Annotated in this window: 47 protein-coding genes; 20 read left to right on the plus strand and 27 right to left on the minus strand. The window is 63.9% G+C overall.

The genetic code is table 11. From position 1 onward, the window contains the following. Positions 1-92 precede the first annotated feature (92 nt). Positions 93-1,172 carry a tRNA (adenosine(37)-N6)-threonylcarbamoyltransferase complex transferase subunit TsaD gene (gene tsaD, locus AC1DMG_RS05310; RefSeq protein WP_477180229.1) on the minus strand — a complete coding sequence of 360 codons (1,080 nt, stop codon included), beginning with the start codon at positions 1,170-1,172 and terminating at the stop codon, positions 93-95. Positions 1,173-1,241: 69 nt separating this feature from the next. Here tsaD and rpsU point away from each other — a divergent pair, with 69 nt between their 5' ends. The 3 genes from rpsU to AC1DMG_RS05325 all read left to right on the plus strand — a co-directional run bounded on the left by rpsU (position 1,242) and on the right by AC1DMG_RS05325 (position 2,447). Further along, positions 1,242-1,457, plus strand: a complete 216-nt coding sequence (gene rpsU, locus AC1DMG_RS05315; RefSeq protein WP_014404075.1) for a 30S ribosomal protein S21 — start codon at positions 1,242-1,244, stop codon at positions 1,455-1,457. A 171-nt stretch (positions 1,458-1,628) separates the two neighbouring features. Then, positions 1,629-2,075 carry a GatB/YqeY domain-containing protein gene (locus AC1DMG_RS05320; protein WP_441605202.1) on the plus strand — a complete coding sequence of 149 codons (447 nt, stop codon included), beginning with the start codon at positions 1,629-1,631 and terminating at the stop codon, positions 2,073-2,075. 201 nt (positions 2,076-2,276) lie between these two features. Then, positions 2,277-2,447, plus strand: coding sequence for a DUF1328 family protein (locus tag AC1DMG_RS05325; RefSeq protein ID WP_046972381.1), 171 nt, complete (start codon positions 2,277-2,279; stop codon positions 2,445-2,447). 14 nt (positions 2,448-2,461) lie between these two features. On the opposite strand, the gene AC1DMG_RS05330 is transcribed toward AC1DMG_RS05325, so the two are convergent. After that, on the minus strand, positions 2,462-3,118 hold the full coding sequence (locus AC1DMG_RS05330) for a GNAT family N-acetyltransferase (RefSeq protein ID WP_477180230.1): 657 nt from the start codon (positions 3,116-3,118) through the stop codon (positions 2,462-2,464). 129 nt (positions 3,119-3,247) lie between these two features. Here AC1DMG_RS05330 and dnaG point away from each other — a divergent pair, with 129 nt between their 5' ends. From dnaG to AC1DMG_RS05345, 3 genes are all read left to right on the plus strand, one after another. Beyond that, on the plus strand, positions 3,248-5,035 hold the full coding sequence (gene dnaG / locus AC1DMG_RS05335; RefSeq protein WP_441605200.1) for a DNA primase: 1,788 nt from the start codon (positions 3,248-3,250) through the stop codon (positions 5,033-5,035). Between the two features lie 193 nt (positions 5,036-5,228). Beyond that, the gene (locus AC1DMG_RS05340) at positions 5,229-5,855 is read left to right on the plus strand and encodes a DedA family protein (RefSeq protein ID WP_046972420.1); all 627 of its coding nucleotides are present in this window, start codon (positions 5,229-5,231) and stop codon (positions 5,853-5,855) included. Positions 5,856-5,867: 12 nt separating this feature from the next. Beyond that, positions 5,868-6,470: a pentapeptide repeat-containing protein gene (locus AC1DMG_RS05345; protein WP_477180231.1), complete on the plus strand. Its 603-nt coding sequence runs from the start codon at positions 5,868-5,870 to the stop codon at positions 6,468-6,470. Positions 6,471-6,488: 18 nt separating this feature from the next. Here the strand turns inward: AC1DMG_RS05345 and AC1DMG_RS05350 are convergent, their stop codons facing one another. The 10 genes from AC1DMG_RS05350 to AC1DMG_RS05395 all read right to left on the minus strand — a co-directional run bounded on the left by AC1DMG_RS05350 (position 6,489) and on the right by AC1DMG_RS05395 (position 22,109). Beyond that, on the minus strand, positions 6,489-7,997 hold the full coding sequence (locus AC1DMG_RS05350; RefSeq protein WP_441611462.1) for an efflux transporter outer membrane subunit: 1,509 nt from the start codon (positions 7,995-7,997) through the stop codon (positions 6,489-6,491). A 2-nt stretch (positions 7,998-7,999) separates the two neighbouring features. Next, entirely contained in the window at positions 8,000-11,101 is a 3,102-nt protein-coding gene (locus AC1DMG_RS05355; RefSeq protein WP_441605197.1) for an efflux RND transporter permease subunit, read from the minus strand. Further along, entirely contained in the window at positions 11,094-12,203 is a 1,110-nt protein-coding gene (locus tag AC1DMG_RS05360; protein WP_477180232.1) for an efflux RND transporter periplasmic adaptor subunit, read from the minus strand. Before AC1DMG_RS05360 ends, AC1DMG_RS05355 begins: the two co-directional genes overlap by 8 nt. 284 nt (positions 12,204-12,487) lie before the next feature. After that, the gene (locus tag AC1DMG_RS05365) at positions 12,488-14,137 is read right to left on the minus strand and encodes a Na/Pi cotransporter family protein (RefSeq protein WP_441605195.1); all 1,650 of its coding nucleotides are present in this window, start codon (positions 14,135-14,137) and stop codon (positions 12,488-12,490) included. Between the two features lie 217 nt (positions 14,138-14,354). Then, positions 14,355-17,024: a magnesium-translocating P-type ATPase gene (mgtA, locus tag AC1DMG_RS05370; protein ID WP_477180233.1), complete on the minus strand. Its 2,670-nt coding sequence runs from the start codon at positions 17,022-17,024 to the stop codon at positions 14,355-14,357. A 167-nt stretch (positions 17,025-17,191) separates the two neighbouring features. Further along, positions 17,192-17,431 carry a hypothetical protein gene (locus tag AC1DMG_RS05375; RefSeq protein WP_441605193.1) on the minus strand — a complete coding sequence of 80 codons (240 nt, stop codon included), beginning with the start codon at positions 17,429-17,431 and terminating at the stop codon, positions 17,192-17,194. 1,297 nt (positions 17,432-18,728) lie between these two features. Next, positions 18,729-19,643, minus strand: a complete 915-nt coding sequence (cyoE, locus tag AC1DMG_RS05380) for a heme o synthase (RefSeq protein ID WP_477180234.1) — start codon at positions 19,641-19,643, stop codon at positions 18,729-18,731. Continuing rightward, positions 19,640-20,806 (minus strand): COX15/CtaA family protein, encoded by a 1,167-nt coding sequence (locus AC1DMG_RS05385; RefSeq protein WP_441602914.1) that lies wholly within the window; start codon positions 20,804-20,806, stop codon positions 19,640-19,642. The genes cyoE and AC1DMG_RS05385 overlap by 4 nt, the downstream gene beginning before the upstream one ends. After that, positions 20,806-21,375, minus strand: a complete 570-nt coding sequence (locus tag AC1DMG_RS05390; RefSeq protein ID WP_441602913.1) for a hypothetical protein — start codon at positions 21,373-21,375, stop codon at positions 20,806-20,808. The genes AC1DMG_RS05385 and AC1DMG_RS05390 overlap by 1 nt, the downstream gene beginning before the upstream one ends. Then, positions 21,372-22,109 carry an SURF1 family protein gene (locus AC1DMG_RS05395; RefSeq protein WP_477180235.1) on the minus strand — a complete coding sequence of 246 codons (738 nt, stop codon included), beginning with the start codon at positions 22,107-22,109 and terminating at the stop codon, positions 21,372-21,374. The genes AC1DMG_RS05390 and AC1DMG_RS05395 overlap by 4 nt, the downstream gene beginning before the upstream one ends. 59 nt (positions 22,110-22,168) lie before the next feature. Here AC1DMG_RS05395 and AC1DMG_RS05400 point away from each other — a divergent pair, with 59 nt between their 5' ends. Further along, positions 22,169-22,384 (plus strand): twin transmembrane helix small protein, encoded by a 216-nt coding sequence (locus tag AC1DMG_RS05400; RefSeq protein WP_046971617.1) that lies wholly within the window; start codon positions 22,169-22,171, stop codon positions 22,382-22,384. A gap of 260 nt (positions 22,385-22,644) precedes the next feature. Here AC1DMG_RS05400 and AC1DMG_RS05405 read toward each other — a convergent pair whose 3' ends face one another. From AC1DMG_RS05405 to AC1DMG_RS05425, 5 genes are all read right to left on the minus strand, one after another. Beyond that, on the minus strand, positions 22,645-23,532 hold the full coding sequence (locus tag AC1DMG_RS05405; RefSeq protein ID WP_441602911.1) for a cytochrome c oxidase subunit 3: 888 nt from the start codon (positions 23,530-23,532) through the stop codon (positions 22,645-22,647). Positions 23,533-23,637: 105 nt separating this feature from the next. Beyond that, the gene (locus AC1DMG_RS05410; protein WP_275586833.1) at positions 23,638-23,769 is read right to left on the minus strand and encodes a hypothetical protein; all 132 of its coding nucleotides are present in this window, start codon (positions 23,767-23,769) and stop codon (positions 23,638-23,640) included. Positions 23,770-23,819: 50 nt separating this feature from the next. Continuing rightward, the gene (gene ctaD, locus AC1DMG_RS05415; RefSeq protein ID WP_441602910.1) at positions 23,820-25,436 is read right to left on the minus strand and encodes a cytochrome c oxidase subunit I; all 1,617 of its coding nucleotides are present in this window, start codon (positions 25,434-25,436) and stop codon (positions 23,820-23,822) included. A gap of 41 nt (positions 25,437-25,477) precedes the next feature. Beyond that, on the minus strand, positions 25,478-26,452 hold the full coding sequence (gene coxB / locus AC1DMG_RS05420; RefSeq protein ID WP_441602909.1) for a cytochrome c oxidase subunit II: 975 nt from the start codon (positions 26,450-26,452) through the stop codon (positions 25,478-25,480). 19 nt (positions 26,453-26,471) lie between these two features. Next, positions 26,472-26,912 (minus strand): DUF2244 domain-containing protein, encoded by a 441-nt coding sequence (locus tag AC1DMG_RS05425; RefSeq protein WP_441602908.1) that lies wholly within the window; start codon positions 26,910-26,912, stop codon positions 26,472-26,474. Between the two features lie 509 nt (positions 26,913-27,421). Here AC1DMG_RS05425 and putA point away from each other — a divergent pair. Then, positions 27,422-30,577 (plus strand): bifunctional proline dehydrogenase/L-glutamate gamma-semialdehyde dehydrogenase PutA, encoded by a 3,156-nt coding sequence (putA, locus tag AC1DMG_RS05430; protein WP_441602907.1) that lies wholly within the window; start codon positions 27,422-27,424, stop codon positions 30,575-30,577. A 54-nt stretch (positions 30,578-30,631) separates the two neighbouring features. Then, positions 30,632-31,366, plus strand: a complete 735-nt coding sequence (locus AC1DMG_RS05435; RefSeq protein ID WP_441602906.1) for a TlpA family protein disulfide reductase — start codon at positions 30,632-30,634, stop codon at positions 31,364-31,366. A 273-nt stretch (positions 31,367-31,639) separates the two neighbouring features. Here the strand turns inward: AC1DMG_RS05435 and AC1DMG_RS05440 are convergent, their stop codons facing one another. Both AC1DMG_RS05440 and AC1DMG_RS05445 read right to left on the minus strand, forming a co-directional pair. Further along, the gene (locus tag AC1DMG_RS05440) at positions 31,640-33,109 is read right to left on the minus strand and encodes a flavin-containing monooxygenase (protein ID WP_441602905.1); all 1,470 of its coding nucleotides are present in this window, start codon (positions 33,107-33,109) and stop codon (positions 31,640-31,642) included. 61 nt (positions 33,110-33,170) lie between these two features. Beyond that, on the minus strand, positions 33,171-33,977 hold the full coding sequence (locus AC1DMG_RS05445) for an acid phosphatase (RefSeq protein WP_477180236.1): 807 nt from the start codon (positions 33,975-33,977) through the stop codon (positions 33,171-33,173). 129 nt (positions 33,978-34,106) lie between these two features. On the opposite strand from AC1DMG_RS05445, the gene AC1DMG_RS05450 reads away from it, so the two are divergent. Beyond that, complete coding sequence (locus tag AC1DMG_RS05450; protein WP_441602903.1) at positions 34,107-35,183, plus strand: AraC family transcriptional regulator; 1,077 nt, start codon at positions 34,107-34,109, stop codon at positions 35,181-35,183. A gap of 13 nt (positions 35,184-35,196) precedes the next feature. Here AC1DMG_RS05450 and AC1DMG_RS05455 read toward each other — a convergent pair whose 3' ends face one another. Together AC1DMG_RS05455 and AC1DMG_RS05460 are read right to left on the minus strand one after the other, a co-directional pair. Continuing rightward, positions 35,197-35,829: a nucleotidyltransferase family protein gene (locus AC1DMG_RS05455; protein ID WP_441602902.1), complete on the minus strand. Its 633-nt coding sequence runs from the start codon at positions 35,827-35,829 to the stop codon at positions 35,197-35,199. Further along, the gene (locus tag AC1DMG_RS05460; protein WP_441602901.1) at positions 35,826-36,923 is read right to left on the minus strand and encodes an XdhC family protein; all 1,098 of its coding nucleotides are present in this window, start codon (positions 36,921-36,923) and stop codon (positions 35,826-35,828) included. The genes AC1DMG_RS05455 and AC1DMG_RS05460 overlap by 4 nt, the downstream gene beginning before the upstream one ends. Before the next feature lie 211 nt (positions 36,924-37,134). Here AC1DMG_RS05460 and AC1DMG_RS05465 point away from each other — a divergent pair, with 211 nt between their 5' ends. The 5 genes from AC1DMG_RS05465 (at position 37,135) to AC1DMG_RS05485 (ending at position 44,545) form a co-directional block, all read left to right on the plus strand. Continuing rightward, positions 37,135-37,614, plus strand: a complete 480-nt coding sequence (locus AC1DMG_RS05465; protein ID WP_441602900.1) for a (2Fe-2S)-binding protein — start codon at positions 37,135-37,137, stop codon at positions 37,612-37,614. Positions 37,615-37,655: 41 nt separating this feature from the next. Continuing rightward, on the plus strand, positions 37,656-39,932 hold the full coding sequence (locus tag AC1DMG_RS05470; RefSeq protein WP_441602899.1) for a xanthine dehydrogenase family protein molybdopterin-binding subunit: 2,277 nt from the start codon (positions 37,656-37,658) through the stop codon (positions 39,930-39,932). Further along, positions 39,929-41,215 (plus strand): c-type cytochrome, encoded by a 1,287-nt coding sequence (locus tag AC1DMG_RS05475; RefSeq protein WP_477180237.1) that lies wholly within the window; start codon positions 39,929-39,931, stop codon positions 41,213-41,215. Before AC1DMG_RS05470 ends, AC1DMG_RS05475 begins: the two co-directional genes overlap by 4 nt. Positions 41,216-41,531: 316 nt before the next feature. Further along, positions 41,532-41,882: a DUF4242 domain-containing protein gene (locus AC1DMG_RS05480; RefSeq protein ID WP_441602897.1), complete on the plus strand. Its 351-nt coding sequence runs from the start codon at positions 41,532-41,534 to the stop codon at positions 41,880-41,882. A 77-nt stretch (positions 41,883-41,959) separates the two neighbouring features. Beyond that, on the plus strand, positions 41,960-44,545 hold the full coding sequence (locus AC1DMG_RS05485; RefSeq protein WP_441602896.1) for an ATP-binding protein: 2,586 nt from the start codon (positions 41,960-41,962) through the stop codon (positions 44,543-44,545). A gap of 33 nt (positions 44,546-44,578) precedes the next feature. Here AC1DMG_RS05485 and AC1DMG_RS05490 read toward each other — a convergent pair whose 3' ends face one another. Continuing rightward, positions 44,579-45,001 carry a cupin domain-containing protein gene (locus AC1DMG_RS05490; RefSeq protein WP_441602895.1) on the minus strand — a complete coding sequence of 141 codons (423 nt, stop codon included), beginning with the start codon at positions 44,999-45,001 and terminating at the stop codon, positions 44,579-44,581. 383 nt (positions 45,002-45,384) lie between these two features. Between AC1DMG_RS05490 and AC1DMG_RS05495 the strand changes: the two genes are divergently transcribed. After that, the gene (locus AC1DMG_RS05495; protein WP_441602894.1) at positions 45,385-46,161 is read left to right on the plus strand and encodes an SDR family oxidoreductase; all 777 of its coding nucleotides are present in this window, start codon (positions 45,385-45,387) and stop codon (positions 46,159-46,161) included. Positions 46,162-46,300: 139 nt separating this feature from the next. On the opposite strand, the gene AC1DMG_RS05500 is transcribed toward AC1DMG_RS05495, so the two are convergent. Continuing rightward, complete coding sequence (locus AC1DMG_RS05500) at positions 46,301-47,182, minus strand: hypothetical protein (protein WP_441602893.1); 882 nt, start codon at positions 47,180-47,182, stop codon at positions 46,301-46,303. 388 nt (positions 47,183-47,570) lie between these two features. Between AC1DMG_RS05500 and AC1DMG_RS05505 the strand changes: the two genes are divergently transcribed. After that, on the plus strand, positions 47,571-48,473 hold the full coding sequence (locus AC1DMG_RS05505; RefSeq protein WP_441611422.1) for an RNA polymerase sigma-70 factor: 903 nt from the start codon (positions 47,571-47,573) through the stop codon (positions 48,471-48,473). A 51-nt stretch (positions 48,474-48,524) separates the two neighbouring features. On the opposite strand, the gene AC1DMG_RS05510 is transcribed toward AC1DMG_RS05505, so the two are convergent. Together AC1DMG_RS05510 and AC1DMG_RS05515 are read right to left on the minus strand one after the other, a co-directional pair. Continuing rightward, on the minus strand, positions 48,525-49,346 hold the full coding sequence (locus AC1DMG_RS05510; RefSeq protein ID WP_441602891.1) for an alpha/beta fold hydrolase: 822 nt from the start codon (positions 49,344-49,346) through the stop codon (positions 48,525-48,527). A 136-nt stretch (positions 49,347-49,482) separates the two neighbouring features. Further along, positions 49,483-50,247, minus strand: coding sequence for an SDR family oxidoreductase (locus AC1DMG_RS05515; protein ID WP_441602890.1), 765 nt, complete (start codon positions 50,245-50,247; stop codon positions 49,483-49,485). 324 nt (positions 50,248-50,571) lie between these two features. On the opposite strand from AC1DMG_RS05515, the gene AC1DMG_RS05520 reads away from it, so the two are divergent. Then, positions 50,572-51,645: a LysR family transcriptional regulator gene (locus AC1DMG_RS05520; RefSeq protein ID WP_441602889.1), complete on the plus strand. Its 1,074-nt coding sequence runs from the start codon at positions 50,572-50,574 to the stop codon at positions 51,643-51,645. A 77-nt stretch (positions 51,646-51,722) separates the two neighbouring features. Here the strand turns inward: AC1DMG_RS05520 and AC1DMG_RS05525 are convergent, their stop codons facing one another. Beyond that, on the minus strand, positions 51,723-52,154 hold the full coding sequence (locus AC1DMG_RS05525; RefSeq protein WP_441602888.1) for a tetratricopeptide repeat protein: 432 nt from the start codon (positions 52,152-52,154) through the stop codon (positions 51,723-51,725). Between the two features lie 434 nt (positions 52,155-52,588). Here AC1DMG_RS05525 and AC1DMG_RS05530 point away from each other — a divergent pair, with 434 nt between their 5' ends. After that, complete coding sequence (locus tag AC1DMG_RS05530) at positions 52,589-53,212, plus strand: HAD family hydrolase (protein ID WP_477180238.1); 624 nt, start codon at positions 52,589-52,591, stop codon at positions 53,210-53,212. Positions 53,213-54,210: 998 nt separating this feature from the next. Continuing rightward, positions 54,211-55,689 carry a hypothetical protein gene (locus AC1DMG_RS05535; protein ID WP_477180239.1) on the plus strand — a complete coding sequence of 493 codons (1,479 nt, stop codon included), beginning with the start codon at positions 54,211-54,213 and terminating at the stop codon, positions 55,687-55,689. Between the two features lie 91 nt (positions 55,690-55,780). Here the strand turns inward: AC1DMG_RS05535 and AC1DMG_RS05540 are convergent. After that, positions 55,781-55,916 (minus strand): ATP-binding protein (locus AC1DMG_RS05540; protein ID WP_477180240.1); only part of this gene is annotated, 136 nt, incomplete at its 5' end.

Here is a 55,916-nt window from a genome sequence, read left to right on the forward strand (position 1 = left end):
GTGCGCGACTGCGGTGCGCGACTGCGGCGTATCGTCGTCACCGCTCCGTTGGCTTGTCGCGCACAGGGTGCGCTCCCACAGGGTGGGTGTCGTTACGTGGCCGGCGGCAGCGTTTCCAGGTCCCAGCGCGGATACACCTGCACGGTCTCATCCTGATGCTGTCCATGCGCAAGACGGATGGCGCCGGCCAGGGCGATCATGGCGCCGTTGTCCGTGCAGAACGCCAGGCGCGGGAAATACACCTGGAAACCATCCTTCGYACCCGCTGYCGCCAGTTCGGCCCGCAGATGCTGGTTGGCGCCCACGCCACCGGCGATCACCAGCCGCTTGGCGCCGCTGGCCTGCAGGGCGCGACGGCACTTGATGATCATGGTGTCGACGATCGCTTCTTCGAATGCACGCGCCACGTCGGCGCGGGTCTGCTCGGTCTGGTCCGAGTTCTGCCAGGCCAGCAGCACCTGGGTCTTGAGCCCGGAGAAGCTGAAATCCAGGCCGGGGCGGTCGGTCATCGGGCGGGAGAAGCGGAACACGCCGGGACGACCCTGCTGCGCCAGCTTGGCCAGCGCCGGACCGCCGGGGTACGGCAGACCCATCAGCTTGGCGGTCTTGTCGAACGCTTCGCCGGCGGCGTCGTCCAGGGTGTCGCCGAGGATCTTGTATTCGCCAATGGCTTTGACTTCCACCAGCATCGAATGGCCGCCGGACACCAGCAGCGCCACGAACGGCGGCTCGGGCGGGTTGTCCTCCAGCAGCGGGGCCAGCAGGTGGCCTTCCATGTGGTGCACGCCGATGGCCGGCACACCGAGCGCCCAGGCCATGGCACGGGCCGCGGAGGCGCCGACCAGCAGCGCCCCGACGAGACCTGGACCGGCGGTGTAAGCTACCCCTCCCAGGTCGGCCGGCGTCAAGCCAGCCTGGGCCATCGCTTCGCGCACCAAAGGCAGCAGTTTGCGCACGTGGTCGCGACTGGCCAGCTCCGGCACGACCCCGCCGTATTCGGCGTGGAGCTTGATCTGGCTGTAAAGCGTATGTGAAAGCAGGCCATGGCCAGGCGCGCCCGGTTCCCAGCGCAGCAGGGCTACGCCGGTCTCGTCGCAAGAGGTCTCGATGCCCAGTACCGGCTTGTTTGCCGGCGGCTCGTACTGGGGCTTTGAAATTGCTGTCGTTTCCACGTTATACTTCGCGGCTCACCGTATTCAAACGGCTCGTTCAGGCGAGCCAGTCTAACACTTGGAGTCTCCATGCCCAGCGTAAAAGTCCGCGAGAACGAGCCGTTCGAGCTTGCCCTCCGTCGCTTCAAGCGCACCTGCGAAAAGGCCGGCGTCCTGGCTGAAACCCGCAAGCGCGAGTTCTATGAGAAGCCGACCCAGGAGCGTAAGCGCAAGCGCGCTGCCGCGGTGAAGCGTCACCTGCGTCGCCTCTCGCGCGACACGTCGCGTCGTACGCGTCTGTACTGAGCCTCCTCGTCCGCCCTGCGGACGATCCGAGGTTCTCGTGGCGCCCAGGCGCCATGACAGGTAGCCAGGCAGCTGGCGCGTCCATCCGCTGCCGCTGTGTCTTCGCAGACCTACACTAGCCGGCGTTGCCCAGTGCAACGCCGGCTTTTGTGTTTCCCAAGGAAAATCCTCATGACCCTGAAGCAGCAGCTCACCGACGACATGAAGACCGCCATGCGTGGCGGCGAGAAAGATCGCCTGGGCGTGATCCGCCTGATCCTGGCCGCGATCAAGCAGCGCGAAGTGGACGAGCGCATCGAGCTCGACGACGTGCAGACGCTGGCCGTGCTGGAGAAGATGGTCAAGCAGCGCAAGGATTCGATCACCCAGTTCGAGGCCGCCAACCGCACGGACCTGGCCGACATCGAACGCGCCGAGATGGTGGTGATCGACACCTACCTGCCGACCAAGCTTGGCGATGAGGAAATCGACGCGCTGATCACCGCCGCCATTGCCGAAACGGGCGCCAGCTCGGCGCGCGACATGGGCAAGGTGGTGGCCGCCGTAAAGGAAAAGGCTGCCGGCCGCGCCGACATGGGCGTGGTGTCCGGCCGCATCAAGGCGCGCCTGGCCGGCTGATCGCCTGGCTTCGACGCCCGCTGGCGTTACACCTCATCGAACAGCGCGCCCCGCCTGCGGGCGCGCCCCGGTGCATCGCCTGGCGCGATGCCCCGGCACTTGCACTACCTCCACAACGAAGCTGCACGGCCTTCACAGTCGGGCCCCTAAAACGGCACGGCCACCGGCTGCGCCGGTGCCCTTCGTCAATGGGAGTGACACATGCTTAAGTGGGCCATCATCCTCGCCATCGTCTCGCTGGTGACCGGCTGGCTGGGTTTCGGCACCTTGTCCGGCGCGACCGGCGCGATCGCCAAGGTGCTGTTCGCGATCTTCATCATCCTGTTCTTGCTGGCCCTGCTGGCCGTCATCGGCGTCATCCACATGGTCTAGGGCCGGCTCGCGCCCTAGTCGATGATGCGTTCCATGCGCCGGTGGTCGGGCACCCGGCCGCGTTCGTTGGCGAGTCGTGACATGCGCTCGCCCACGACCTTGAAACCGGCGCGCCGGTAGAGGGYCTCGGCCCTGGGATTGCTTGCGGCAACATCCAGCGTGACGCGGCTGCGTCCGGTCTCGCGTGCGGCGCCCACCAGCTGATCGATGAGTGCGCGGCCGATGCCGTGGCCACGTAGCTCGGGCAGCACCGCGAGATGCGCCAGGTAGTGCATATCGTCCTGGGGCGGCTGGATCACCGATTCCACGCGCAGCCCACGTGCCATGACGCCCAGCCCCCGGCGCAGTCCGTAGTGGCGGATGATCTGCCTGGCCGCGGCCAGGGTAAACGGCCATTTCGCATCGGCGCCAAAGCCCGCGCCCACCGCCACCACCTTGCCCTCGGCAACGCCCACCCAGTGGTTGCGCCAGCCAAACTCGCCGGCGCCATCGACAAAACAGTGCTGCAGGAAGGCCTGCGCATCGCCGCCATCGCGGGTGGTGAACACGTAATCGAACGCCACCGGGCCCGAGCTGTAGATCAATGGCACGGCTACCGCGGCGTCTTCGGGCGCAGCCGGTCGAAACCGTACCTGCAGGCCCGATCTGGCCATTTCCAGCACATTTCCCATGGCACCCCCGGCCATCGCAACGCTTCGATCGGAGCATAAGGCAGCCCGATGACAGGCGCAGTGGCTGGCGAGGCCCGAACTGGGGGTGAAAGCGGCCATCGACGTGCGCAACCGATAGACTACGTAACTATGCGCGGACGTATCCCTGACAGCTTCATCGACGAATTGCTGACTCGCGTCGACATCGTCGACGTGATCGAGCGACGCGTGCCGTTGAAGAAGGCGGGACGCGAGTGGACGGCCTGCTGTCCGTTCCACAACGAGCGCACGCCGTCGTTCTACGTGAGCCCCGCCAAGCAGTTCTTCCACTGCTTTGGCTGCGGCGCGCACGGCAGCGCGGTGAAGTTCCTGATGGACTATGAGCGCCTGGAATTCCCCGATGCGGTGGAGGAACTGGCGCAGTCAGTGGGGCTCACCGTGCCGCGCGAAGGCGGCGACGACCGCGTCCAGCGCGAGGACAAGACCGACCTCTACGCCCTGCTTGATGCAGCGGCGGGCTGGTACGAAAAAGAGCTGCCCAAGAACGCCGACGCGCAGGCCTACTGCAAGAAGCGGGGGCTCGATGCGCAGACCATCCAGCGTTTTCGCATCGGCTGGGCACCGGCGGGTTTTGACGGCGTGATCAAGGCGCTGGGCGGCAGCGATAAGCGCATGCAGCTGCTCAACGAAGCGGGCATGGTGGCGAGCAGCGAACGCGGCAGCCGCTACGACCGATTCCGCGAACGCTTGATGTTTCCGATCCTTGATCGCCGCGGTCGCGTGATCGCCTTTGGCGGCCGCATTATTTCCAGCGCGCCTCCTGCGCGCGAAGGTCAAGAAGCGGGCATCCCTGCCCGCACTCCTCAAAAAGAGCCCGGCCCCAAGTACCTAAATTCGCCCGAAACGCCGCTATTCCACAAGGGCCGCGAACTGTTCGCGCTGTGGCAGGTGAAGCAGGCCAATCCCAGCCTCACGCGCATCGTGGTGGTCGAGGGTTATATGGACGTGATCGCCATGCATCAGGCGGGGCTGCCGATCGCAGTCGCCACCCTGGGCACGGCCACCACGCCCGAGCACACCGAAGTGCTGTTCCGCGCCGCGCCCGACGTGGTGTTCTGCTTCGACGGCGATCGCGCGGGTCGCGCTGCCGCATGGAAGGCGCTGGAAGCGGCGCTGCCGCGACTGCGCGACGGACGCCAGGCGTACTTCCTGTTCCTGCCCGATGGCGAAGATCCCGACACGCTGATCCGCAAGGAAGGCAAGGATGGTTTCGAGAGGCGCCTCAAAGCCGCCACGCCGCTCTCCGAATATTTCTTCGGCGAACTGGCGCACGACGTGGATACCGCCAGCCTCGACGGCCGCGCCCGCCTCGCCGAACGCGCGCGTCCGCTGATCGCCCGGCTGCCCGATGGCGCGTTCCGCGATCTGATGGCGCAGGAGCTGGAGAAGCGCACCGGCGCACGCGCCACGCTGGACACCACGCCCGCGCCGCGCTCTGCGCTGCAGCGGCCCACCGTGGCGCAGCGCTCGCTGGTACGCAGCGCGATCGCTTCGCTGCTGGCACAGCCGGGCATGGCCGACCAGGTGGAACGACCCTATGGCTTCCTGCGCCTGGACAAACCCGGCGTGGAACTGCTGGCCGAACTGATCGACACGGCCCGCTCGCGTCCGGGCATCAACCCCGCCGTGCTGGTGGAACATTTCGCCGAACGGCCCGAATACCCCGCCCTGCAGAAGCTGATGGCGGCCCTGGTGGTCGGCGAGCCGGAGGCCCAGCGCGCGGAGTTCTTCGGCGCACTGCAACGCATGGAAGAACAGGCCGTGATCCAGCGCCGGGACTGGCTCACCGCCAAGAGCCGCGATGGCACGCTCGACAGCGCGGAAAAGGCTGAACTGCGCGAGTTGCTGGCCCGGCGCGTGGTCACTCCCCCGGCGTAACCTGCCTGACACAGTGGCCGCTGCATGCCGCCTCGGCATGAAAAGAACAGGGTTCTAACTATTGGCCCTGCAAGATTGCGCCTCAGCCCACAGGGAGCGTAGCGAGGTGCGCCAGCGCAAGCGTACGGACGTCTTCATATGGGATCATCGACCCTTAGTGAGGCATGGGTAGTCCGCCCGGGCATGGATGGTGATGGAACTACTTGAACGACTGGTCACGGTGTTCGCCGAAAACGGCTACCTCGCGGTATTCATCGCGTTGTTGCTGTGCGGCGCCGGCGTACCCTTGCCCGAAGACATCACCCTGGTCGCCGGTGGCGTGATCGCCGGTCTGGGCTACGCCAATGTGCACACCATGTTCGGCGTCGGCATGGCCGGCGTGCTGATCGGTGATGCCGGCATGTTCCTGCTCGGCCATCATTTCGGCGCACGCATCCTCAAGATCCGTTTTGTCGCGCGCGTGCTCACGCCGGAGCGCTACGCCAAGGTGCAGGAGAAATTCGAGCGCTATGGCAATCGCCTGATGTTCATCGCGCGCTTCCTGCCGGGCATGCGCACCGCCGTGTTCATCACGGCCGGCTCCACGCATCGCGTGTCGTTTCTGCGCTTCTTCCTGCTCGATGGCTTGGCCGCGCTGATCAGCGTGCCGATCTGGGTTTATCTCGGCTACCTGGGCGCCGACAACCACGAGTGGCTGGCCATGTGGATCCACCGTGGCCAGAACGGCCTGTGGCTGGTCGGCGGCGCCGCCCTGATCGTGGCGCTGGTGCTGTGGTGGCGGCACAAGCGACGCGTGGCGTGCGAGTCCGGTTCACGCTGAAGCCTTCAACGCATGGCCGATCACGTCCTCAGCGAACGCGAATATGACGATGAGTCGTTGGCGGACCTCGATCTGGTCGGCGCCACCCTCGATGGCATCCGCTTTCGCGACTGCAGCTTCACCCGCTGCAACTTCAGCGAGGCGACGCTCGCCCGGTGCCGCTTCAGCGACTGCGAATTCCAGGACTGCAATCTGAGCCTGGCCGTGCTCACCGGCAGCGGCTTCGACGGTACCCGCTTCACCGACTGCAAGATGGTTGGCATCAACTGGACGAAGGCGCACTGGCCACGCCAACGCACGGCCAAGGCATGGGTGTTCAAGCGCTGCGTACTGAACGACTCGTCATTCTTCGGGCTGGACCTGCGCGAGTTTGCCTTGATCGATTGCCGCGCGATCGATGTCGATTTCACCGATGCCAATGGTGAGGACGCGGACTTCAGCGACACCGACCTGCGCGACAGCGTGTTCGCCCGCACCCGGCTGGTCGGCGCCAATTTCAGCGGCGCGCAGAACTATCGCATCGACATCTTCAACAACGACATCAAGCGCGCACGCTTCTCGTTGCCCGAGGCGGTGGCCCTGCTCGACAGCCTGGACATCGAACTGCAGGACTGACGCTGCCAGCGGCGGAACTCAAGGTGACTTGGCATCCGCCACATTGCCCGCATCCTGCCTGTGCCACCAGCCGCCACCCAGCGACTGGAACAGCGCCACCGTATCGGAATAACGCGCCGCCCTCGCCTGCACCAGGCTCAACGCCGCCTGCTGCCAGGTGAGCTGTGCGTTGAGCATGGCGCTTTCGCTGATATCGCCGAGCGTCAACTGGCGTTTTGCGATGTCGAGGCTGCGCGCCGCCGCTTGTTCGGCGCGCTCGGCAGCAACGAGTGTGCGAGCGTCCGCGTCGATGGCGTGCAAGGTATCGGCCACGTTCTGCACGGCGCCGAGCACGGTGCTGCGGTATTGAGCTGCCGCCTGTCGATACGCCGCTTCCGCGCCGCGCTGCTTGTGCTTGAGCGTGCCGCCGTCGAACAGCGGCTGCGTCACCGAGGCGCCCACGGCCCAGAAGCCGCTGGCCGCGGTGAACAATTGGCTGGTCTTCTCCGACGCCGTGCCAAGCGACGCATTGATCTGCACATTGGGGAGACGATTGGCGATCGCCACGCCAACCTGCGCACTGGCCGAATGCAGCTGCTCTTCGGATGCGCGCACATCGGGGCGCTGCTCGACCAGCTGGGCCGGCAGGCTCAGTGGCAACTGAGTGGGCAGCTGCAGGCCGTCAAGGTCGAACTGCGCATCGATGCGCTGGTCCGGCGTGCGTCCCGTCAGTGTTGCCAGCAGGTCACGCTGTTGCGCGAGCTGCTTGTCCAGCGGCGGCAGGCTGGCACGACTCTGTTCCAGCGTGGCGACCTGCGCGGCAATGGCCGCTTCGGATACATCTCCCAGCGCCTGTTGGCGCTGCAAGGTGCCGAGGATCTTTTCCTGTTCGTCGATGATCTTGTGGGTCAGTTCGATCTGCGCTCGCAGCGAGGCTTCCTGGATGGCCGTGTTCACCACATTGCTGGTCAGGCTGAGGTAGGTCGCCTCCAGCTGAAAGCGCTGTTGATTGGCCTGTGCCGTGAGCGATTCGACCTGTCGGCGGTTGGCGCCCCAGATATCGAGCACATAGGACACACTCACCTGCGCCGTGGTCAGCGTGTACAAATCAGCGTTCGATGCCACGCCGCTGGCCACGTCGTTGGCAAAGTCCTGACGCGTGGGATTCGCGCTCGCGTTGATCGTGGGAAAGTATGCCCCGCGCTGCGCATACACCGACTCCCAGGCCGCCTGCAGCGATGCGTGCGCGGCTTCGATATCGGCATTGTGCCTGAGCGCGTCATCGATCAGGCCGTTGAGCGGCTCGGAGTGAAACAGCGTCCACCACTGCCCGGGGATATCCATCGAGGCGAGCACATGCTGCGCTTCGCCGCCCGGTCCAGCGACTGATGCTGTATCGCTGGCCATGGGCGTGGGCGAGTACGACTGACCCTGCGACGACACTTGTGGCCGCTTGTAGTCCGGGCCCACGGCGCAGCCGGTCAAGGCGATGGCCACGGCAAGGGCAAGCGTGCCGTGTAGCGAACGACGAAACGTGGTCTTGATCATGTTCACAGCTCCCGCGAGGGATGCGGACGGTGCTTGCGACGATGGCGCTCGATGCCACGCTCAACAGCGAAGTAGAAGCCCGGAAGGATGAACAGCGTCAGCAGCGTGGCGATCGGCAGGCCGCCCACCACGACAGTGGCGAGACCGCGTTGCACGTCGGTGCCAACACCGGTGGCGAGCGCCGCGGGCAACATGCCGACGCTGGCCACGGTGGCCGTCATCAGCACGGGACGAAAGCGTTCGGTCGCACCTTCGAGAACGGCATCGCGCAACCCATGCCCGTGCTTACGCACCCGGTTGATGTTGGCGATCATGATGATGCCGTTCTGCACCGCCACGCCAAACAGTGCGATGAAGCCGACCGCGGTGGCGATGTTCAAGGTCTCGCCGCGCAGGTGCAGCGAAATCAATCCGCCCACGGTAGCCAGCGGCACCACTGCCAACACCATCACCGCCTGATGCAGCTTGCCGAACTCGGCAAACAGGAACACCAGCATGATGCCCATCACCAGCGCCATCACCACCACCAGCCGCGCCTGGGCGCGCTTCTGGTTTTCGAACGTGCCGGCCCACTGGAGGCTGTAGTTCTGTTTGTCGAAATGCACCTTGGCGTCGATCTGCTGCTGCGCGTCGGCCAGATACTCGGAAAGCGCGCGATCGCGGTTGTCCACGCGGATGGTCAGCTGGCGCTTGCCCTGCTCGTGCGCAATGGTGCTCTCGCCGGTCTTGAAACGGATATCCGCCACCTGCTTCAACGGCACCTGCGCGCCGCTGGCGGAACTCAACGGCAACTGGCCGATCGCTTCGAGGTTGTTGGCGGTCTCGTTCGACACGCGCGTGGTCACGTTGTAGATGCGGTCGCCGACATAGACCTGGGTCACCGGCGTGCCGCCAATAGCCGTCTGGATCAGGTTGCTGATGTCGCCGATATTGATACCGTAGCGCGCTGCCGCGTCGCGATCGGCGGTGATCGCCAGCTGCGGGATCGGCGGCTCCTGGAAGATCGACGCCTCGGCCGTGCCGCGCACGCCGTGCAGTACATCGACAATCTGGTTGCCCACGCGCCGCAGCTCGGTGAAGTCGTCGCCATAGATGCGCAGCACCAGCGGACTGTGCGCGCCGCCGATCATGTCGTTCTCGCCATCGACGATGGGCTGGCTGATGCCCACCGACACGCCGGGTATCTGCTGCATGCGTGCATTGAAGCGGCGCAGGAAGACCGCCTTGTCCTCGCCATGCGGCCAGGTGTCGTACGGCTTGAGCCCCACGCCGGCTTCCACGTGCGACGGCGTCCACGGATCGGTGCCGGTATCGTTGCGACCCAGCTGCGTCACCACGTACGACACTTCGGGAAACTCGCGGATCACGCGACGCAGCTCGGCCGTCATCTCGCTGGCCTTGTCCAGTGACAGGCCCGATGGCATCTGCACCTGCAGCCAAAGCGAACCTTCGTCCAGGTCCGGCAGGAATTCGCGACCGATGGTGGCGCCCAGCAGCAGCACGCCGACCAGGGCGACGCCCGCCACCGTGTAGACCACGGGCAACTTGCCGAGCAGCTTGCCAAGCCAGGCCGTATATCCCGCCTGCAGGCGCTCAAGTGGCTTGTTGCGGAACAGCTTGCGCGGTTTGCGCAGCGCAAAGTACGCCAGACCGGGCGTCAACGTGACCGTGCACAGCAGCGCCGCCAGCAGGGCATAGCCCACGGTGAACGCCATCGGCCGGAACAGCTTGCCCTCGGCATGCTCGAACGCGAACAGCGGCAGATACGCCGTGATGATGATCAGCGTGGCGAAGAAGATCGAGCGGCCCACGTGCTTGGTCACCGTCATCACATCGTCTTCGGTGAGCACCGAATTGGGCCTCTCCTCGCGGCGCCGCAGGATGGCCTCGGTCACCACGATCGTGCCGTCCACGATCACGCCGAAATCGATCGCACCCAGCGAGAACAGATTCGCCGGCATATGCGTGAACTGCATCAGGATGAACACGGTCACCAGCGACATCGGAATCGCCACCGCAGCCACCATGGCCGAGCGCGGGCTGCCCAGGAACAGGATGAGCACGATGCACACCAGGCCGACGCCTTCCATCACGGTGTGCAGCACTTTTTCCTTGGTCGCGTTCACCAGGTCGTCGCGGTCGATGTACGGCACGATGCGCACATCCTGTGCGGCCAGCTGCCTGTTGAGGTCGGCGACGGTGGCGTGGATGTTCTCCAGCACGCGCGACGGGTTCTCGTACTTCAGCAGGTCGACGATGCCTTCGATCGTGTCCGGATTGCTGTCCTTGCCCAGAATGCCCTGGCGCACCTGATGACCGTATTGCAGCTTGCCCAGGTCACGCACCAGCACGGGGACGCCGTTGCTCTGGGTGACCACGATGTCGCCCAGTTCCTTCAGCGTGTGCACCATGCCGATGCCACGGACGATGTACGACTGATCGCCGCGCGTGATGCGTCCACCGCCGGCGTTGGCCGTGTTGGAGGAGATCGCGCCGGTCACCTGGTTCACGCTCACGCCGTAGTGCAGCAGCTGCGCGGGGTCGAGCTCCAGCTGGAACTCCTTGGTGAAGCCGCCAAAGATATCCACGTTGGCGACGCCCGGGATCTTCTGCAGCGCGGGTATCACCACCCAGCTCTGCAGCTCCGACAGCTGCATCAGATTCTTGCTGTTCGATTCGAGCGTGTAGCGATAGATCTCGCCCGCTGGACCAGATACGGGATCGAGGCTGGGCGTGATGCCGGACGGCAGCGTGGCTTGTGCGATGCGCTCCATCACGCGCTGGCGTTCCCAGTAATCCTCGGCGCCGTCCTTGAACACCAGGGTGATCAACGACAGGCCGAACGTGCTGCTCGAGCGCATGGCCACCAGACCCGGCGTGCCGGCCAGCGCGCGCTCCAGCGGCGTGGTGATCTGCTGCTCGATCTCTTCAGCGGCTAGGCCCGGCACCTGGGTGGTGACCTGCGCGGTGACGTCGCTCAGTTCCGGGTAGGCCTCGATGGCCAGCTGCGTCCACGAGTAGTAGCCGAAGCACAGCACCAGCACCGACACCACCAGGAAGATCACGCGCTTCTGGAAGCAGAAGTGGAAGATCGCGTTAATCATTGAGCAGGACTCCGCCCTTCACCACCACGCGATCGCCAGCCTTCAGCCCCTTGACCACGCGTGCATCGGTCGACTCGTCGTAGCTCAGCACGATCGTGCGACGCTCGAATGCCCACGGCGACACTTCCACGAACACCGTGGTGTTGTCGTTGTTCATCAGCAAGGCGGACTCTGGCACGAACACTTGTGCCGGTTGCGCCACGGCGATGCTGGCCTTCGCGAACATATTGGGCTTCAGCCGTCCATCCGTATTGGCGAACACCGCGCGCACCATGTCGCGACGCGTATCCGCCTGCAGCACCTGGCTGACGAACCCCACCTGGCCGTGGAACACCTGATCGGGATAGGCCGACAGCGTCGCATCGACGGCCTGCCCCCTGGCGATGCCGCCCACGTCCACCTCCGGCACGTTCGCCGTGATCCACACCGAATCGAGATCGGCGATCGTCATCAACGGCGTGGTGGTGTCGTTGGCATAGGTGCCGGGCGCGGCGGACAGCGCCGTCACGTAGCCGCTCACCGGTGCGGTGATGCGGATGCTGCGCGAGGGGCCGGCCTGTCMGGCGACATTGATCGATTGCAGTCGCGTCTGCGCGCGTTCGAGTTCGGCCTGGGCCTGGCTGTAGGTGCTTTGTGCGGCTTCCAGGTCCTTTACCGCGTTGCCACCGGCCTGTTGCACGCCGCGCGCGCGATCGAGCCCTTTCTTTGCCAGCGCGAGTGCGTCCGTGGCCTTGGCGACATCGGCATACGCCTGCGCCATATCGCCGGATTCGATCACCGCCAGCAACTGGTTGCGCGCGACATGATCGCCCAGCCCGACCTTGAGCTCGGTGATGCGACCGGTGAGCGGCACCACCACGTTGGCCGTGCGCGCAGGATCCGATTCCACCGTGGCGGGAAACACCATCGTATGAGGCGCGGCGCGCATCTCTACCGGTGCGATGCTGAGCGCCTTGCGCAGCGGGGAGTCAGCGGGAACACGCAGCATGCCGTGGTCTTCCACGAACGGCGGCGACGGTGCCTGATCGTCGGCGCGGTGCGAACACGCAACCAGGGACAGACCGGCGAGAGCGATGAAGAACGAGGTGAGGCGTAGCGTCATGGGTATTCCCCTTGCAGTACTTGGCATGCCTGCCCGCCACGGTCATCGACCATGAGGCAGTGTTTGCGAAGGGGATGGCGCGCGTCTCTTCAGGAGACCGAGCGCATGACCCGCTCGCGGACTGGCCGTTGCCGGCCGCCGCGTGCGGGTGTCACTCCAGGGGGAGTGAACGCAGTAGCGGGGTCGACTCGGTCAGCAAGAATTTTCGATGTCAGTCGATGGGTCCGGGTCCAATGTGCCGCTGCTCCGTTACAAGTTGAGTACGTTATCCAATGAGGCTTACGTCAGGTCGTCGCGGGCTCGCGAACAAGGCGATCCTGCAGCAAACCGGCGCGCTCCAAAGGCAGGTAAGCGAGTGCTGCCAGGTGAGAGTGAATACGCTTGAGATCGCGCAAGATGCGCAGATAGACGTCTCCACCGCCGCCGCCATCGCGACGTTCGCGCAGCGCACGGATATGGCGCTCCGACGCTTCGTTCTCCAGCTTCCACAGCACCTCCTTGCGCGCCATCAGCTGCTGCGCTGCACGCACATCGCCGCGCAGGAACACGGTGAGGCCCAGGCGCAGGCTTTCCATCACCTGCGTGTGCATCAAGGCCAGGTCCTGGATGTCTTCGGCCGAAAAATCCTGGCCGCGCTCTGCCTTTTTGGCGGCGAACTCCATCAGGTTGTTGGCGGTGATGTCGCCGATGTGCTCGATGTTGATCACGAACGCGAGGATCTCCTGGCTACGCTCGCCGTCCTCCTCGTTCAAGGCTTCGCCGTTGAGGTCGGCGAGATACTCACGGATGGCCATGCCGAGTCGATCCAGCGAGGTGTCCATGCGGCTGATCGCCGTGGCCCGCGCGCGGTCGTCCTTGCCGAACACTTCCACCAGCCCCGTGAGCATGCCTTCCACCATGTCGGCCATGCGCATCGATTCGCGCGCGGCATTCGCCAGCGCGACGTTCGCCGTTTCCAGCGCACCCTCGTCGAGGTATTGCGGCACGCCGGGATCGTTCGGCTTGGGCGGATCGGGCAGCAGGCGCACCAACAGGCGCGCCAGCCTTTCCACCGGCACGATGAAGAGCAGAGCGAGCGACAGATTGAACGCCGTATGGAAGTTCACCACGATGCGCGCCGGCGAGGCGCCCAGCGGTGCCAGCCAGTGCGCCAGCAGCGGCAGCATCGGCAGGCACACGATGCAGCCGAAGGCTCGCACCATCAGGTTGCCCATCGGCAGGCGACGCGCCACCGGCGTGTGCGCTTCCATCAAGGCAGGAATGGTGCCGCCGAGATTGGCGCCGAGCACGAGCGCGAGTGCACCGGAGGCATCGACCACACCCGCATTGGCCAGCGAGACGATCAGCAACACCACCGCCACGCTCGAATGACAGGCCCATGTGAGCAGCGCGGCCACCAGCATCGCGAGCACCGGCTCGCTGGCCAGGCTCTGCAGGATGGCGCGCAGCACCTGCGCGTTTTCCACCGGCGCCATCGCCCCCACCAGCAGGTGCAGCGCCAGCAGCATCAGCCCAAGACCAATGGAGACGCGGCCGATGTTCTCGTAACTCACATCGTCGGTGCGGCGATGGATGGTGAAGCCGATCAGGATAAGCACCGGCGCCACCACCGCGATATCGAACGACATCACCTGCACGATCAGCGTGGTACCGACGTTGGCGCCGAGCATCACGGCAAGACCCGGCGCGAGACCGAGAAAGCCGCTTGCGGCAAACGACGTGGCCATCAGGCCGGTGGCCGTACTGCTTTGCAGGATCGCCGTGACGCACACGCCGAAACCCAGCGCGGCCGGACGATGACCGAGGTAACGACCCATCCAGCGGCGCAACGCGCTGCCGTAGCCACGCAGCACGCCGCTGGTGACCATGTGCGTGCCCCACAGCAGCAGGGCGACGTAGCCGGCGATATCGAGCAGAGCGAAGGTGCCTTTCATGGCGCGACCTCCTTGGGTAGGCGGAATGCATGAAGCATCCGCGGACTTCCTTGCGGGAGTCTTTGGTGTGGAGCGAAACGCCTCGGCGTCGCACTGAAGGAAACGCTGGTGACTGCCCGTCAAGGGCGAAATTTCGCGTTGCATAGCTGCCGTCATTCCGGCAAACCGCAATGACGAATTAGCGAGGCGCGGCAGACTCTACCGCCGCGCCCTCACCTCACAACCAGCGTCCGTACCGCTTGATGTAAACCAGCTTCACCAACTGCGTCAGCACGCAATAGGTGAGCACGGTCAGCGCGAGCCAGCCGAAATAAATGCCCGGCAGCGGCACCATGCCCAGCTTGCCGCCGATCGCCGTGAACGGGATCAGCATGCCGATGATGATGATCGCCGTGGTCAGGGCCAGCACCGGTGCCGAGGCGATGCTCTGCAGGAACGGGATGCGGCGCGTACGGATCATGTGCACGATCAGCGTCTGCGTGAGCAGGCTTTCGATGAACCAGCCCGACTGGAAGAACGACTGGTGCGCGTTCGAATTGGCGCCGAACAGATACCACAGCAGCAGGAAGGTGGTGATGTCGAAGATCGAGCTGACCGGTCCGATCCACACCATGAAACGGCCGATATCGCTGGCATCCCACTTGCGCGGCTTGCGCAGGTACTCATCGTCCATGCGGTCGAACGGGATCGACAGCTGCGAGATGTCATACAGCAGATTAAGCACCAGGATCTGCAACGGCAGCATCGGCAGGAACGGCAGGAACGCGCTCGCCACCAGCACCGAGAACATGTTGCCGAAGTTGGAGCTGGCGGTCATCTTGATGTACTTGATGATGTTGCCGAAGGTGATGCGACCTTCGATCACGCCTTCTTCCAGCACCATCAGGTTCTTTTCGAGCAGGATGATGTCCGCCGATTCCTTGGCGATATCGGTGGCGGTATCCACCGAGATGCCCACGTCTGCTTCGCGCAGCGCSGGCGCRTCGTTGATGCCGTCGCCCAGGAAACCCACGGTGTGGCCCTGGCGCTGCAGCGACTTCACCACGCGTGCCTTCTGCAGCGGCGACATCTTGGCGAACACGGTGGTGCGCTTGACCAGCGCGTCGAGCTCGTCGTCGTTCAACGGCTCGATGTGCTTGCCCTGCGCGGAGTGCTCCACGTCCAGGCCCACTTCGCGGCAGATCTTGCGCGTCACCGCCTCGTTGTCGCMGGTGATGACCTTCACTTCGACGCCGTGGTGATGCAGCGCCGCGATGGCGGTGGCCGCGCTGTCCTTCGGCGGATCGAGGAACGCCAGACAGCCGACCGCGATCAGGTTGCTTTCGTCCGCCACGCCATAGGCACGGCCGGCCGGCGGCTGGCGCTTGATGGCGACCACGAGCACGCGCAGACCATCTTCGTTGAGGCCGCGCGTCATCGCCTTGATGTCGGCACGCATCTCGTCCGTCATCGGCAGGATCTCGTCACCGGCCTTGGCCGACGCGCAGATCGACAGCATTTCCTCGACGGCGCCCTTGCACACCAGCAACTCGTTGCCATCGCCATTGCCCAGCACTACCGACATGCGGCGGCGCTGGAAGTCGAACGGGATCTCGTCGACGATGCGGTAGTGCTGCGCGACCACTTCCAGGTCGCGATGGGTCAGCACCGCCTTGTCCATCAGGTTCTTCAGGCCGGTCTGGAAGCGGCTGTTGAGATAGCCGTATTCCAGCGCCTCGTCCGACTCCTCGCCGTACAGATCGAGGTGACGTTCCAGCACGATCTTGTCCAGCGTCAGCGTGCCGGTCTTGTCSGTGCACAGCACRTCCATCGCACCGAAGTTCTGGATCGCATTGAGGCGCTTGACCACCACCTTGCGCTTGGACATCGCCAGGGCGCCCTTGGCCAGGTTCGCCGTGACGATCAGCGGCAGCATCTCGGGCGTCAGGCCCACTGCCACCGACAGCGCGAACAGGAAGGCTTCCCAGAAGCTGCCCTTGTCGTACCAGTTGATCGCCAGGACGATCGGTACCATCACCAGCATGAAACGGATCAACAGCCAGCTGACGCTGTTCACGCCGCGATCGAAGCTGGTCTGCACGCGCTCGCCCACGATGGTGCGCGCCAGCGAACCCAGGTAGGTGCGCGAACCCGTCGCCACCACCACCGCAGTGGAGGTGCCGCTCACCACGTTGGTGCCCATGTAACAGACGGTGGGCAGATCCAGCGGATTGTCAGCGTGCTGGCCGCCTTCCATTTCGTCGGCGCCATGCAGGTGCGCGGGCGCGGACTTCTCCACCGGCAGCGATTCACCGGTGAGGATGGCCTGGCTGATGAACAGGTCCTTCGCCGATACCAGGCGAAGATCCGCGGGCACCATGTCCCCGGCGGCGAGATGCACGATGTCGCCGGCGACCAGTTCGCTCACCGGCACTTCGATGCGCTCGCTATGGCCGTCCGACGCGCGACGCGTCACCGTGGCGGTGTTGCGCACCATGGCCTTGAGCTTTTCCGCGGCCTTCGACGAACGGTATTCCTGGGTGAAGCTGAGCAGCACGCTGATGCCCACCATCACCGCGATGATGATCGGGCCGGTGAGATCGGAGCTGTCCGTCGCCAGCTGGACGATGGCCAGCACCAGCAGCACGATGATGAACGGGTTCTTGAACGCCGTGAGCAACTGCACCGACCAGTGCGGCGGCTTCTCGTGCGACACCTCGTTGAGCCCGTCGCGATCCAGGCGCTCGGAGATCTGCTCTTCGTTCAGACCGGCGGCACTGGTGTCCAGCGCCGCATACAGCGCCTCGTTGTGGCGGAACGCTTCCTGCGCCACGGCCACGCGCACCGGCGCGGCGGCGCTCGTGCCGGCCGCCTTGCCTGCGACGGTCTGGGTGGAGTGCTTCAACATGACTCGCTTCCGTGAAATCGGTGACATCTGAGCCGGACCAGCGAGCCGGCGGGACCTGTCCCGCGCGTGACGCCAATGCCTGCGCTACGAACTTCGTCGCAATCGACGCCCGCGGACTGGTGGGGGCCAGCCCTTGCGCGGCAGCTCGAGGCGCGGCGAGGTTTTCATCAGTGACTGGATACCAGTTGCAGATGACGATGCGCTTGCGAAATAGCATGTTCCTGCCAACGCGCGGCCTGGCGGCCGTGCGGGGCATCGGAATGACGAAGGTCGGACGACGGGGAAGACTGCGCCTCGCCCAGCGGGGCAGGCACAGTGATCGTCCAGGAACGGCGGGTATCCGCACGACGGCTTGCCAGCGCGCGGGGTGCGACGCGCAGGCGGAAGAATTCGCGAAGGAGCTTCATGGCCCTTTCTCCTCGTTAACGGCGCCAACAGCGCCGTCAGAGGTGGGCCGGTCTTCCCTAGTCCAGGAAAGCGCCAGCCGACCGCAGGCGGTCGCCGCAGCAGATCAGCTTGTTATGCAATGCCGGCACCCGATGCTCGCGGATGTCGACGTTGCGACTAGGGTAAACGTCCATATGCCTTGGGTTGATAGGACAGAGGCCACTGAGGGCGCGTAACGCCCGGTAGCGGGCGAATTGTCTTGCTGCGGTGCGCAAGTGTCAACCCTGTGACGGGGGTTTGGGGGGCGAAAGTTGTTGCGGTGAGGTGGGTGTGTTTTTGGTGTGAGCCCAGCGCAGGTAGGTTTTGGTCGTCACCCAGGCGCACCCAGAAAGGACGGGGATCGGTCGCGCCTTTCGACAGCCGACTGGCTGATCATCCATCGCCCCGGTGTTTGGTTTTAGCGATACGGCGATCTGGCTCGCCTGCCGCGGGCTTCCGTCCTCCTGCCCGCGACGCAAAGCTAGTCCCCTTTTTGGGAAGGCCGGGAGAAGGCCCCCCCCCGGATGACGCGCCTTCCGGGCCTGCGGCCCTCCAGGTGCGCGGTCGGGTTACGGGGACCCCGAAGGTCACGAGCGACATCAAGAGCCGGGCAGCGTCCCGTGTTGCAGGCCCGGGCCGGCAGATCTTTTGTAGGAGCGCACTTGTGCGCGACCAACCGGAGCGATCCACCGCGGCGCTRCGGTCGCGCACRAGTGCGCTCCTACAAGGRTTTCGCACGCTGTGRCGCCCATTCAATCTTGCGATCGCTCTTTGTGGGAGCGCACCCTGTGYGCGACAARCCTACGRAGCGGTACACCCCAGCGTGGCCGTCGCGCACAGGGTGCGCTCCCACAGACAAGCGGCAGGCGCGGCAAAGGRSGGRGCGATGCCCGAAGCCRATGCGCAGCGAGGCCCCGCTYTAAGTCCTCAGCGATTCGGGCGCGTTGCGCAGCGCTTKGMRGTAYCCSCTGTGTACCCTCGGAGGTTGTCCCATCAGACGCGCCTCGAGCGTTCGGGCTTATCCCAGCACGATGCTGCGGGCGTTATCAGGCCATTTTCTTTGGGTTACTTTCGACGCGAAGCTAGTCCCGTGGGATCTTTTGGGCCAGCAAAAGAAAAGTGACTCGAGCGGCGGCAGCCGTTCGAAACGCCCGCCGCGTAGGCGGCACCCTGGCCTCGACGTGAAAACCAGGCGATATCGCTCCTGGATCCCGGCCTACGCCGGGATGACGACCAAAGGGGCGGCCTGCGCCGGAATGCCGATCGAACGAAACCTACTTAGAGCGAACGCTCAAACACCACACCCTGGTGCTGCACCAGCGGCTCCATCACCCAATGATCCACCAACAAAAACGCAAACAACGCCATCAGATACACGATGGAATAGTTGAACACCTTCATCGCGAAAAACTCATCCGGCGGATTGAGCAAACGGATCGCGTAATAAAGAAAGCCCAAGCCCAACACCACCGCACCGCCCAGATAAACCATCCCGCTATAACCCGTGAGCGCCGGCAACAGCGTCACCAGCACCAGCAGGATCGTGTAGAACAGCACGTGCCAACGCGTGAACACCACGCCATGCGTGACTGGCAGCATCGGTACCTGCGCGCGGGAGTAATCGTCGCGGCGGAAGATCGCCAGCGCCCAGAAATGCGGCGGCGTCCACACGAAGATGATCAGGCACAGCTGCAGCGCAAACKGATGCAGCGCACCCGTGACGGCCGTCCAACCCAGCACCGGCGGAATCGCACCGGCCAGGCCACCGATCACGATGTTCTGCGGCGTGGCGCGCTTGAGGTAGGCCGTATAGATCACCGCGTAGCCGATCAAACCGCCGAAGGTGAGCAGCGCGGTCAGCGGATTGACCAGGAACACCAGGATCAACATCGACACTGCACCTAGCGCGAGCGCAAAGGTCAGCACCTGCTTGGGCTTCAGCTGACCGGTGGCCAGAGGGCGATGGGCGGTGMGCGCCATCACTTTGTCGATGCGCTGATCGATCAGGTGATTGAAGGCTACAGCGGAACCCGAGGCCATCCAGATGCCCAGCGTGCCGAACACCAGCGCACGCCACGGCGGAATGCCGGGCACGGCGAGGAACATGCCGATCACGGCGCAGAACACCAGCAGCGCGACTACGCGCGGCTTGGTCAGTTCCAGGTACTCATGGAAACGGCTGCTCATCGTCATCGGTATCCGTGGGAAACAAACATCGCGTCCTCGCGACGCTTTTGCGTGCGCGCCAGCGTGGCCAGCAAGGTAAACAGGAGCAGCGCCGCCACGCCATTGTGCAGCGTCGCCACCGGCAGCGGCAGCCCGAAGCGCACGTTGCTGATGCCCAGCAGTACCTGGGTCAGCAACACCACCGCGATCGCCACGCCCAGCGAACGCAGGCCGCGACGCGACACCCGGTGCGAGAGCCAGGCGAGGTAGCAAAATACCACCAGTGCGCCGATGCGATGCGCAATCTGGATGGCGCTGCGCGCCGCCATGTCGAGCACACCGCCTTCATAGTTCACGCCGATGCCGCGCCACAGCACAAAACCCTGCTGGAAATCGGTGGGCGGCATCCACTGCCCGAGGCATTTGGGGAAATCCGTGCCACAGGCGAGCGCGGCATAGTTGGACGAGGTCCAGCCGCCCAGCGCGATCTGCGCGAGCAGCAGGACAATGCCGACGATCACGGTCTTGCGCAGCGCCGCGTGACGGTCGTCGTTGGCACCCACGCCAGCGAAACGCAGTGCCGCATAGGCCAGCAAGGCGAAGGTGGTGATGCCGCCCATCAGATGGCCCATCACCACGATGGGCTTCAACAGCAGCGTCACCGTCCACATGCCGAGCATGGCCTGGAACACCACCACGGAAAGCGCGAGCACGCTGATGCGCCACGCGCCCGGACGATCAAGCCCGATCGCCGCGATCAAGGGCAGCCCGATCGCGAACAGCGATACCAGCAAGGACCAGTGATGCTCGCCCTTGATATACATGCCAACGCCGATCGCCGCGCATAGCGCGCCGACAATCACCGCATAGCGCGCCCATGGGCGACGCCAGCTGGCGATCAAGGCCAGCGCAAACACCAGCGTCCCCAGCGTACCGGCAAGAAAGCGATGCACCTGCTCGCGCCACGCCTTGTGCGTTTCGTAGGGACGATCAGGGAAAGCCTGATTCGCCTGCGCGATCTCGTGCTGCTGTTCCGGCCATGCCGCGCGGCCGTAGCAAGTCGGCCAGTCCGGGCAAGACAGCCCGGCATTGGACAGACGCACGAACGCGCCGAACATCACCACGCCAAAGGCGAACACGGCAGCGAGCAAGGCCAGCCCGCGCAGCACCCTGATCGAACGGGACGTCATCAGCGGATCACCTTCTGCAGATCCTTGCGCAAGCCGGTGGGATCAAAGCCTGCGGGATAGAACGACAACGCGGTGCCGTCCGATTCCACCAACAGTGCATTGACGCTGTCCGGCGTGGTCGGTGCGAAGGGAGCCAGCGCGCCCATCGAATCCTGACCGAGCTTCCAGTAGTTCGTCATCCCCGTGGCAGCAGCATCTGCCGGCGGCTTGCCGACGTAGAGCAGGCGCAGGCGCGGTGCATTCTGGTTGAGCGTGAGGCGCGCCGCGGCCATCTTGGTCAGTACGTCCATGCATTTCTCGGCGCATCCTGGACCGGCCAGGGCGACCAGGGTGAGCTGCGGTTCCTTCGCGCGCCACGCCCAGGTGTCGCCATTGGTGAGCGACACCGGCACCTGCTCGGTGGCGAAATTGCGCTGCGGCATCACGGCAAGGCCATTGGCCTTGCCCGAGGGCTGCCAGCCCGCGAAGGTGAGCAGCATGGCCGCCACGATCGGCGCGGCAAACACCAGCATGATCAACAGCAGTTTTCGTCGGCTTGCGCGCAGTGCGGCGGGATCGGGTGTATTCATGACTGGTCCGGTCGGGAAGGACGACGACGATGCAGCACCAGCAGGATCACCACCACCGCCACGGCGAAGGTGAACCACTGGAATGCATAGGCACGGTGGCGCGCGGGCGGCATCGAGGAGAAATCGATGGTGTGTTCGCGCACGTAGATGGATGCARGCTCCGCGTCGAGCGCGAGCACCTGCGGATACAGCGTAGCGCCAAGATCGGCCGCCACCTGGGGAAGCTCGAGATAAACCGTGGTCTTTGGCCAGCTCTTCTGCAGGGCGAGGGCATTGCCGCCCATTTCAAAACCAACGCCGGGCGCGGGCACATACAGGCCGTGCAGCTCCAGCGGGCCGGCGGGCAACGGTGGTAATTGCGGCGCCTGATGCGTGCCGTTGCCCGGAAGAAATCCCAGATCGACCAGCAACAGACGATCGCCGTTGCGCGGACGGAAAGGCGCATAGACTTCCACACCGCCGCGCTGGTCATGCTTGGGATTGTCGAGCAGATAGATGCGATCGGCGAGGTAGCTGCCCTGCACGTTGACGCGGGCAAACGCATCGATGGGGGGATTTGAGGCCACTGCGGCAAAGTCGCGCGGAGCCGCGGTTTCCGCTGTGGCATACCGTCGCAGAATCTGCTCTTTCTCGTCCGCGCGATGCAGCTGCCACACGCCCAAACGTATGAACAGCAAGGCACTCACCGCTGTGAGCAGCAGTGCGAACCAGGATGGACGGCGCAGCCACTTCACGCGGTGGCGCCGTGCACGACCGCTATACTGCGGATGTCAAAAACGTTCGGACCAATCACGTGGAAACCATCTACAAATATGCGCTGGTGATTCTGCTGCTGGTGGTGTTGTTCAATCTTGGTCAGGCCCTGTACTTCATGATGACCGACAAGGAAGGCAGCAAGCGCACGGTGTGGGCGCTGACGCGTCGCATCGGGTTGTCGGTGCTGCTCATCCTGATGGTCGTGTTCGGCATCTGGATGGGCTGGCTCCACCCGCACGGCGTGGGCCAGTAATTGTAGCTTCCCGCGGTCGGCAGCGCTCCGCTGCGACATCTGGTTCCATCGAAGGCCCGCCATTGGCGGGCCTTTGGTTTGGGGGGCAGCGGTCCCCTTGTAGGAGCGCACTTGTGCGCGACCACCCYACGGAGCGGAGACGACGGGGCTCTGCGGTCGCGCACAAGTGCGCTCCTACAAAGGGGCGTAGAGGGTGTGATCCCCCCAACAAAAAGCCCGCCTTTCGGCGGGCTTTTTGGCCGCTGCGACGCGCCAGCGTCTCAGAGGATGTAGACGAACATGAACAGGCCCAGCCACACCACGTCCACAAAGTGCCAATACCAGGCCACCGCTTCGAACGCGAAGTGGTGTTCCTTGGTGAAGTGACCCTTGGCCACGCGCAGCCAGATGATGGCCAGCATGATGGTGCCCAGCGTCACGTGCATGCCGTGGAAGCCGGTGAGCATGAAGAAGGTCGAACCGTAGACGCCGCTCTGCAGCGTGAGGTTGAGCTCCTTATAGGCTTCGATGTACTCGTGCGCCTGGAACCACAGGAAGGTGGAGCCCAGCAGCACGGTGAAGCCGAGGAACCACAGGATCTTGGCGCGCTGGCCGGCCTTCAGCGCATGGTGAGCAATGGTCACCGTGACGCTCGAGGACAGCAGGATCAGCGTGTTGAGCAGCGGCAGGCCCCAGGGCAGCACCGTCTCGAAATTGCCGCCGATGCGCTCCGGACCACCGCCGCCACCGGCGCCCCACGAAGCGGCGTAGTCGCTCCACAGGAACTGGTGGGTCAGCACGCCATGGCCTTCGCCGCCGAGCCACGGCACCGCGAACATGCGGGCGTAGAACAGCGCACCGAAGAAGGCGCCGAAGAACATCACCTCGGAGAAGATGAACCACATCATGCCCATGCGGAACGAGCGGTCCACCTGGTTGTTGTAGCTGCCCGCCAGCGATTCGCGGATCACCGAGCGGAACCATCCGAAGAACATCAGCAGGATGCCGATGAAGCCGATGGTGAGCATCGTCTTGCCAAAGCCCGCTTCACCCGGGGGAGCGTTCAGCCAATGCGCGGCACCGAGCACGGTGACGAACATGACCACCGCAGCCACGATCGGCCACTGGCTCTTGGATGGAACGAAATAAACGCCTTCTTGCTGGGCCATGCTGAGATCCCTATGGAATGCTCTGTCTACTTCCGCCCGCGCAATGGTCGCCCGGGCTGCAACCCGTGATGCCGCTCGGCACCGCGGAGGAATACGGCGGTTGCGTCAGGAGTACTTCAGCCCCTGCAACAACGAGAGCACGAAGATCGCAAAGGCGATGGTGCCAACCACCGTGACGGTGAGTCGCACACCTTTCTTGCGGGCTTGCTCGATCGTTGTCATGGACGGCTGGTTCATCGCTTCGCTTCCTTCCGCTCCGGCGCGACACCGGAGCGGCAATGCTTGGATCAATCTTCGACGTGACCGTGTGCCAGTTCGTCATCATGGATGACCGGCGGCACATCGAACGTGTGATACGGCGCCGGCGACGGCAGCGTCCACTCCAGGCCCTTGGCGCCTTCCCACACGCGATCGGGTGCCTTCTTCTTGGAGAACCACACCGCGTGCACGATCACGCCGAGGAAGATCAACTGCGAGGCGCCGAACAGGAAGCCGCCGATCGAGCTGATCATGTTGAAGTTGGCAAACGCAACGTTGTAATCGGGGATGCGGCGCGGCATGCCGGCCAGGCCCAGGAAGTGCTGCGGGAAGAACAACACGTTCACCCAGATCACGCTGTTCCAGAAGTGGATCTTGCCCCACGTTTCCGAATACATGTGGCCGGTCCACTTCGGCAGCCAGTAGTAGGCGCCCGCGATGATCGCGAAGATGGCACCGGTCACCAGCACGTAGTGGAAGTGGGCCACCACGAAGTAGGTGTCGTGATACTGGAAGTCAGCCGGCGCGAGCGCGAGCATCAAGCCGGAGAAGCCGCCGATGGTGAACAGGATGACGAACGCGATGGCAAACAGCATCGGCGTTTCGAAGGTCATCGAGCCGCCCCACATGGTGCTGACCCAGTTGAACACCTTCACGCCGGTCGGCACCGCGATCAGCATGGTGGCGTACATGAAGAAGATTTCGCCGCCCAGCGGCAGACCCACTGCGAACATGTGGTGCGCCCACACGATGAACGACAGGAACGCGATGGAGGCAATGGCGAACACCATCGCCTTGTAGCCAAAGATCGGCTTGCGCGCGAAGGTCGGGATGATCTCGGAGACCAGGCCAAAGGCCGGCAAGATCATGATGTAGACCTCGGGGTGGCCGAAGAACCAGAAGATGTGCTGGAACAGCACCGGGTCGCCGCCACCAGCCGCATTGAAGAAGCTGGTGCCGAAGTACTTGTCGGTGAGCAGCATGGTCACCGCACCGGCGAGCACCGGCATCACGGCGATCAGCAGGAAGGCGGTGATGAGCCAGCTCCACACGAACACCGGCATCTTCAGCAGATCCATGCCCGGCGCGCGCATGTTGAGGATGGTCGCGATGATGTTGATCGCGCCCATGATGGAGCTGATACCCATCAAGTGCACGGCGAACACCAGGTAGGCGACCGAGTCACCCTGCAGCGACAGCGGCGGGTACATGGTCCAGCCGCCGGCCGGGCCACCGCCGGGCAGGAACAGCGTGGACAGCAGCARCGAGAAGGCGAACGGCAAGATCCAGAACGACAGGTTGTTCATGCGCGGCAACGCCATATCCGGCGCACCGATCATCAGCGGGATCATCCAGTTGCCCAGGCCCACGAAGGCCGGCATCACCGCGCCGAAGATCATGACCAGCGCATGCATGGTGGTCATTTCGTTGAAGAAGTACGGCTGCACCAGCTGCAGGCCGGGCTTGAACAATTCCGCGCGGATCACCATCGCGAAGCTGCCGCCGATGAAGAACATCAGCAACGAGAACACCAGGTACAGCGTGCCGATGTCCTTGTGGTTGGTGGACATGCACCAGCGCACGAAGAAATTCTTCGGCGCGCCGTGATGGTCGTCGTGGTGATCGTGTGTAGCTGCGTGGGCCATGCCTTGCACCTCTACCTAAATACGAATGCTGTGATGGGCGATTAGCCCTGGTGGCCCTGGGAAGCAGGTGCGTCGGTTGCCTGCGCCGTGGCGGGCGCGGCAGCGGTGGAAGCTGCCGCCGGAGCGGCAGGCTGCGCCGGCTGCTGCGGCTTGTTCGCCTCGGCCTGCTGATCGGCCAGCCATTTTTCGAATTCGGCCTTCGGCAAGGCCTGCACCACGATCGGCATGAAGCCGTGATCCTGGCCGCACAGCTCGGCGCACTGGCCGCGATACACACCCGGCTCGATGATGTTGGTCCAGGCGGCGTTGACGATGCCCGGGATGGCGTCCATCTTCCAGCCCAGCGCCGGCACCCACCAGGAGTGGATCACGTCGCCGGCGGTGATCACGAAGCGGATCTTGGTGCCCACCGGCACCACCAGCGGCTTGTCCACATTGATCAGGTAGGTGTTGTAACCGTCGACCTTCACCGCGTTCGGGTCCAGGCCCGAATGCAGCTGGCGCGTCTCGTCGCTCTCGCGATCGAGCTTGGACATGAAGCCGACCTTGTCGATMGCCTTGCCCTTGTATTCGACATAGTCGTAACGCCACTTCCACTGGTAACCGGTGACCTTGACGGTCATCTCCGAACCGGTGGTGTCGGCGAAGGTGCGCAGGCCGCCCGTGGCGAGATAGGCCAGCACGATGAGAATGATCACGGGGATGGTGGTCCACACGATCTCGAGCGTCGTGTTGTGCGACCACTTTTCGGCGACCGCGCCGCGCGATTTGCGGAAGCGGAACATCGCGATGAACATCGCGCCGAACACAAGGATGCCGATCACGACGCAAACGCCGAGGGCAACGTTGTTAAGGAAGTAAGCCTCGGGCGACCAGGTCGACGCGCCGCGGGTCATGTTCAACTGCCCTGGCTGCGGATTGGCCAGGGCCACGCCGCCGAACATGGTGAGAGCGAAGAGCGCGCTTGCCGCTACTGCTCGCTTGATGCTGCCAGGCTTGATGCCGCCAGATGTCATGTTTGCACCTTTGTTGAACCTACCTGCGCTGCTGTTGGTTGAGCTCCGCCAGCAACACCATGAGTTTCCTTGACAGCTCGGCACGCTCCTCTTCCCCGAGAAAGCTACCGATTTCCAGCTCGCGTCCGTGCGACGTCAGCAGCAGACGCGCCCTCCCCTGACCGGACCGCAGTTTCACGCGCACCCAATACGTGGGAAAGCGCGCACTGCGACGACCTGGCAGGGATTGCACCTCCAGCGACGACTCGTCGAGGGTGATGCGTTCGCTGCGGTCGCCGGCCCGCCAGGCTACGCCAAGGGCGAAAGCCACCGCGGAGGACTCGACCAGTGCAAACAAAGGAGCGAAGACATTCCCCTGCCATGCTCCCAACACGGCCGTCGTCAGCGCCAGCGCCGCCAGAACTCCGATCAATCGACGCAGGTCGCGACGGCTCAGTGCACGATTGGGCTTGAGCCACATCGTTGCGCACGGCAAGCCGGCTGCTGCTGGTCGAAGCACGATCATGAGAACCCGGCGTGCCTGGAACCCAAGCATGATAGGCCGCGACCGCGTCGGGGAGCAAGAATGACGCATGTGCTTGATTTGAAGCAGGGATGAATGCGCAAGGATGTGCGCACTGATCATTGTGTCAGCTTGATCTCAGCGCGTTTGCGTGGATTGTCATGGGGATAGAGACGGCGCGACGACGGCGCCCACGCTGGCGACCTGACGCCGCGCACCGGGTGCGACGGTTTGCCACACGCCTCGCGTGAGATCCCATGGGTCGCACGACCGTACGTCAGGTCCGGGTGGCTGGTCTTCACGCCCTCACTCCTCGCCCCCGCCTACTACCCAACCGCCAATCCCGCCCATATATAAGGTGTCGGCGCCCGCCTACCGCACCGCAGCACCACGTACGGTCGCGTGCGTATGCCCCCACGCGTACAATCCCGCGATTCCCCGCCCCATCACGTTTCGGCTAAAACCCTGTGACACAACCTATTCTCAGCCCCGAATTGCCGACCGCTGTCGAGCCGGCACGCGCGCGCATCACCGCCAACTGGCTGCGCGACGAGACCGAAGCGGTCAACGACCTGCTGGCCCAGGCCACCCTGCCGCCGGTCGAGCGCGAAAAGGTGATCGACCTGGCCGCCGAACTGGTCACCCGGGTGCGCGTACGCGCCAAGGACCAGAGCGCCGTCGAATCCTTCATGCGCCAGTACGACTTGTCGTCGGAAGAAGGCGTGCTGCTGATGTGCGTGGCCGAGGCGCTGCTGCGCATTCCCGACAAGACCACCGCCGACAAGCTGATCCGCGACAAGCTGGGCGATGCGAACTGGAAGAAGCACCTGGGCCAGAGCGAGTCGTTGTTCGTCAACGTGTCGACCTGGGGCCTGATGCTTACCGGCAAGCTGGTCACGCTGTCGGAAGAGACGCGCCACGATTTCACCGGCGCGCTGCGTCGCCTGGTGGGTCGCGCGGGTGAACCGGCGATCCGCCTCGCCGTGCGCCAGGCCATGCGCATCATGGGCCACCAGTTCGTGATGGGCCGCACCATCGGCGAGGCGCTGGATCGTTGCGCGCAGAAGGAATATGCGGTCTATCGCTATTCCTACGACATGCTGGGCGAATCGGCGCTCACCAGCGAAACCGCCGAGCGTTATCAGCAGGACTACCGCAACGCCATCGCCGCGATCGGTTCGCGCGGTCCGTTCGCCAACCACACGGATGCGCCGTCGATCTCGGTGAAGCTCTCCGCGCTGCATCCGCGCTACGAAGTGGCCAAGCGCGATATCGCCCGCCGCGACCTCACCGCCAAGCTGCTGGAACTGTCGCAGCTGGCGATGAAGAACGGCATCGCGCTGTCCGTCGATGCGGAAGAAGCCGATCGTCTGGAACTGTCGCTGGATATTCTCGGCGACGTGTTCGCACATCCGTCGCTGGAAGGCTGGAACGGCCTCGGCATCGTCGTGCAGGCCTATGCCAAGCGCACCCCGTTCGTGATCGACTGGCTGATCGAAACGGCACGCGCCAGTGGCCGTCGCTGGTATGTGCGCCTGGTCAAGGGCGCGTACTGGGACGCGGAAGTGAAGCGCGCGCAGGAAAACGGTCTTGCCGGTTATCCGGTGTATACGCGCAAGCCGAACACCGACGTGTCGTACCTGGCGTGCGCACGCAAGCTGTTCGACGCCGGCGTGGCGCTGATCTACCCGCAGTTCGCCACGCACAACGCGCACACCATCGCCGCGGTGCATCACCTGGCGCAGAACCGTCCGTACGAATACCAGCGCCTGCACGGCATGGGCACGGACCTCTATGCCGAAGTGATCGGCAAGCAGAATCTCAACGTGCCGTGCCGCGTGTACGCGCCGGTGGGCACGCATGAAGACTTGCTGCCCTACCTGGTGCGCCGCCTGCTSGAAAACGGCGCCAACACCAGCTTCGTCAACCGCGTGGTCGACGAAACGCTGCCGGTGCGCGAACTGGTCGCCGATCCCTGCGAGACCGTGCGCTCCTTTGCCTCCATCCCTCACCCGCGCATCCCCCTGCCGGTGAATCTCTACGGTGAACTGCGGAAGAATTCCATGGGCGTCAACTTCTCCAACGACAACGAACTGAAGGCCCTCGCCGAGGCGATCCAGAGCAAGAGCGGTCCGTGGAACGCCGAGCCGCTGGTGCCGGGCGCCAAGAGCACCGGCGCCACCGTGCAGGTGACCAACCCGGCCGATCGTCGCCAGGTGGTGGGCAGCTATGTCACCGCCGATAGCGCGACGGTCGACAAGGCGCTGGCCAATGCGGTGAGCGCGCATCACGCGTGGGATCGTCTGCCGGCTGCCAGCCGCGCGGCGATTCTCGAGCACGCCGCCGAGCAGCTCGAAGCGCGTCGCGGCGAATTCATCGCACTGTGCGTGCGCGAAGCGGGCAAGAGCCTGCCCGACGCCATTGCCGAAATCCGCGAGGCGGCCGACTTCCTGCGTTACTACGCGACCATGGCGCGCCGCCTGTTTGGCCATCCGGAACAGTTGCCCGGTCCCACCGGCGAGAGCAACCAGCTGTTCTTGAATGGCCGCGGCGTGTTCGTCTGCATCAGCCCGTGGAACTTCCCGCTGGCGATTTTCCTTGGCCAGGTGAGCGCCGCACTCGCCGCCGGCAACAGCGTGATCGCCAAGCCCGCCGAGCAGACCAGCCTGATCGGCTACGTCGCCGTGAAGCTGCTGCATGACGCTGGCGTTCCGGCCGACGTGCTGCAGTATCTGCCGGGCGATGGCGCCACGGTTGGTGCCGCGTTGACGCGCGATCCGCGCGTGTCTGGCGTGGCGTTCACTGGCTCGACGGAAACCGCGTGGGCAATCAACCGCGCCCTTGCTGCACGCAATGCGCCGATTGCCGCGCTGATCGCCGAAACCGGCGGCCAGAACGCGATGATCGCCGACTCTTCCGCGTTGCCGGAACAGATCGTCAAGGACGTGATCTCCTCGGCGTTCCAGTCCGCCGGCCAGCGCTGCTCCGCCGCGCGCGTGCTGTTCGTGCAGGAAGACATCGCCGACAAGGTCAACGCCATGCTTGCCGGCGCGATGGCCGAGCTGAAGGTGGGCGATCCGGGCCAGCTGTCGACCGACGTGGGCCCGGTGATCGACGAGGATGCGAAGAAGATCCTGGTCGACCACGCCGCGCGCATGGACAAGGAAGCGAAGAAGATCGGCGAGGTCACACTCGATCCGGCCACCACCGGCAACGGTACGTTCTTCGCGCCGCGTGCTTATGAAATCCCGGGCCTGGCCACGCTGACCCGCGAGATCTTCGGTCCGGTGCTGCACGTGATCCGCTGGAAGGCCGACGAGCTGCCGAACGTGGTGGACCAGATCAACGCCACCGGTTACGGCCTCACGCTGGGCATCCACAGCCGCATCGACGACACGGTGGAGTTCATCCAGAGCCGTGCGCGCGTGGGCAACTGCTACGTCAACCGCAACCAGATCGGCGCGGTGGTCGGCGTGCAGCCGTTCGGCGGCGAAGGCCTGTCGGGCACCGGCCCGAAGGCCGGCGGCCCGCACTACCTGCTGCGTTTTGCCGGCGAGCGCACGCTCACCATCAACACCACCGCCGCTGGCGGCAACGCCTCGCTGCTCACCATCGGCGAGTAAGCGCACTACGGGCCGGCGCAACTGCGCCGGCCCACTTGTTCGAAGGGAGCCCGCATGCGGCATGCTTCGCGATTGTTTGGTCTGTTCGCCCTTGCGCTTATGTTCTTCCCGCTGCACGCAGCGGAGTCGCGGAGCAGTGAGCAAGGCTTCGTCGCCACCTTGCAGCTGGGTCCCTCACCCGACGTCCATTACCTCGACGCTGCCGGCAAGCCGCTGAGCTATGCCGCGTTCGCGCAGCAGCTCGGCCAGGGCCGCAGTTACAGCAGCACGATGGACAGCAAGGCCAATGCCGCGATGCTGCGCTTGCGGCCGCCGGGCACGAGCACGGGCGCGGGTCGCTTTTCGTTTGGGCGCGGCAGTGCCTTCCCGCCGTTCGAGTTGCCGTCGCTCAAAGGCAATACGCAGCGGCTCAGCGATTTGCGCGGTCGCTACACGCTGGTGAGTTTCTTCTTCGCCGAATGTGCGCCGTGCATTGCCGAAGTGCCGGTGCTCAATGCTTATGCGCACGCGAACGCTGACATGAATTTTGTCGCCATCACCTATGAAGACGCTGCCACGGCGCGCCAGTTCGTGGCCGATCGTGGTTTGAGCTGGCCGGTGCTGCACGACGGGCAGGCGTTGATCGATACGCTGGGCGTGAGCATTTATCCGACCCTGATGTTGATCGATCCGTCGGGTCGCGTGGCGGGTGCGGCGGTAGGCATGTCGATGCGCGAGGGGCAGGACAAGCAGTTTGCGGATCTCACAGGGTGGGTGATGCAGTGGAAGAAGGCGGTGCAGCGTCCTTAATGCGCTAGGTTCTCCCCTGTGGGAGCGCACCCTGTGCGCGACGGCGGCGCCGTGCCGGTATCGCTCCGTTAGGTTGTCGCGCACAGGGTGCGCTCCCACAACAAGCTATGGCGCCGTCACCAGCTCCAACGCCTCATCCGCCACCGACTGCCTGATCAACATCTCGCAATCGCGCTCATAGTTGTTCAATCGGTTTTCCCTGTGCGCGACTGCGGCGCCGTGTCGGTATCGCTCCGTGAGGTTGTCGCGCACAGGGTGCGCTCCCACAAGAAGCTATCGCACCGTCACCATCTCCAACGCCCCATCCGCCACCGGCTGCTTGAGCAGCATCTCGCAATCGCGCTCGTAGTTGTTCGACACCCGCCAGGGCAGCTCACGCCCCTGCTTGGGCAACACCGGCGCACCACGCTGCACATAGCCGGAGGTAAGCGTAGCCATGATCGATTCGCCCTGTCGCTCATCGTCCGGCGCACGCGGCGTCACCACTTCCGCGCCACATTCGCGCATATAGGCAAGCAGGCGGCACACGTATTTCGCCGCAAGATCTGCCTTGAGCGTCCACGGCGCATTGGTATAGCCAAAGATGCAGGCGAAGTTGGGCGTGTCCTGCAGCAGCACGCCTTTGTAGGTGACCAGATCGCCCATCACGCGCGGCTGTCCGTCCACGTCGAGCTTCATGCCGCCGAGCGTCTGCATGTTGAGCCCGGTGGCCGTGATGACGATATCGGCATCCATATGCTCACCCGATGCCAACTGGATGCCGCGCTCCGTGAACGTGGCGATGCCATCGGTGACGACGGAGGCCTTGCCGCTCCTGATCGCGGCAAACAGGTCGCCGTCCGGCACCACGCACAAGCGCTGGTCCCACGGCTCATAGACGGGCGTGAAGTGCCGCATGTCGGCACCCTCGCCCAGCTGGCGCCGCACACCGGAGACCAGGAATGCGCGCACTTTTTCCGGCCAGCGTCGCGCGGCCTTGTAGATAAGCCGCGTGAGAAAAATATTCCGCTGTCGCGCCATGCGAAACACCAGCGACTTCGGCAGAAAGCTTTGCAGCACCGCGGAGATCTTGTCGTAGCGCGGCAACGACAGGATGTAGCTGGGCGAGCGCTGCAGCATCGTCACGTGTGCGGCGTCTCCCGCCATCGCCGGCACCAGCGTGACCGCCGTTGCGCCACTGCCGATCACCACCACGCGCTTGTCGCGATAATCCAGCCCGGACGGCCACTGCTGCGGATGCACGCACTGGCCCTGGAATCTATCCACGCCGGGAAACGCCGGCAGGTAGCCGCGATCGTAGTTGTAGTAGCCGGTGCAGACGATGAGGAAACGGCTGGTGAAGTCGCGCGTTTCGCCGCGCGACTCGTCGAGCACCTGCACGCGCCACAGGCGCTGTGCGCTTGACCATGAGGAGGCGAGCACTTTCAAGCCGTAGTGAATCTTGTCGTGCACGCCGTATTCGCGCGCGGTGTCGATGACGTAGTTGCGGATGGCATCGCCGTCGGCCATCACATCCAGCGCATGCCAGGGGCGAAAGGCGTAGCCGAAGGTGAACATGTCCGAGTCCGAGCGCACGCCGGGATAGCGGAACAAATCCCAGGTGCCGCCCATCGCGGCGCGCCGTTCGATCAGCGCCACGCGCAGCTGCGGATGATCCATGGCGAGATGGCAGGCCATGCCGATGCCGGACAGACCGGCACCGATGATCAACACGTCGAACGTGGAGCCAGCCTCCTGATCCATGCACTCGTCTCCGTGGCATGTCGCAGCGATCCAGGTGGGCAGCTTACGCCGCCTCGCGTGCTCAGTACGGTGTGGGCTCGATCAAGGCCTTTTGCGCGGAACACTGGGGGCTGGTCGTGCTGGGGTTGGCCTGGCGGTAGGCGTCCAATTCCTGCCTGGCGTCGGCAAGGCTGGACTGGAACGCTGGGGATGCGTGCAGGACGGCAACGACGGCAGCGCCATTCATCGCGCCCGCCTCGATCGCACTGAGATTGTGCACGCCGCAGACCACGCGGCTGTCGCCGTAGGAGCGGGATCGCAGCAGCAGCTCGGTCGCGCGATCGGGCGCCAGCTCGGCCAGCACCAGGCCCACCGCCCAACCGCGCGTGGCATGGCCGGAGGGATAGTCGAAGCTGTGCGAAATCTGCACGGTGGACTGGCAGGTCGCGCCCTGGTCGATCAGGAACGGCCGCTGGCGCTGATTGGCTTTCTTGGCCGGCGCGGTCGAGGCATCGGCAGCATTGCTGGTCGCATCCACCAGCGCCGTGAGCTTGGGCAGCCGCGCCGCGTCCAGCGGCACGCCCATGGCGCAGCTGAAATCGCCCATCAGCTTGGGAGTGGCGTAGTCCACGTCCTGCTGTGCCAGCAGCCAGCGCGGTGAGTCCTGCAGTTTGCGGGTGGCCAGGAAGATCTGGCGGTCGGCCTCGTAGCGGGGCGTGCCGGCCTTGGGCGCAGCCGGCAGCAGCTCGGYCGTCTGCAGCGAGGTGGCCACCGAACGGGCGCCGGCAGGCGACACCTTGGCCACCGGGGTTTGCACCGGGGCGCAGGCCGCCAGCGGCAGCAGGGCCAGCCAGGCGGCGCGGCGGCAGGCAAGCAAAAGCGTGTTCATCGGCGTTCTCCCCGGGCAGCGGCGACGCCGGCCTTGTGCATTGCATAAGGCGTTGGCGGCGAGGCCATGATATAGATCAAGCGATCACGCCGGATCATCCGGCGCTCTCAGGGGTGGGAGCCACGTTTCATGACGTCCGCTGTCGTCAGCCAGGTCACCGACGATGCCGCTGCGGCGCCACTGGGCGCCGACGCGCGCTACACGGTGGCCGAAACGCCACCGAACATCCTGGTGCACCTGACCCAGCTGGCCCTGTCGCGTGGACAACGCTGCGACGGCTGGTTCGCCGGCTCGGGGCTGACCCGCGAGCAATTGAACGACCCTACCCTGCGCGTTTCCTACCGGCAGGCGCATTCGGTGATCCGTCGCGCGCTGCAGGCCACCGGCGAGCCGGGCCTGGGCTTGGCGGTGGGACGCGGTGAGACGCTGGGCAGCTTTGGCCTGCTCGGACTGGCCATGATGACCTCGGCCACCTTCGGCGACGCCATGAAAGTGGGCATCGCCCATCATCGGGTGAGCGGCAGCCTGGTCGACGTGAGTTTCGAAGTGGTGGGTCCGCGCGAAGTGGCGCTGGCGGTGTGGCCGCGCTTCAATGACGCGCCGCTGCTGCCTTTCCTGTGCGAGGAATTGTTTGCCAGCTCGCTGGCGATCGCGCGCGAGCTGGCCGGTCCCGGGTTTCGTCCGCTGCGACTGGAGCTGACCTATCCGCGTCCGGCGCACGTGCAGGACTATGCGGATTTCTTCCAGTGCGAGCTGCTGTTTGGCGCACGCCACAATCGCGTGGTGATCGCGGCGCAATGGCTGGAACATCCGCTGCCCTCGCACAACCCGCTGACGGCGCAACAGGCGCTGGCCTTGTGCACGCAGCAGCACGATATCGAAGGGCCGCAGCAAGAAGTGGTCGCATCGGTGGAACGCCTGCTGCGCAGTCACTTGCGCCATCAACCGCGTCTGCCGGATGTGGCGCGCATGCTCAATATGAGCGAACGCTCGCTGCGCCGCCGGCTGGCCGAAGGCGGTCGGGTATTCCGTGAAATCCACGACCGCGTGCGCGCCGAACGCGCGCTGGAATTGCTGCACGGCGGTTCGCTCAGCGTGGCCGAAATCGGTTTGGAAATCGGCTTCAGCGATCCGCGCGAGTTCCGTCGCGCGTTCAAGCGCTGGACCGGCATGCCGCCACGCAGCGCGCGCCAGCACGCTGCCTGAGATTCCGGCTGCGTCAGCTGGATGCATCCATCGGGTTCATGCCGCGCTGCGCTTCCCACGCGGCGTAGTCTTCGGGCGTATCGATGTCGAAGAACGCCGCGGGCAAGTGGAAGCCATCGACCAGGGCTGCGTGCCTTTCCAGCAGCACGTGTGCACCCTTCGCACCATCCAGCGCTGCAAGCTCGCCCGCATGGCTCCAGGGGAAAATGCATGGCGGACTGAATCGACCCTCGTGCTGGCAGGCGAGGATGCGATCTGGCGACTGCGCATGCCTTGCAAGCATGCGCTCCAGATCCACAACGCGGATGGCGGGTTGATCAGCCAGCATCACCATGACCGATTGAAGCGGCGCCGCTTGCATCATCAGCGCCTTGACGCCGGACGCGATGGAGCTGCCCATGCCGCTGGCCCACTGGGCGTTTTCCACCGTATGGACGGCCATTTGATTGAGGCAGTCGACCACCCGCTCCGCTCGCGAACCGACGACCACCATGACCGGACTCAATCCGGCCGCCAGCACGTTGCCGGCGATGCGCCTGACCATCGGTACGCCGTCGATGGAGAGCAGCTGTTTGGGGCTGCCATAGCGACGGGCTTCCCCCGCCGCGAGGATCACCGCTGCCGTTGGAACCGTCGTCGCGGTCACGGGTGTATGGACGTCTGCGTATGCACCAGCGAGCCACCGCTGCGACCGTTGCGCAGAGCCAGTATCTCCGCGGCGATGGCCAGTGCGATTTCCTGCGGCGTCTCTGAGCCGACATCGAGGCCCGCTGGAACATGCAGCCTGTCGTCGGCCTGCGGGAAGGCCGCTCGTACCTGACCCGCACGCTGGCGCGAGCCGATCACGCCGATATAGCGCACCGGCGTTGCCAGCAGAGGCGCGACATACGCTAGGTCAAGCTCCAGCCGATGGGTCATGACCACCACCGAGGTCTGCGGGTCCAGTACCAGGTCCGTGAGCAGGGCTGCGGGAGTTTTGTAGACGCGCTGCACGCCATCGGGCGCGCGATCGGCGACTTCGCGCGTACTCACCATGGTCGTGCGCCAGCCCAGTTGATGGCCGAGCTGAGCCAGTAGCTCCGCACCGGCGCTATCACCCACGATTAATAACGCATGCGGCGGCCGCAGCGTTTCCAGCAGTGCGTCGTAGCGCTGCCCTTCGTTGTCCACCTGGCGCGTGACGGCACTGCCCGAAGCGACGGCCTGCGTGGTCAGGTTCGCAAGAACCTGCTGCATGAGTGCAGCCTGCCCGATGTTGGTCCACAGGCTGCCGCTGCCGCGAACCAGACGCAGGGGACGACGTGCAATCGCGCCGCCATCCACCGCGAACAGCGAGGCCATGACGCCGGGCATGCGCCTGGCATGCAGCTCGGCGATGGCATCGAGGAACTGCAGGTCGCCCGCTTCGTGCCACGGTTCGATCAGCACTTCGAGCTCGCCGCCGCAGCCGGTTTCAATCATCACGTCGTAATTGCTGTCGCGACCGTAGGCCACCAGCGCGGCCTCGGCGTAATCCATGGCATGTTGCGCGCGCAGCACGATATCACGCTGCGGGCAGCCGCCCGAGAGTTCGCAGACCATGCTGCCGTCGCGATGCACCAGCATGCTTGCGCCGGCGCGGCGGAAGGTGGAACCGCGCGTGCGGGTGATGGTGACCAGGGCAGCCTCGCCCGTGCCCCGATCGAGCTTCAACGCCTTGGCGGCGCGGTAGAGCGAATCGAATTCCTGGGCGACATTCATGGCGTGAAGTCAGCAACGCGGCACGTCGATGCTGCGTCAAAGCCGGTGTAGTCTGCCAGTGCATAGACGCTTGATCGCAGGATCTCCCTTCACTTGATCTTTCGTTCGGCGGGAGGAACATCGTCGCGTCCAAGCGCCGCGCGACCTTGTCACCGCCTGTGGTCCAGCGTGTTGCCCAATACGGTGAACTCGTCTCGTCAAGGAGAGCCCGATGATCGTCCTTTCCATCAACGGCCAGGACACCCAGGTCGACGTACCTGAGGACATGCCGCTGCTGTGGGTGTTGCGTGATGTGCTGGGACTCAATGGCACCAAGTTCGGTTGCGGCATGGCGCAATGCGGCGCCTGCACCGTGCATCTGGATGGCCAGGCCGTGCGCTCCTGCGTGCTGCCGGTGACCGGTGCCGTCGGCAAGAAGATCACCACCATCGAAGGACTCAACGCCACCGACCTGGGCAAGCGCGTGCAACAGGCATGGCTGGGTATCGAGGTGGCGCAGTGCGGCTATTGCCAGACCGGGCAGATCATGTCGGCCGCGGCGTTGCTGGCTGAAAAGCCCACGCCCACCGACGCGGATATCGATGCGGCCATGTCCGGCAATATCTGCCGATGCGGCACCTATGTGCGCATCCGCGCTGCCATCAAACAGGCGGCCACCGGCCAATTGACGCTGCCGCAAACGATCGTCTGAGTTCGGCCACTCCGTTCACTGCTGACTGCCGAGAGTTCACCATGATGCTACGCGTAGATAACGAGTTGGAGTTGCCGAACCCGGAACGCCGCGAGCTGATCAAGCGGGGCGGACTGGTGGTGGCCTTCATGTGGCTGGGCGGTGCCAGCCGGGTTTGGGGATATACACAAGGCGCGCGCCTCGAGCCGGATCATCCGCAGTTCGCGCCGAACGCGTTTGTCCGCGTGAACACCGACGGCAGCGTGCAACTGGTGATGCCTTGCATCGAGATGGGCCAAGGTGCGTATACCGGGCAGGCCACGTTGCTGGCCGAAGAACTCGATGTCGGCCTCGATCAGATCACCGTCGAGCATGCACCGCCCAATCGCAAGCTGTATTCCAATCCCTTGCTCGGTGACCAGGCAACCGGCGGCTCCACCACCATCCGTTTCTGCTGGACCACCTTGCGCGATGCCGGCGCTGCCGCGCGGGCCATGCTCGTGACAGCCGCGGCGCAGCGCTGGAAAGTGGATCCGTCGCAGTGCACGGCGGCGCGCGGCGTGGTCACGCACACGGCGAGCGGACGCACGCTGCGCTACGGCGAGCTCGCTGATGCCGCCGCGAGCGTGACGCCGCCCACCAAGCCGACCCTGAAGGATCCCAAGGACTTTCAACTCATCGGCAAATCGTTGCGCCGAGTGGACACGCCGGCCAAGGTCGACGGCACATTGCCGTTCGGCATCGATATCCGCGTGCCCGGCATGAAGGTCGCCACCGTGCAGGCCTGCCCCACCTTCGGCGGCACGCTGGCATCGGTGGACGATAAGCGCGCACTGGCAATACCTGGTGTGCTCAAGGTGGTGAAGATCGACAACGCCGTCGCGGTGATCGGCGAACACTTCTGGGCGGCCAAGCAAGGCCTCGAAGCGCTCACCATCCAGTGGAACAAAGGTGCCGGTGCCGGCTACAGCACGGAGCAGCTGTACAAGGATCTTGCCAACGCGTCCGAACATGGCACGCCCATCCTGGGACGCGAAGTAGGCCAGGTGGACAAGGTCCAGGGGAAAGTGGTTTCCGCAACGTATCAGCTGCCGCTGCTGGCACACGCGACGATGGAGCCGATCAACACCACGGTGCATGTCCGCCCCGATGGCTGCGACATCTGGGTCGGCACGCAGGTACCGGCACGCTGTGTCGACGTGGCGATGAAAGTCACCGGCCTGCCTGCCGAGAGCATCCAGGTCCACAACCAATACATGGGCGGCGGCTTCGGCCGGCGCTTGTTCGAAGACTCCGTCGGCCAGGCGGTGGCGATTGCGCGCGCGGTGGACTATCCGGTCAAGATCATCTGGACGCGCGAAGAAGACATTACGCAGGATCGCTATCGGCCGGCCTACTACGATCGCATCTCCGCAACGCTTGACGATAAAGGGCACCCGATCGCGTGGACGGATCGCACCACCGGCCCGTCGATCCTGGCGACGTTCGCTCCCGGGGCGATGGGCAAGAACGGCCTTGATTCGGACCTGGTCGAATGCGCCGCCGACATTCCCTACCAGATCCCCAATATGCGCGTGGACTGGGTTCGACACGACATGCCCAATGGGATACCGATTGGCTGGTGGCGCGGCGTCGGGCCGACCCACAATGTGTTCGTCGTTGAAAGCTTCATCGACGAGCTGGCGCATGCGGCGGGCAAGGACCCGATGGCTTATCGGCGCGAAATCCTTGCTGACAACCCACGCGCCAAAGCCGTGCTGGAACTGGCCGCCGAAAAATCTGGCTGGGGACGCGAAACCGTGCCGGCACGGCATGGCCGCGGCATCGCCTTGGCCGCACCGTTCGGCAGCTATCTGTGCGTGATCACCGACGTCGAAGTAACGCCACAGGGCGAAGTGATCTTGAAGCGAGCGGTGGCCGTGGTCGACTGCGGCACCGTGATCAACCCCAATACCGTCGAAGCGCAGATCGAGGGTGGCGTGATTTTCGGCTGGAGCGGAGCGCTGTACAGCGGCATCACCTTGAAGGACGGCGCCGTAGAGCAGCGCAACTTCAACGACTATCGCGTGCTTCGCCTCAATCAGACACCGCCGATCGAGGTGTACCTGATACCCAGCAAGGAAACACCGGGCGGCATCGGCGAAACCGGCACGGTGATGGCGATGCCCAGCCTGGCCAACGCGATTTTTGCGGCAACCGGCGTGCGTCTGCGCACGTTGCCGATCGATCGCTCGGCGCTGGTGCAGGACAAGAACGCACTCAAGTCGGTGCTGTCGGCAGCGAACCCTGCACCATCCACGCCGGGTGGCGTCGCTGAGCAGCCGGGGATAGTCACATGAAAATCGGGCGCATCATCGGAACGATCGTCGGCGTCGTCGTGCTGATCGCCATCGTGTTCACCGCGTACGCGCTGATCACGGTCACCCATGGCGGCAACGAACAGGCCACCCAGCCCCAGGGCGCGGGCGTGCCGGCGGATCTCCCCGCCACCATGGCGCGCGGCGAATACCTCACGCGCGCGGCCGATTGCGAGGGCTGCCATACCGCACCGGGTGGCCAGCCGTTTGCCGGCGGCGTGGCGTTCAAGTTGCCATTCGGCACCATCTACTCGTCCAACATCACCGCCGACAAGGAAACCGGCATCGGCGACTGGAGCGACGACCAATTCGTGCGTGCACTGCATGCCGGCGTCGACAAGCAAGGGCGGCCGCTGTATCCCGCCTTCCCCTATACCTCGTACACGGCCTTGAGCCGAGACGACATCGTCGCCATCCGGGCCTATCTTGCCAGCCTGCCGGTCGTGCATGCACCGGCGCGGCCCAACGAGCTGTCCTTCCCGTTCAACCAGCGCTGGACCTTGAGTTTGTGGAATGCCGTCTTTCTCAAGAAGGATCGCTTCCAGCCCGAACAAGGCAAGCCCGAAGCGTGGAATCGCGGCGCGTATCTCGCCACGGCGCTAGGCCATTGCGGCGAATGCCACACGCCGCGCAACGTCGGTTTCGCCATGAACAGCAGCAAGGCATTGGCCGGTGCCGAGCTGCAGGGCTGGCAGGCTTACAACATCACCTCGGACAAAGAGCATGGCATTGGTGCATGGAGCGACCAGGAGCTGATCGATTACTTCTCCAAAGGGCATGCGGCAGGACGCGGCACCGCATCCGGGCCGATGGGTGAAGTGGTGGGCTACAGCCTGCAACACCTGACGCCTTCGGATCTTGCCGCGCTGGTTGCGTATCTGCGCGATGTGAAACCCCAACAAGGCGGTGCGCCGCCAGTCGCGGCTGCAGCGGCGCCCCCAGCGACCGCCGCCACGGCGAGCCCAGGCGAACAACTGTTCGTCGGCGCCTGCGCCGGTTGCCATCTGGAAAGCGGCCAGGGTCGCCAGACCAACTACGCAATGCTCACCGGGCTGCGTTCGGTGCGCGATCCGCACGCCACCAATCTCACCCAGATCATCCTCAATGGCTCGTCGCTGCATGTCGGCGGCCAGGAGGTGTTCATGCCTTCGTTTGGTCGTGCGTATTCCGATGCCGAAGTGGCTGCGCTGTCGAACTATGTGGTCAGTCATTTCGGTGGACAGCAGGGCACGCTGAGCGCAGAGGACGTGGCCAAGCGGCGGTGAAGTCGTTGCAACGACGCGGCATGATCGCCACGTTTCTCTATGTCGTGACAGCGAATTCGACGGGAACAGCATCGACCAAAAGGCGTACTTTGCGCATTCGCGCAAACTGCGTTTAGCTCACATGTCGCAGTTCGCATTGCGACCATCGACCCCCTAAATCGTTGCTTCAATGAAACACCCGCGATAACACCGGTCGCGCAAAATGAGGGGAGGCTCCGCGCAAATTGGGGGAAACTCCCGATGTTGCAGCGCATGCCAACTCGTAGCCTGTGATCGCCGCTTGAGCCCAAGCCGCGATTCTTACGAGGACAATGTCATGCCGCGCTATATCGTCGAACGTTATTTCCCGAACGGCCTTTCCCTGCCCACCAACGCCAGCGGCGCCGCCAAGTGCGTCGAGATCGTCAATACCAATGCCCAGGAAGGCGTCACCTGGCTGCACTCATACGTCAGCGAGGACAAGACCCGGACCTTTTGCGTCTACGATGCTCCCACGCCCGAGGCGATTCGCCAGGTGGCCCGCCGTAACGAGCTCCCTGTAGATCAGATCACCGAAATCTCCGTACTCAACCCCTATTTCTATTTGAGTATGGCGGGAGCCAGTCGTGCATCGGCGACGCGTACGGTTTATAGAGCACCGTGGCGACCGTTCCGCTATTTCCTCTGACGGAACGACGCCATGCAGGTTTCGCCCACCCTCCCCCCGGTCGGTGCGAACGTTGATCCAGCGTTGAGGATGGCAGGTTGGAACTGGTCGAGCGTGACTACGCCCTGCGGCGGCTTCGGGATGCTCTCGAGCTCGCGCGACAAGGCTCAGGCCGCACCGCACTGGTGTATGGCGAAGCAGGCATCGGCAAGACGTCTCTGGCGCGATGCCTGGCTTCGACTCACAGCGATGGGCGTGTCCTGATCGGCGGGTGCGAAGCGTTGTTTTCGCCCCGCCCGCTCGGGCCGTTCTACGACATCGCCGACGCCTTCACCAGCAAGACGCGCAATCTGCTCGGACGCGAAGGCCGTCGCGCGGAACTATTTGCCTCGGTGCTCACCGATCTGCAGGAGCTCGATGGCACCACCCTGGTGGTGCTCGAAGACCTGCACTGGGCCGATGCCGCCACGCTGGATCTGGTGAAATACCTGGCGCGGCGCATCGAACGTGTGCGTGCGCTGTTGGTGCTCACCTATCGCGATGATGAACTCGACGCACGGCATCCGCTGCGCATGCTGTGCGGCGACCTGCCGAGCGAAGTCGCCGTGCGCGTGCCCTTGTTGCCGCTGACGGAGGCGGCCGTAGTGGACATGGCGCGGCGCACCGGCCATCCGTCCGAAGGTTTGTTCGCAGCCACCGCCGGCAATCCATTCTTTGTCACCGAAGCGTTGTCGGCGGAAGGTTTGCCCGCCTCCGTGCGCGACGCCGTGCTGGCTCGCGCAGGACGGCAGTCACCGGCCGTGCGCGAGTTGCTGGATCTGGCCGCCATCGTGCCGGCGCGCATCGAAGTCTCGCTGGTGGAGGCGCTGCTCGCACCCAGCGACGAAGTCGTGGCTGGCGCGCTCGCGTCCGGATTGCTGGTGGCCGAAGGCGGCAGTTATGCGTGGCGCCATGAACTGGCGCGCATCTCGATGGAGCAGGCGCTGCCCGCGCCGGTGGCGACCGCGTTGCACGCACGCCTGCTGCATCATCTGGAGACGCTGGGGGATGGCGTCGCCGTCGCGCGCCTGGTGCATCACGCCGCCGGCGCAGGCGACTGCGCGGCGGTGATGAAGTACGCACCCAAGGCCGCGGACGACGCCGCCGCGCATGGCGCGCACTGCGATGCCGCCTGGCTCTACGGCAAGGCGCTGCCGCATGCAGGCGGGCTGGCCGACGAGGAGCGGGCCGACCTGCTCGAGCGGCACGCCTATCAGTGTTATCTCACCAGCCAGATCGACTGCGCCATCGACTCCAACGAGGCCGCGCTGGCGATCTGGCAGAAGCTGGGCGACGACCGCCAGGAAGGCCATTTGCTGCGCTGGCTATCGCGCATGTATTGGTTTGCCGGGCGCAATGCCGAAGCGGAGGTCTACGGCAATCGCGCCGCGCAGTTGCTGGAGTCCATCCATGCCGACGAAGAGCTGGCATGGGCGTTCAGCAATCGATCGCAGATGCGCATGCTGTCGCATCGCACCGCCGAAGCGGTGGCCTGGGGCAAGCGCGCGATCGAGATGGCCGAGCAGCAAGGCAACACGGAAGTGCTGGCGCATGCCTTGAACAATGTCGGCACCGCGCGCGCCGTGCACGGTCATCCCGATGGCCGGGAGATGCTCAAGCGCAGTCTGGCCATCGCCACCGAACACGGCTATGGCGAACACGTGGCGCGCGCCTACGCCAACCTCACCAGCAGCTCGGTCACCACGCGCAATTATCCCGATGCCCAGTGGTATATCAGTCAGGCCGCCGTGTATTTCTCCGACCGCGATCTCGATTCATGGTCGCAATACGTGGTGGCCTTGCAGACCCGCGTCGATTTTGAATTGGGCCGCTGGGATGCCGCCGGCCAGCTCGCCAGTCAATTGCTGACGCGCAGCGACGTGACGCCGGTGACGCGCATCCCCGCACTCACCGTGCTGGCACGGATCCGCTTGCGCCGGGGCGATCCCGGTGCTGCCGCCGCGCTGGAAGAAGTCACCGAACTGGCGTGGGCCACCGGCGAACTGCAGCGTCTCGCGCCGGTAGCCTCAGCGCGTGCTGAAGCCGCGTGGCTGGCGGGCGACGAGACCGGCGACGACCCCTTCGTGCGCGAGACCATCCGACTGGCCGAAGAGTTGGGCGATCCGCGCGCGCTGGGCGAACTGCTGTTCTGGCGTCGATGGATGGGGCTGGGCGGCTCGAGCCCGGGCGAGATCGAAGCCAACTATGCGTGGCAGCGCGATGGCCAGTGGCAGCAAGCGGCCATGGCCTGGCAGGGCATGGGCTGCCCTTACGAGCGCGCGCTGGCTTTGCTCGAGGGCGACGAGCATGGCATCGCCGAAGGCCTGGCCACACTCGAGTCACTCAAAGCCACGGCCAGCCTTCGGCGTTGCCGCGACTGGCTGTGCCGCGCCGGCATGCGCGGCGTCACGCGCGGCCCGCGTGCCAGCACCTCGGCGAACCCTGCCGGACTCACCCTGCGCGAACTGCAGATCCTCGACCTGCTCACCCAGGGCCTGTCCAACACCGAAATCGCCGGACGCATCGCACGCTCGGAGAAAACCGTCGAACACCATGTGTCCGCCGTGCTGCGCAAGCTCGACGCGCGTTCGCGGGGCGAGGCGGTGGCGCAGGCGGGGCGGCTGGGGCTGGGCGAGACGCACTGAGCGACGCGATCAGCCCTTCAGCTCGGCGGGAACTCACTGCACCGGCGTGAGTATTGGCTTGTTCTGGTCCTTCAGCAGAAACACCACGAACTTCGCCGGCTGCGTCGTGCTGGCGTTGCGGCCCACCGTGTGTTTGTCCTCCGGCCCTTCGTAAAAGGTCTGGCCCGGCCCCAGCGTCACTTCCTTGCCGCCATTCAGGCTCATCACGATGGAGCCTTCAAGCACATAGACGAAGGCATGCGCAAAGTGGCGATGGACGGGATCCACCGAACCCGGCGGATAGGTGACAAGGATCATCTTGCCTTCCTTGCCCGGGTAGTCCTTGAGCGCCTTGGTCATCAGGTCCGAGACCTGCGCCTGCGGTGCGGCGGGAGAGCTCTGGGCGAAGGCTTGTTGGGTAATGACGGCGGGGCAAGCGAGCAGGCACAGCAGGCCTAAGGTGTTGAACATGCGCATGGAGGTTTCCTCTTGAATGGCGCAAGTGGCCGGCGTAGGGCCACTCCGGAGCCCAGCCTAAGTACGATGCAGCGCTGCCACTAGATACCTTGGCAGGCTCGCCGTGTTGCCTTGTGCGCATCAGTCTTCCGATGCTGTCACAGGCGACGTCGCTGAAACGTCTATCGAGAGAGGCTGGCTGTGTCGCACGCCTTGTGCCGGGGACGAAGACGGCAGCTTCGCGCCTACCCGAGTATGGCTATCGACCTGCGGCTTGATGACCGTACCGATCCATGCGCCGCTTCAACATGGTGAATCCGCGAGCGGTTTATCGACACCCGACAGCCACGCCTGAGCTCAACCCAAGAGGCGCCATTGGCGTCAACGCAAACTGGAGGATTCCCATGAAAATCGTCGTACTCGGTGGTACCGGACTGATCGGCAGCAAGGTCGTCGAGCGCTTGCGCAAACACGGTCACGAGGCGGTACCCGCGGCGCCGTCCACGGGTGTCAATGCGCTTACCGGCGAAGGCCTGGATGCGGCCATGGCGGGCACGGACGTGGTGGTGGATCTGTCCAACTCGCCCTCGTTCGAAGACAAGGCGGTGATGGATTTCTTCCAGACCTCCCAACGCAACCTTGCCGCCGCCGAGAAAAAGGCAGGCGTGAAGTATCACGTAGCCTTGTCGGTAGTGGGCACCGGGCGTCCCGCCTTTGCGGCCAGCGGCTATATCCGCGCCAAGGTGGCCCAGGAGGAAGGGATACGCGCTGCTGGTGTTCCCTACACCATCATCCACTCCACCCAGTTCTTCGAATTCCTCAACGGCATCGCCGGCGACGGCACCAAGGGACAGGAGCTGCATATTTCCAGCGGGCTGATGCAGCCGATTGCCTCCGATGACGTGGCCGATGCCGTCACCGACGTCGTGCTCGCCGCGCCGGCCAACGGCATCGTGGAAATTGGCGGCCCCGACAAGGCGCCGATGGCGGAGTGGGTGCAGCGCTTCCTCACGGCGATCGGCGATACGCGCAAGGTCATCGCCGATCCCAAGGCGCCCTACTTCGGTGCCGTGCTGGAGCCGGGCACCTTGCTGCCGGGCGACGGCGCACGGCTGGGCAAACAGGACTTCAAGACGTGGTTTGCGCGCTCGATCTACGCCAAGCAGGGAGCGGCAGGCTGAGTATCGGCTTGCTGCCGATGTCTTGCTCGAATGAGTGGTGCGCCTTCATGTTGTCATCGGCTGGACACGACAGCATGAAGGCGCCGTTGCACCTGGCGCGCAACGCAGTAGCAGCAAGGGCACCGCGAACGATGAACTGCTAAGGCATCCGTCCAGCCAGCCACTGGGCCAGGTTCTTCATGTATTGTCTGATCGATTGCTGCGCATCGGTCGAATGAGCAAGCCCACTGCCGGGTGGCTCGCTGACAAAGCTCGGCGAGCCTTTGGAGGGATCCCAGTTGTAGTCGGCAAAATGATGGAAGGTCGATTGCGCCATGGCGGGGCCACCGGACTGCGATGGCTCAAACGCCACAGCCAGATTGAACGATCGTCCGCTGACGGCGCTGCGCCCCGTCGCAATGACACGCGCCGTGTCGTCGTGCTCAGGCTTGCCCACCGCGCCTTCGTGAGGATGCGAAGGCAAGTAGCGGATCGCGCCCGTCGGCGATGCCGGATCGGCCAGCACGGGATGGATGGGTTCACTCGGTTCGATGGTCTGGAAGTCGCCGTTCGAGCCGGAGTGATAATTGGGCCAGGAAATATTGGTGGTGACGGTGTCGTCGATCTGATGCCGCGACGCATCGGGATCCTGATTCTTGGAATGGAAGAAGTGCGCCGCACCGACGCCGCCCAGGGTGCATACCGAGCTGCCCAGGTCCATATGATCGCGTGCCACCAGCATGCCGCCTCCACGCTGGCGGAAGCGTCCGATCGCCGCACAGTCCTCGGTGGTCAGCCCGTCGCCGGTGTCGACCGCGAACAGCCACAACTCATCGATGTCCGAAGTGTCCAGTTGCGACAGCACGCTATCGGGCTTGCCGAGCGCATCCCGATCGCGCGCACTGACCTCGAACAGCGGCGATCCGTCGTCGCTGCGCAGACCGGCCAGATACGCGTGCAACAGGCTGAAGCGACCGATATGCCAATCGTCGGCGGCGTAAGGGATCGTCGTCTGCAGCAGAATTCGTTTGATTTGTGACATGGCTTATCCCGAACGTTTTCGTATGCGCCACCGGCGCGTGCATCATGCCTCACGCGGCCGATGCATCGCAGGTAGCTGGAGGGGCTTACCGTGTTTCCCTGCCGGAACCAGTGCATGGGGACTGCTGCTGATCCAGCGCAGAGATCCGTCTTGGCCGTCGATGGCCAGCGACACCCGTCACATGATATCGACGCCCTCATCAATGCTTCGTGTTTGCCACGGGCATGCGTTGAGCTATGACTGAAGTCCGATGCTGGGAGCCAGCGAAATACGGCATACTGGCCTCCGATCCCCGTGGCCGGCATGACGTTGCGCGATATGCCGCCCTTTGCGCCGCGCAGTGACTCGGGTTTACCACGTCAAAAGGGCCAGCTCGGCACTCATTGCTGTGAACGACGCCAACGCCACTTTCTATCGTCTTCGTCCCCGCTTGCAGGCGATTGCATACAGCATGCTCGGCTCCGTAGCCGACGCCGAAGATGTCGTCCAGGATGTGTGGCTGCGCTGGCACGGCACCGATCAGGCGGCCGTCAACAACGTTGAAGCATGGCTGGTGACTGCCACCACGCGCGTGGCGATCGACAGGTTGCGCTCCTTGAAGGCCCGGCGTGAGCACTATGTCGGCCTTTGGCTGCCCGAGCCGATCCTGAGCGATGGCCCGGCCACCCCCGAACAGATCCACGAACGTCACGGCGAGGTTTCCGTGGCGCTGCTGTCGATGCTCGAGCGCCTCTCGCCAGAAGCGCGCGCAGCGTTTCTGTTGCACGAGATCTTCGACGTGGGCTACGCCGACATCGCCGAAACGATCGACAAGAACGAAGCGGCCGCGCGCCAGATCGTGCATCGGGCCAAGACCCAGCTGCGCGAGGGAGAGCCCAAGTACGCCGTATCGCCCGAGGCACACGGTCGCATCGTGGAACGATTCGCGCAGGCACTCTCACTGGGACAGTTCAAGCTGCTGAAGGCGATGCTGGCCGACCAGGCCGAACTGATCGGCGACGGTGGCGGCAGGGAAACCAGTTTCCCCAGGCCGCTGCTTGGCGGTCAGCGCATCGCGCAGCTCTTCTATGCATCCAATCTGCGCTACAAGAGCGCACTTCGCATCGACCTGGCCTCGATCAATGGCGAGCTCAGCGTGCTGCGCTACATCCATGACGCACTGGAGTCGGTACAAACCGTGGAAACCGACGGCGACCGCATTGTCCGCGTACTCGTTCAGCGCAATCCGGACAAGCTGGCGCGCATCGCGTCCGAACTTGGCGTCCCGCTGTTTTCCTCAGCACGAGCCTGACCGGCGGCATGATCGTCGACGACCTACCGCCGGCCTGGCCCACGGCAACGATCAGAGCTTGAGGAAAGCCAGCAGATCCGCGTTGACCTGATCCTGATGGGTGGTGGTCATGCCATGCGGTGCGCCCGGATAGTAGATGCCGCGCGCGCCCTCGATCATGTGCACCGATTTCAGCGCCGAGGCCGCGATGGGCACGATCTGGTCGTCCTCACCGTGCATGATCAGCGTGGGCACGTCGATCCTGGCCAGATCCTCGGTGAAGTCGGTTTCGGAAAAGGCCTTGATGCACTCGTAGGCATTCTTCAACCCCGACTGCATGCTCCACTGCCAGAACTGCAGCAGCACACCGTGCGAGACCTGCGCGCCGGGGCGGTTGGCGCCGTAGAACGGCAGCGCGAAATCCTTGAAGAACTGCGAACGGTCGCGCTGCAGGGCGCTGCGCAGGCCATCGAATACATTCAAGGGCAGGCCTTCCGGATTCGTCGGGCTCTGCAGCATGACCGGTGGAACTGCGCCGATCAAAACAGCCTTGGCTACACGCCCTGTGCCGTGTCGGCCGATATAGCGCGCCACTTCGCCGCCGCCGGTGGAGTGACCGACCATGGTCACGTCGCGCAGATCGAGAGCTTCGAACAGTTCCGCGAGATCGTCCGCATAGCCATTCATGTCGTTGCCCTGCGACGACTGGCTGGAACGCCCGTGGCCCCGGCGATCATGTGCGATCACGCGATAGCCGTTCTGCGCCAGGAAGAGCATCTGCCCATCCCATGCATCGGCATTCAATGGCCATCCGTGCGAGAAGGTGACGACGGGGCCGCTGCCCCAATCCTTGTAATAGATCTGCGTACCGTCTTTCGTGGTGATGGTGCTCATCGCGCGTATTCCCGTGCTTCGTCAGCCTGCAGATTAGGCAACGGGATCAAGCATCGGTAGATACGCCAAGAGCGCTGCGGTGTTGCTTGCCTGGCATCAATCGCGACGTATTGGTCGCGACGCGTGCCGTCTTTCACTACCAGTCGGCGCCGCAGTATTCGGACTGATGGATCCAGGCAGGGAAACTCGTGGTGCACAGGTGGGCGCCGTCGTGTGGAAGCAGCGAGTCCTCTTTCAGCGTTGCACCGAAGTACGGCGCAAGCGGATCGGTGACCACGTCATACGGCGCTTCGATCTCGGTGAGAAAGCGCTGGATGATTTCGGAAAGCCGCACGCGATCGGGACCCGCCATTTCGATCATGCGGTTGCGCGCAGGCTGTACGGCAAGTTCGGCCATCGCGACGGCGACGTCGGCTGAGGCAACCGGCTGGATATAAGCGGGCGACAAACTGAGCTCCTGCTCATACACGCTCAGCTCGACGATGCGCAGAAGAAACTCGTAGAACTGCGTCGCGTGCAAGATGGTGTAGGGGATGCCAGAGCGCTGGATCATCGCCTCCTGAATCGCCTTGCCCACGAAATACGGACTATCGACGAGGCGATCGGTGCCCACTACCGACAGCGACACATGGTGCTTCACGCCCGCCGCGGCTTCCGCACGCAGCAGATTGACTCCCGCGGTCTGGAAAAACGCCAGCGGAGCATCGCCCTCGAGCTTCGGCGAATTGCTGACATCGACCACCACGTCGGCGCCGACCAGCACCTCGTCAACGCCCACCCCGGTGACGATATCCACGCCGGTCGAGCGCGAAGCCGCCGTGACGTCGTGTCCGCCAGCCCGGAGCCGTCGAACGACGTTTCGTCCCACCAGGCCATTGCCGCCGATCACAACGATTTTCATGAGGAACCTCGACTGTCGTCCGTCTAAACGTGGTCGGGTGCGGTATGCGCAGGAACGGCAGGCGATACCGCGGCCGCTTGTTCGCCGATGCTAGGTGACGCGAGTCGGCGTCAGTAGGTGCATGGGGGTACACATCTAATGGCCGGTCACGCACCAATGTTATGTCCCTTGGGTGGCGTGCGCCGTGAAGCGAAGGGCCCCGCCCCGCCGCTCCTGTCACAACAGCGCCGCCCCATACGACTAGACCGTACGGGGAGAGCCGATGGCGGCTCTCTGCGAGCCACCGTCCGCTCATCAGCTTGAAAACCAGCAGGTATCGCGCCTATGACACTCAACCATGATGGCAAGCCGCAGGGCGATGTCACCGATACGCTGGCGTGCAGCTTCACGGCGAGTTATGCCGGTGTCGTTGCCTTTATTGCCGTGGCAGCCGAAGGGAGCTTCGCGCGTGCGGCCGATCGCCTGGGCATCGGGCGCTCGGCGGTCAGCCGCAGTGTCCGCAAGCTCGAGGCCCAGCTCAACGCGAGGCTGTTTCTTCGCACCACGCGCAGCACCTCGCTGACCCGCGAGGGCGAGCTGTTTTACGAAAACTGCCACCCGGGCGTGCAGCGCATCGTGCAGGCGCTTGAGGATATGCGCGAACTGCGTTCAGGGCCTCCGCGCGGACATCTGCGCATCAGCGCCTCGATGGGCTTTGGACGCCAGATCGTGGCGCCCTTGCTGGCGGATTTTCGCGCCCGCTATCCCGAGATAACGCTGGATCTGCTGCTCGACGACCGTCCGACCGACTTCACCACCGACCGCGTCGACGTCGCCATCCGCGATGGCCAACTCGAGGACAGCCAGATCGTCGCCAAGCGGCTGGTTCCCATGCAGATGCTGGTCTGCGCCTCGCCTGCCTATCTGCGGCGACATGGTGCGCCGCAGGGTGTGGACGATCTGGCCAACCACACCTGCATCAACTTCCGCACCGCGTCAGGGCGTATCGCCGATTGGGAGTTCAACGTGGACGGTCAGCGGCGCAAGCTGGCGCCGCCATCGATCTGTACGTTCAACGACGTCGGGCTGGTGCTGCAGAGCGTGCTCGACGGCGTCGGCATGGCGCAACTCGCCGGCTATCAAGTCGCCGACCATTTGCGCGAGGGGCGGCTGGTCCCCTGCCTTGAGTCCTACGCCCCCGATGATCGCGGCCATTACCTGTGCTACCTGAGCAGGCAGCATCTGCCGGCGCGGATCCGCGTATTCATCGATTATGTCACCGAGGCGATCCGCGCACTCGACCTTCAATACGTGGCAGGCATTTCGCCACCGGCGACAGCCGCGAACGAGCCGATTCACGCCCTCGCCGATGTCGTCACCCTGCCGGTTTACCAGGGTGCCCGCAGAACCTCGCCGTAGTGTGACAAAGCTCGCCAGCCCTGTTGGCGCCACGTGCAAATCCAGAAAAACAGACGCGCGCCCTCAGTGAAGAGCGATCACCGTTTCCGGGGACCTTGCGCCCCTGTTTGGGTCATCCTGATTTGATCCAAGGCCTCTTGCGCGTCCTCGTCCCCGAGCTCAAGAGAGCGCTGAAACCAATATTTGGCCCATCTCAGATCGCGATGCTTTCGATAAACGACGCCAAGGTTATAGGCCGCTTGAGGGCTGCCCTGGCTGGCAGCCCGCTTGAGCCACCGGCGCGATGCTTCCAGGTCGGCTTTGATGCCAGTGCCGAATGCCAAAGCAACGCCGAGATTCACCTGAGCCTCGATGTTGCCCATCGACGCCGCCCGTTTCAAAAGCGATATCGACTGCCTGAGTTCGCCCAGGTCATCCAGATAACACGCCGACTCCAGAAACGACCGGGCCATCTGCTCGGCGCGCGCGGCCTCCCATTTTTTCTTCGCGTTGGCGTCTTTCGTTGCCACGGTACTGCCCCTTGTCAGGTGCCAACAGGCAAAAAATAGATGGTAACCAGGATGGCCACCAGCTCGTTCCTCGGGTGACACCCCATTCGCCATCGTTGGTGCAGGCACATGCAAACCGCGGCGGCCTGACCATCAATGGTCGGAACGCCATAGCTTGTTTAGCAACGAGCATCAAAGTTTGTAGAAACTGACCCGATGAGGCACAAACTTTGCTCACCGTCTGCGGCCATAGGCCGTCGGAGATTTGCGTAATCAAATACTTATGAAACCGCGCCGGCTGCTCGGTCCGCGTGTAGTACTGCATAGGCTGTGGTCCATATAGCCATGTATCCGCCGCGCCGATCAGGGCATTGACGAACGGCTGCGCTGGCGCATTCACTACACCTCATGAACACGCAGGTTCGATCCACAAGCGATGGATGGAAGGGGTACGCGTGAAGCGACAACACATTAAAGCCGTCGCGTTCGACGCTTATGGAACCCTCGTCGAGATCGGGGAAAAGCGCCGACCGTTTGCCAGGCTTGCTTCCATGGCAGGGCGAGATATTCCTACTTCGCCTCTTACCGAACAGATGGATTTGGAGCAGTTTTACGCAGCAGTAGGGCTGCATCCGGATAATCCACCACTTGAATCGCTACAAAGCGATCTAACCGTCGAGCTTGCTTCAACCCATGCGTACCCCGAGGCCGCCTTCGTGCTCGGCCGACTGCACAACCATGGCATTCGAACGGCAGTGGCATCAAATCTAGCTAAGCCGTATGCAGGTCCCATCCGTAACGAGCTTGGAGAATTTTTCGACGCGCTCTGCTTTTCGTTCGAGGTAGGGGCTGTCAAGCCGGACGTGGCCTTCTATACCGCCTTGGCGGAGATGCTGCAGCTCCAGCCGTCAGAAATTTTGATGGTCGGCGATACGTGGCGATGCGACTACGAAGGCGCTATTAACGCCGGCTTTGCAGCGCTGCATCTCGATCGACGAAAAAATGCTGCGCCGCATCAGGTCGCTGTATCAATTCATGATCTTCGTGGCGTTCTTGGGGCTCTCGACATCGATACTTAAAGGAAATCGGCGAATCGCCCGCCGATAGACAGAGTGATATATTTATATCAATCAATGACTTATTGCGTCACTGGAGCCTGAAGAGTAGCCTGTCTCCCAAGACCTTTTGCGCCCAAAAGGGCCTCCTTCGTTCAGATTTGCCTCAACGCGCTGCTCAGAGAAAGAAGGGCACCGGAGTGACTTTGAACACCTACTCGGAAGTCGAAGGCTACTTTCCCAAATCACCTATCCTCTCCGCCGCAGAAACCGCACGGCTGATGGGATTTCGATCAGTGAAGGCGCTGGCCAACTGCCGATCTGCGGGCCGGCTGCCAATCGAAATGTTCCGAGTGCCAGGCCGAAGAGGCTGGTTCGCCGCGACCCAAGACGTCCGCACGTGGCTGAGTGGCTTGCTCGATTCAAAAGGCAGCGTTCCACGTATAAACGAACGATGCCTGGAGCGCTTGGCCGTCGAGAAATCACCGCGCCCACATCTTCGTTGCCAATTTCCCGAAAGCGTCGAATGTGACAAAAAAGGAGGCCAAACAGGGAAACTCGAAGGGAAAATTCCGAGACGCGAAAATGAATAAGCCCCGAGCGGCTAGGCTCCGGGGCTTATAGATACACGGTACAGCTGATCCCTGCGCCGTAAGTCTCTCGCCGCACCCCCGGCCTGTCAAGCGCGAACCGGCCATGCCGCGCATGGCTGACGGGAGCGTTCGTCTCAAATTAACCGGCACAAAGCGGAGCAACAAGCTTCGCGGGGAACGTGTGCCTCCTCAAAAGAGGAACGAGACGATGGAAACCTTGAACAAAAGCCAGCTGACCTGTCTTCACCGTCGTACAAGTTGTTCGCCACAGCATCGACATAAGCACCGAAATGCAGAAGCCGCGGCGAGAATCGTCACCAAAGAAATAAAGGCTAGCGTGTCGATACATTGCATGTTTGCTGCTGCCTTCAGCACTGTTTCTTTGTACTCATTGGTGACGACTGGTCAGCTCAAAGAAAGAGGTGCGCCATGATCTGCGCCGGAACCTCCAACATCTTGAGCGAAGCGTTGCGGTACAACATTTACTCCCAGGCAGGCATGAGCGCTGCATCGTGCAGATTCATCGAAACGATGGTTGCACTATGTCCGGCGAGGACACCCGGAAAAGCAGCACTTCGAAACGTCATCACCTGTCTCGCGTCCGCAAAAAATAATGGTTCGCGGACACTTGAAAGCCACACATGCGAACTCTTGTTCGCTTATGAAATGGAACTTGATCCAACCGTACTTGGGTATTACGCCCAAGTACCGTGCATAGGCGTGCAGCGATTGTTACCAAATGGACGCCGTCACGTTTCTTCAGCAACCCTCGACTTTCTTGTGTTTCGTGATCGAAGCGTCGAACTGGTCGAGTGCAAACAAGAGGATTGGCTGTGCGCGGAAAGCGCCAAATCAAATGCTGATTGGCGTCATGAAACAGGGGGGTGGCGACATCGCCCCTACGAGCAGTTCGCGCACGATCACGAATTGAAATTCCGCCTCTGGTCCCCACCACAGTTTCCTGGCGTCTATCTGCAAAATCTGGAGGCAATATACGCCAGCATCAGACTGCCGGTCGGTGAGCACGAATGTCGTGCAATCAGCCGGCTTGTGGCCGCCATCCGTTGTCGGCCATCGACCTTGGATGATGTGCGACTTGCCCACGATGGGTTGGACGCCCGCCTAATCCTTTGGGCGCTTGCTCAAGGCCTCATCTTCGGACCGCTGAAGAGTACACCCTTTGAGCTGTCCCATCTCTTCACCGTATTCCCCAACTACGAACATGCCTCTCTGGCAGACGGAGAGGCCTTGAAGAACAGTGCGTCTATCTTCGATCAATCTGGCCCCRGTGGCGCGCTCTTCACCTGTAGTACCACCGACTTAAAAAACGCCCGACTTCGTCTCGGTCGGATCGAGGCAATCTCACGCGGCGAGGCCCCGCAGACCGAACGAATGAGACAACTGGCGAACGGCGTCGAGAAATGCCGCGAAGAAGGGCTCAATCCGTTGCTGGCATGCCTGACTCATTTCAGCCGATCAGGCAACCGGCTTCCCCGTCTTACCTCAGTGCAGGAGGACGCGGTGAACACTGTCATCGCAAGGTCCTGGAACAAAGCAGGGGCAAGAACGCAACGGGACCTCTTCTTTCTCCTCGAGGATGAGTGTGAGCGACGCGGGGTTGAGCCCCCGGGAAGGAGCTCGTTCTATCTCCGAATACGACGAGAATCGCCAGGCAAACATGCGCTGGCAACGGCCGGGCTGCGCGGATATCAGGCAATTCGGCCGGCGACCGACCCATGTAAGCGATCCCTTCACCCAATCGCATACGGCCATACCTTGCACGTCGATTCGTCTGACTTCGATGCTCGGATGGCTCCCGACATCGTCAAGCTCATGCCTGCTTTGAAATCAACATTTTACATTGGCGTAGACGGTGCCACAGAGCTGCCGATGGCTCACTCGTGTTGATTTCCGCCGAAAACTGAGCCGGGCTTTTCATCGAAAAGTGAGCCACCCGTTTGTGCGTCAGGTTAGCTCAGGTGATAGATGAAGGTGAGGTTTAGCGCTCCTTTCCGGTGTCCGTAACGTGGTTTCTGAAGCGGTAACTGTCGTTGCCGGTTTCCAGGATGTGGCAGCGATGCGTAAGGCGGTCGAGCAACGCGGTGGTCATCTTGGCATCGCCAAAGACGCTGGCC

It is taken from the genome of Dyella sp. 01N36, from assembly GCF_056399745.1.

Excerpts from the sequence above, each read along its gene's own strand:
- rpsU (WP_014404075.1), top strand. The coding sequence starts at position 1,242 with ATGCCCAGCGTAAAAGTCCGCGAGAACGAGCCGTTCGAGCTTGCCCTC.
- AC1DMG_RS05480 (WP_441602897.1), top strand. The coding sequence starts at position 41,532 with ATGCCGCGCTATATCGTCGAACGTTATTTCCCGAACGGCCTTTCCCTG.
- AC1DMG_RS05375 (WP_441605193.1), bottom strand. The coding sequence starts at position 17,431 with ATGAAGCTCCTTCGCGAATTCTTCCGCCTGCGCGTCGCACCCCGCGCG.
- AC1DMG_RS05520 (WP_441602889.1), top strand. The coding sequence starts at position 50,572 with ATGACACTCAACCATGATGGCAAGCCGCAGGGCGATGTCACCGATACG.
- AC1DMG_RS05495 (WP_441602894.1), top strand. The coding sequence starts at position 45,385 with ATGAAAATCGTCGTACTCGGTGGTACCGGACTGATCGGCAGCAAGGTC.
- AC1DMG_RS05460 (WP_441602901.1), bottom strand. The coding sequence starts at position 36,923 with ATGAATGTCGCCCAGGAATTCGATTCGCTCTACCGCGCCGCCAAGGCG.
- AC1DMG_RS05470 (WP_441602899.1), top strand. The coding sequence starts at position 37,656 with ATGATGCTACGCGTAGATAACGAGTTGGAGTTGCCGAACCCGGAACGC.
- AC1DMG_RS05405 (WP_441602911.1), bottom strand. The coding sequence starts at position 23,532 with ATGGCCCAGCAAGAAGGCGTTTATTTCGTTCCATCCAAGAGCCAGTGG.
- AC1DMG_RS05325 (WP_046972381.1), top strand. The coding sequence starts at position 2,277 with ATGCTTAAGTGGGCCATCATCCTCGCCATCGTCTCGCTGGTGACCGGC.
- AC1DMG_RS05465 (WP_441602900.1), top strand. The coding sequence starts at position 37,135 with ATGATCGTCCTTTCCATCAACGGCCAGGACACCCAGGTCGACGTACCT.
- AC1DMG_RS05450 (WP_441602903.1), top strand. The coding sequence starts at position 34,107 with ATGACGTCCGCTGTCGTCAGCCAGGTCACCGACGATGCCGCTGCGGCG.
- AC1DMG_RS05510 (WP_441602891.1), bottom strand. The coding sequence starts at position 49,346 with ATGAGCACCATCACCACGAAAGACGGTACGCAGATCTATTACAAGGAT.
- AC1DMG_RS05500 (WP_441602893.1), bottom strand. The coding sequence starts at position 47,182 with ATGTCACAAATCAAACGAATTCTGCTGCAGACGACGATCCCTTACGCC.
- AC1DMG_RS05390 (WP_441602913.1), bottom strand. The coding sequence starts at position 21,375 with ATGAATACACCCGATCCCGCCGCACTGCGCGCAAGCCGACGAAAACTG.
- AC1DMG_RS05425 (WP_441602908.1), bottom strand. The coding sequence starts at position 26,912 with ATGTGGCTCAAGCCCAATCGTGCACTGAGCCGTCGCGACCTGCGTCGA.
- AC1DMG_RS05475 (WP_477180237.1), top strand. The coding sequence starts at position 39,929 with ATGAAAATCGGGCGCATCATCGGAACGATCGTCGGCGTCGTCGTGCTG.
- AC1DMG_RS05320 (WP_441605202.1), top strand. The coding sequence starts at position 1,629 with ATGACCCTGAAGCAGCAGCTCACCGACGACATGAAGACCGCCATGCGT.
- AC1DMG_RS05410 (WP_275586833.1), bottom strand. The coding sequence starts at position 23,769 with ATGAACCAGCCGTCCATGACAACGATCGAGCAAGCCCGCAAGAAAGGT.
- AC1DMG_RS05350 (WP_441611462.1), bottom strand. The coding sequence starts at position 7,997 with ATGATCAAGACCACGTTTCGTCGTTCGCTACACGGCACGCTTGCCCTT.
- AC1DMG_RS05355 (WP_441605197.1), bottom strand. The coding sequence starts at position 11,101 with ATGATTAACGCGATCTTCCACTTCTGCTTCCAGAAGCGCGTGATCTTC.
- AC1DMG_RS05345 (WP_477180231.1), top strand. The coding sequence starts at position 5,868 with ATGGCCGATCACGTCCTCAGCGAACGCGAATATGACGATGAGTCGTTG.
- AC1DMG_RS05340 (WP_046972420.1), top strand. The coding sequence starts at position 5,229 with ATGGAACTACTTGAACGACTGGTCACGGTGTTCGCCGAAAACGGCTAC.
- dnaG (WP_441605200.1), top strand. The coding sequence starts at position 3,248 with ATGCGCGGACGTATCCCTGACAGCTTCATCGACGAATTGCTGACTCGC.
- AC1DMG_RS05440 (WP_441602905.1), bottom strand. The coding sequence starts at position 33,109 with ATGGATCAGGAGGCTGGCTCCACGTTCGACGTGTTGATCATCGGTGCC.
- AC1DMG_RS05435 (WP_441602906.1), top strand. The coding sequence starts at position 30,632 with ATGCGGCATGCTTCGCGATTGTTTGGTCTGTTCGCCCTTGCGCTTATG.
- AC1DMG_RS05385 (WP_441602914.1), bottom strand. The coding sequence starts at position 20,806 with ATGACGTCCCGTTCGATCAGGGTGCTGCGCGGGCTGGCCTTGCTCGCT.
- AC1DMG_RS05515 (WP_441602890.1), bottom strand. The coding sequence starts at position 50,247 with ATGAAAATCGTTGTGATCGGCGGCAATGGCCTGGTGGGACGAAACGTC.
- AC1DMG_RS05365 (WP_441605195.1), bottom strand. The coding sequence starts at position 14,137 with ATGAAAGGCACCTTCGCTCTGCTCGATATCGCCGGCTACGTCGCCCTG.
- AC1DMG_RS05490 (WP_441602895.1), bottom strand. The coding sequence starts at position 45,001 with ATGCGCATGTTCAACACCTTAGGCCTGCTGTGCCTGCTCGCTTGCCCC.